Origin of the sequence: Gemmatimonas sp., from assembly GCF_044344655.1 — a bacterium.
Lineage (GTDB): Bacteria > Gemmatimonadota > Gemmatimonadetes > Gemmatimonadales > Gemmatimonadaceae > Gemmatimonas.
On the sequence record NZ_JBIJCN010000015.1, the window covers coordinates 1 to 56,108 of the forward strand.

General features: G+C 65.6%; 50 protein-coding genes and 1 pseudogene. 13 read left to right on the forward strand and 38 right to left on the reverse strand.

The genetic code is table 11. The features are described 5' to 3' along the window. Positions 1-291, forward strand: a pseudogene (locus ACIQ51_RS06045) (carbon starvation protein A); the annotation flags it as partial. A 225-nt stretch (positions 292-516) separates the two neighbouring features. After that, entirely contained in the window at positions 517-762 is a 246-nt protein-coding gene (locus ACIQ51_RS06050) for a YbdD/YjiX family protein (protein ID WP_396204122.1), read from the forward strand. Between the two features lie 145 nt (positions 763-907). Here the strand turns inward: ACIQ51_RS06050 and ACIQ51_RS06055 are convergent, their stop codons facing one another. The 11 genes from ACIQ51_RS06055 to ACIQ51_RS06105 all read right to left on the reverse strand — a co-directional run bounded on the left by ACIQ51_RS06055 (position 908) and on the right by ACIQ51_RS06105 (position 9,608). After that, positions 908-2,278, reverse strand: a complete 1,371-nt coding sequence (locus ACIQ51_RS06055) for a galactokinase family protein (protein ID WP_396204123.1) — start codon at positions 2,276-2,278, stop codon at positions 908-910. A gap of 1 nt (position 2,279) precedes the next feature. Further along, positions 2,280-3,089 (reverse strand): nucleotidyltransferase family protein, encoded by an 810-nt coding sequence (locus ACIQ51_RS06060; RefSeq protein WP_396204124.1) that lies wholly within the window; start codon positions 3,087-3,089, stop codon positions 2,280-2,282. A 32-nt stretch (positions 3,090-3,121) separates the two neighbouring features. Then, positions 3,122-4,513, reverse strand: a complete 1,392-nt coding sequence (locus ACIQ51_RS06065; RefSeq protein WP_396204125.1) for a Gfo/Idh/MocA family protein — start codon at positions 4,511-4,513, stop codon at positions 3,122-3,124. Then, positions 4,510-5,499: a sugar phosphate nucleotidyltransferase gene (locus tag ACIQ51_RS06070; RefSeq protein WP_396204126.1), complete on the reverse strand. Its 990-nt coding sequence runs from the start codon at positions 5,497-5,499 to the stop codon at positions 4,510-4,512. The genes ACIQ51_RS06065 and ACIQ51_RS06070 overlap by 4 nt, the downstream gene beginning before the upstream one ends. Positions 5,500-5,634: 135 nt before the next feature. Then, the gene (locus ACIQ51_RS06075) at positions 5,635-6,012 is read right to left on the reverse strand and encodes a cupin domain-containing protein (RefSeq protein WP_396204127.1); all 378 of its coding nucleotides are present in this window, start codon (positions 6,010-6,012) and stop codon (positions 5,635-5,637) included. Between the two features lie 274 nt (positions 6,013-6,286). Then, positions 6,287-6,844, reverse strand: coding sequence for an ATP synthase F1 subunit delta (gene atpH, locus ACIQ51_RS06080; RefSeq protein ID WP_396204128.1), 558 nt, complete (start codon positions 6,842-6,844; stop codon positions 6,287-6,289). Further along, on the reverse strand, positions 6,844-7,443 hold the full coding sequence (gene atpF / locus ACIQ51_RS06085) for a F0F1 ATP synthase subunit B (protein ID WP_396204129.1): 600 nt from the start codon (positions 7,441-7,443) through the stop codon (positions 6,844-6,846). The genes atpH and atpF overlap by 1 nt, the downstream gene beginning before the upstream one ends. Positions 7,444-7,508: 65 nt before the next feature. Continuing rightward, entirely contained in the window at positions 7,509-7,778 is a 270-nt protein-coding gene (gene atpE, locus ACIQ51_RS06090) for an ATP synthase F0 subunit C (protein ID WP_396204171.1), read from the reverse strand. 169 nt (positions 7,779-7,947) lie between these two features. Further along, complete coding sequence (atpB, locus tag ACIQ51_RS06095; RefSeq protein ID WP_396204130.1) at positions 7,948-8,916, reverse strand: F0F1 ATP synthase subunit A; 969 nt, start codon at positions 8,914-8,916, stop codon at positions 7,948-7,950. Positions 8,917-8,934: 18 nt separating this feature from the next. Next, the gene (locus ACIQ51_RS06100) at positions 8,935-9,318 is read right to left on the reverse strand and encodes a hypothetical protein (RefSeq protein ID WP_396204131.1); all 384 of its coding nucleotides are present in this window, start codon (positions 9,316-9,318) and stop codon (positions 8,935-8,937) included. A gap of 11 nt (positions 9,319-9,329) precedes the next feature. Then, positions 9,330-9,608 (reverse strand): AtpZ/AtpI family protein, encoded by a 279-nt coding sequence (locus tag ACIQ51_RS06105; RefSeq protein WP_396204132.1) that lies wholly within the window; start codon positions 9,606-9,608, stop codon positions 9,330-9,332. A gap of 350 nt (positions 9,609-9,958) precedes the next feature. On the opposite strand from ACIQ51_RS06105, the gene ACIQ51_RS06110 reads away from it, so the two are divergent. The 3 genes from ACIQ51_RS06110 to ACIQ51_RS06120 all read left to right on the forward strand — a co-directional run bounded on the left by ACIQ51_RS06110 (position 9,959) and on the right by ACIQ51_RS06120 (position 15,119). Further along, on the forward strand, positions 9,959-10,330 hold the full coding sequence (locus ACIQ51_RS06110; protein WP_396204133.1) for a BsuPI-related putative proteinase inhibitor: 372 nt from the start codon (positions 9,959-9,961) through the stop codon (positions 10,328-10,330). Positions 10,331-10,492: 162 nt separating this feature from the next. Then, complete coding sequence (locus ACIQ51_RS06115) at positions 10,493-11,491, forward strand: AAA family ATPase (RefSeq protein ID WP_396204134.1); 999 nt, start codon at positions 10,493-10,495, stop codon at positions 11,489-11,491. 316 nt (positions 11,492-11,807) lie between these two features. Then, positions 11,808-15,119 carry an AAA family ATPase gene (locus ACIQ51_RS06120; protein ID WP_396204135.1) on the forward strand — a complete coding sequence of 1,104 codons (3,312 nt, stop codon included), beginning with the start codon at positions 11,808-11,810 and terminating at the stop codon, positions 15,117-15,119. Between the two features lie 11 nt (positions 15,120-15,130). Here ACIQ51_RS06120 and ACIQ51_RS06125 read toward each other — a convergent pair whose 3' ends face one another. Next, on the reverse strand, positions 15,131-16,810 hold the full coding sequence (locus ACIQ51_RS06125; RefSeq protein ID WP_396204136.1) for a sigma-54 interaction domain-containing protein: 1,680 nt from the start codon (positions 16,808-16,810) through the stop codon (positions 15,131-15,133). 2 nt (positions 16,811-16,812) lie between these two features. After that, complete coding sequence (gene gcvT, locus ACIQ51_RS06130) at positions 16,813-17,925, reverse strand: glycine cleavage system aminomethyltransferase GcvT (RefSeq protein ID WP_396204137.1); 1,113 nt, start codon at positions 17,923-17,925, stop codon at positions 16,813-16,815. A gap of 204 nt (positions 17,926-18,129) precedes the next feature. Here gcvT and ACIQ51_RS06135 point away from each other — a divergent pair, with 204 nt between their 5' ends. Then, entirely contained in the window at positions 18,130-19,533 is a 1,404-nt protein-coding gene (locus ACIQ51_RS06135; protein ID WP_396204138.1) for a rhodanese-like domain-containing protein, read from the forward strand. 23 nt (positions 19,534-19,556) lie between these two features. Here the strand turns inward: ACIQ51_RS06135 and ACIQ51_RS06140 are convergent, their stop codons facing one another. From ACIQ51_RS06140 to hslV, 4 genes are all read right to left on the reverse strand, one after another. Beyond that, positions 19,557-20,015, reverse strand: a complete 459-nt coding sequence (locus tag ACIQ51_RS06140) for a peroxiredoxin (RefSeq protein ID WP_396204139.1) — start codon at positions 20,013-20,015, stop codon at positions 19,557-19,559. 25 nt (positions 20,016-20,040) lie between these two features. Then, positions 20,041-20,967: an ornithine carbamoyltransferase gene (gene argF, locus ACIQ51_RS06145; protein ID WP_396204140.1), complete on the reverse strand. Its 927-nt coding sequence runs from the start codon at positions 20,965-20,967 to the stop codon at positions 20,041-20,043. Positions 20,968-21,128: 161 nt separating this feature from the next. Then, positions 21,129-22,526 carry an ATP-dependent protease ATPase subunit HslU gene (hslU, locus tag ACIQ51_RS06150; RefSeq protein ID WP_396204141.1) on the reverse strand — a complete coding sequence of 466 codons (1,398 nt, stop codon included), beginning with the start codon at positions 22,524-22,526 and terminating at the stop codon, positions 21,129-21,131. Between the two features lies 1 nt (position 22,527). Beyond that, on the reverse strand, positions 22,528-23,073 hold the full coding sequence (gene hslV, locus ACIQ51_RS06155) for an ATP-dependent protease subunit HslV (RefSeq protein ID WP_396204142.1): 546 nt from the start codon (positions 23,071-23,073) through the stop codon (positions 22,528-22,530). A 226-nt stretch (positions 23,074-23,299) separates the two neighbouring features. On the opposite strand from hslV, the gene ACIQ51_RS06160 reads away from it, so the two are divergent. Continuing rightward, entirely contained in the window at positions 23,300-24,316 is a 1,017-nt protein-coding gene (locus ACIQ51_RS06160; protein ID WP_396204143.1) for a threonine/serine dehydratase, read from the forward strand. On the opposite strand, the gene ACIQ51_RS06165 is transcribed toward ACIQ51_RS06160, so the two are convergent. The 20 genes from ACIQ51_RS06165 to ACIQ51_RS06260 form a co-directional block, all read right to left on the reverse strand. After that, entirely contained in the window at positions 24,279-25,223 is a 945-nt protein-coding gene (locus tag ACIQ51_RS06165; RefSeq protein ID WP_396204144.1) for a tyrosine recombinase XerC, read from the reverse strand. The genes ACIQ51_RS06160 and ACIQ51_RS06165 overlap by 38 nt on opposite strands. An 8-nt stretch (positions 25,224-25,231) precedes the next feature. Beyond that, complete coding sequence (gene trmFO, locus ACIQ51_RS06170) at positions 25,232-26,590, reverse strand: methylenetetrahydrofolate--tRNA-(uracil(54)-C(5))-methyltransferase (FADH(2)-oxidizing) TrmFO (protein ID WP_396204145.1); 1,359 nt, start codon at positions 26,588-26,590, stop codon at positions 25,232-25,234. A gap of 46 nt (positions 26,591-26,636) precedes the next feature. Then, entirely contained in the window at positions 26,637-29,165 is a 2,529-nt protein-coding gene (gene topA, locus ACIQ51_RS06175) for a type I DNA topoisomerase (RefSeq protein WP_396204146.1), read from the reverse strand. 4 nt (positions 29,166-29,169) lie between these two features. Continuing rightward, the gene (locus tag ACIQ51_RS06180; protein WP_396204147.1) at positions 29,170-29,574 is read right to left on the reverse strand and encodes a DUF494 family protein; all 405 of its coding nucleotides are present in this window, start codon (positions 29,572-29,574) and stop codon (positions 29,170-29,172) included. A gap of 27 nt (positions 29,575-29,601) precedes the next feature. Next, the gene (locus ACIQ51_RS06185; RefSeq protein ID WP_396204148.1) at positions 29,602-30,117 is read right to left on the reverse strand and encodes a shikimate kinase; all 516 of its coding nucleotides are present in this window, start codon (positions 30,115-30,117) and stop codon (positions 29,602-29,604) included. Positions 30,118-30,146: 29 nt separating this feature from the next. Further along, entirely contained in the window at positions 30,147-31,343 is a 1,197-nt protein-coding gene (gene aroC, locus ACIQ51_RS06190) for a chorismate synthase (RefSeq protein ID WP_396204149.1), read from the reverse strand. Positions 31,344-31,417: 74 nt separating this feature from the next. Then, on the reverse strand, positions 31,418-33,832 hold the full coding sequence (locus tag ACIQ51_RS06195) for a YncE family protein (protein ID WP_396204150.1): 2,415 nt from the start codon (positions 33,830-33,832) through the stop codon (positions 31,418-31,420). A gap of 21 nt (positions 33,833-33,853) precedes the next feature. Continuing rightward, on the reverse strand, positions 33,854-36,007 hold the full coding sequence (locus ACIQ51_RS06200) for an AMIN domain-containing protein (protein ID WP_396204151.1): 2,154 nt from the start codon (positions 36,005-36,007) through the stop codon (positions 33,854-33,856). After that, positions 36,007-36,510, reverse strand: coding sequence for a hypothetical protein (locus ACIQ51_RS06205; protein ID WP_396204152.1), 504 nt, complete (start codon positions 36,508-36,510; stop codon positions 36,007-36,009). Before ACIQ51_RS06205 ends, ACIQ51_RS06200 begins: the two co-directional genes overlap by 1 nt. Then, complete coding sequence (locus ACIQ51_RS06210; RefSeq protein ID WP_396204153.1) at positions 36,507-37,127, reverse strand: type 4a pilus biogenesis protein PilO; 621 nt, start codon at positions 37,125-37,127, stop codon at positions 36,507-36,509. Before ACIQ51_RS06210 ends, ACIQ51_RS06205 begins: the two co-directional genes overlap by 4 nt. Positions 37,128-37,134: 7 nt before the next feature. Further along, positions 37,135-37,902 (reverse strand): PilN domain-containing protein, encoded by a 768-nt coding sequence (locus ACIQ51_RS06215; protein WP_396204154.1) that lies wholly within the window; start codon positions 37,900-37,902, stop codon positions 37,135-37,137. A gap of 19 nt (positions 37,903-37,921) precedes the next feature. Then, positions 37,922-38,965 carry a type IV pilus assembly protein PilM gene (pilM, locus tag ACIQ51_RS06220; RefSeq protein WP_396204155.1) on the reverse strand — a complete coding sequence of 348 codons (1,044 nt, stop codon included), beginning with the start codon at positions 38,963-38,965 and terminating at the stop codon, positions 37,922-37,924. A 218-nt stretch (positions 38,966-39,183) separates the two neighbouring features. Next, positions 39,184-40,254 carry a hypothetical protein gene (locus tag ACIQ51_RS06225; protein ID WP_396204156.1) on the reverse strand — a complete coding sequence of 357 codons (1,071 nt, stop codon included), beginning with the start codon at positions 40,252-40,254 and terminating at the stop codon, positions 39,184-39,186. Next, on the reverse strand, positions 40,251-41,126 hold the full coding sequence (locus tag ACIQ51_RS06230; protein WP_396204157.1) for a hypothetical protein: 876 nt from the start codon (positions 41,124-41,126) through the stop codon (positions 40,251-40,253). Before ACIQ51_RS06230 ends, ACIQ51_RS06225 begins: the two co-directional genes overlap by 4 nt. Next, positions 41,123-41,470, reverse strand: a complete 348-nt coding sequence (locus ACIQ51_RS06235; RefSeq protein ID WP_396204158.1) for a hypothetical protein — start codon at positions 41,468-41,470, stop codon at positions 41,123-41,125. Before ACIQ51_RS06235 ends, ACIQ51_RS06230 begins: the two co-directional genes overlap by 4 nt. Before the next feature lie 129 nt (positions 41,471-41,599). Then, positions 41,600-42,802 (reverse strand): sensor histidine kinase, encoded by a 1,203-nt coding sequence (locus tag ACIQ51_RS06240; RefSeq protein ID WP_396204159.1) that lies wholly within the window; start codon positions 42,800-42,802, stop codon positions 41,600-41,602. A 121-nt stretch (positions 42,803-42,923) separates the two neighbouring features. Next, positions 42,924-43,307: a type IV pilin protein gene (locus ACIQ51_RS06245; protein WP_396204160.1), complete on the reverse strand. Its 384-nt coding sequence runs from the start codon at positions 43,305-43,307 to the stop codon at positions 42,924-42,926. A 276-nt stretch (positions 43,308-43,583) separates the two neighbouring features. After that, the gene (locus tag ACIQ51_RS06250; RefSeq protein WP_396204161.1) at positions 43,584-43,967 is read right to left on the reverse strand and encodes a type IV pilin protein; all 384 of its coding nucleotides are present in this window, start codon (positions 43,965-43,967) and stop codon (positions 43,584-43,586) included. Positions 43,968-44,201: 234 nt separating this feature from the next. Beyond that, on the reverse strand, positions 44,202-45,584 hold the full coding sequence (locus ACIQ51_RS06255; RefSeq protein WP_396204162.1) for a sigma-54-dependent transcriptional regulator: 1,383 nt from the start codon (positions 45,582-45,584) through the stop codon (positions 44,202-44,204). Continuing rightward, entirely contained in the window at positions 45,581-47,308 is a 1,728-nt protein-coding gene (locus ACIQ51_RS06260; protein WP_396204163.1) for a nitrogen regulation protein NR(II), read from the reverse strand. The genes ACIQ51_RS06255 and ACIQ51_RS06260 overlap by 4 nt, the downstream gene beginning before the upstream one ends. Positions 47,309-47,417: 109 nt before the next feature. Here ACIQ51_RS06260 and ACIQ51_RS06265 point away from each other — a divergent pair, with 109 nt between their 5' ends. The 3 genes from ACIQ51_RS06265 to arfB are packed head-to-tail and all read left to right on the forward strand — an operon-like array spanning position 47,418 to position 50,028. Continuing rightward, positions 47,418-48,773: a hemolysin family protein gene (locus tag ACIQ51_RS06265; protein ID WP_396204164.1), complete on the forward strand. Its 1,356-nt coding sequence runs from the start codon at positions 47,418-47,420 to the stop codon at positions 48,771-48,773. After that, the gene (locus ACIQ51_RS06270; RefSeq protein ID WP_396204165.1) at positions 48,770-49,588 is read left to right on the forward strand and encodes a class I SAM-dependent methyltransferase; all 819 of its coding nucleotides are present in this window, start codon (positions 48,770-48,772) and stop codon (positions 49,586-49,588) included. The genes ACIQ51_RS06265 and ACIQ51_RS06270 overlap by 4 nt, the downstream gene beginning before the upstream one ends. Beyond that, positions 49,585-50,028, forward strand: a complete 444-nt coding sequence (gene arfB, locus ACIQ51_RS06275; RefSeq protein WP_396204166.1) for an alternative ribosome rescue aminoacyl-tRNA hydrolase ArfB — start codon at positions 49,585-49,587, stop codon at positions 50,026-50,028. Before ACIQ51_RS06270 ends, arfB begins: the two co-directional genes overlap by 4 nt. A 2-nt stretch (positions 50,029-50,030) precedes the next feature. On the opposite strand, the gene ACIQ51_RS06280 is transcribed toward arfB, so the two are convergent. Then, positions 50,031-50,762 carry a hypothetical protein gene (locus tag ACIQ51_RS06280; RefSeq protein ID WP_396204167.1) on the reverse strand — a complete coding sequence of 244 codons (732 nt, stop codon included), beginning with the start codon at positions 50,760-50,762 and terminating at the stop codon, positions 50,031-50,033. Between the two features lie 264 nt (positions 50,763-51,026). Between ACIQ51_RS06280 and ACIQ51_RS06285 the strand changes: the two genes are divergently transcribed. From ACIQ51_RS06285 to ACIQ51_RS06295, 3 genes are read left to right on the forward strand one after another with little or no spacing between them, the layout of a single operon-like run. Next, positions 51,027-53,261 (forward strand): peptidase domain-containing ABC transporter, encoded by a 2,235-nt coding sequence (locus tag ACIQ51_RS06285; protein WP_396204168.1) that lies wholly within the window; start codon positions 51,027-51,029, stop codon positions 53,259-53,261. 3 nt (positions 53,262-53,264) lie between these two features. Then, a complete protein-coding gene (locus tag ACIQ51_RS06290) occupies positions 53,265-54,614 on the forward strand; it encodes an HlyD family secretion protein (RefSeq protein WP_396204169.1) in 1,350 nt (449 codons plus the stop codon). Next, complete coding sequence (locus ACIQ51_RS06295) at positions 54,611-56,059, forward strand: TolC family protein (protein WP_396204170.1); 1,449 nt, start codon at positions 54,611-54,613, stop codon at positions 56,057-56,059. Before ACIQ51_RS06290 ends, ACIQ51_RS06295 begins: the two co-directional genes overlap by 4 nt. Positions 56,060-56,108 lie beyond the last annotated feature (49 nt).

Sequence of the window (56,108 nt, forward strand, 5' to 3'; positions counted from 1 at the left end):
CTCACCAAGATCTTCTCCGCCGATCCCAAACTGGGCTTCCTCTCGCACGCGGCGTTGCTCAAGACGCAGATCGCCGCCGGCACGCTGCCCGCCAACATCAAGAGCCTGGATGCGGCACAGCGGATGATCTTCAACGATCAGCTCGACGCTGGCGTGGCCGCCTTCTTTCTCGTCTCGGTGGTGGTGATTCTCGGCGCGTCGATCAAGGAGTGGGTGAGCATCACCAGCGGAAAGAAGGCCGCGGTGAGCAGCGAATCGCCCTTCGTCCGCACGCAGCTCTCGGGGATCTGACCACCCCGGGTACCGCCATGGCGAACGGGTGTCGACCGGCTTGGTTGGCACCCGTTCTGCGGTGTGGGGGGGCGATGCGCGCTCGCGCACAACGATGCCACAGGCGATCTTTCGTGCATGCGGGGAGCCTGCAATGGTTGGCGCGGTATGGCCCCACTCATTCCCCCAAGCCCGCGCTCCGCGGTATCACGGCTTCGTATCCCCACCGCCCCATTCCGTCACGCCATGACGCAATCCGCGCACACAGAAGAGCGTCGAGACCCGCCGGCTGCGCCCCGGAGCGCGCGCTGGCTGGCCGCCGTCCGACGCGTTGCCGCGGTGGTGCGCCGGATGATCGGCGTGCCTGACTACGAGACCTATCTCGCCCACATGCGGCGCGAGTACCCCGGGTGCACCCCGATGGACCTGCGCACCTTCGAGCGCGAGCGACTCACGGCCCGCTACAAGGCCACCGGCTCGCGATGCTGCTGAGCCACGCACTGCTCGCCGCCTGACGATCGAGGCAGCGCTTGGAGCGGCAACAGCAGGCGCCCACGCGGCCTTCGCCCGCGAGCAGGGCGGTTCCATGATGCCGCGGACGCCGTGATCGCACTCGCGGACATTGACCGCCCCCGCCCTACCCCTCGAGCAGCTCGAAGGCCGGTGGGCTCGGGTCGGTGGTGAAGAACAGCGATCGGTGTGCGGCGCTGTGGTGCGCGCGGACGTACCGGTCACGCCAGCGCCCCGCGAAGCGCTCGGCCTCGGCTTTGGGGATCATCGCCCACACGGCACCACCGAAGCCCGCACCAAAGGCACTGGCCGCCGTGGCACCGAGGTCACGCGCGTAGCGCTGCAGGTGCACCGTTTCGGCAATCTGGTTCTCGAGCGCACGCTCGGCACCCGCCTGCGAGAGATCGACGAGCCGCCCGAACGCCGTGAGGTCGCCCCGCTCAAGGGCAACCGCGGCCTGCGGCACGATCACGAACGTTTCGTCGAAAAACTGCCCGAGACGTCCCACGAGATGATTGGCCGTGAACTCGGCGTTCGCAGCGTGTTCGGCCACGGTGACCAGCGCCGGCGGGATCTCGTCGATCACCGACGCACCGGCAGCGGCGAAGAACGCATCACGCAGCGTGCGCACCTGTGGCCCCCCGCTCGCGTTCCACGCATCAACCAGCCGGTGCGCGGTGCGCGCGGCGCGATTGTAGCGCTCCTTCGCGGCACCCGTCTTGGCAGCGACCACGCCGCTAACCGCAACCACGAACGTGTGGGTGGCGGGCCAGGCGACCGACTGCTCGAAGGTGACCGGCGCCCACGAGAACACGTCGAGGCGCTGGCGCTCGCTGCAGAGGATGGCTGTTTGGTCCTGCGCGCCGCCCATGGTGCCCACGCCCTTCTCGCCGGACAACACGCCGTAGTCCTTGCCGTTCTCGATCGCTCCCACGTAGCCTGCGAGCGCAGGGCGATCTGTGAGCGCCTCCTGCCAGAGCGGATGGGACGGCAGGTCATACAGCGCGGCGAAGGCGAGCGTGAGTCCCACCGTGAGCGCACTCGAACTCGATACGCCTGCCGCCGGTGGCAGGTTGCTGGCCAGCGAAAAATCGGCGCCGCCGACCGCGGATCCGAAATTGCGCACGAGCCGATTGATGACCGTGCGCGGATAGATGGCCCAGGGCATCGACCCCTTCGCCGCAGTGTCGAGCGCCAGAGACAGCGCTTCGCGCCGACGCGCGTCACGCAGCACCACGTGCCGATCGTCGCGCGGACGTGCCACGATCACGATGCCGCGCTCCACGGTACACAGCAGCGAGCGACCACCGGCGTAGTCCACGTGCTTTCCCAGCACTTCGATGCGCCCTGGCACGATCCAGGCGCGCCGCCCCAGCGCGGGGACCTCCGCCTCATCAAGCGCCTCATGCGCATCCCGCAGCAAGCTGCGATACGCGTCGGCTACCATCGGTGGGAACTGGGCGTTGTCGAACGGCCGTCGTACGAGCAGATCGTTCACGTCAGGGCCGCGGCTCCATATCTCCCAGGTGCTCGGCCACCGTCGAAATGTCGGAGCGACGCGACAGGTCGAGCACCGGCGCCGCCAGTCGGATGGCGCGAACGGGGATACCCTCCAGGAGCGCCAGCGCGACCGCTTCAGGGAGTTCGTACTCCCCACGCGGCGACTTGGCCACACGCCGGCACGCACGTACCACCGCTGGCGTGATCGCCCACAGATTCATGCCGACCCAACGCGCGGCATCGCTGGCCAGATCCAGTGTATCGCCCGGCTTCTCAATGACACCACGCAACATGTCATCGCTCCCCACGTCGAGCACGGCAAACGCGCGCACCCGCTCGGGGTCCACGTTGCCACCCGTAACCAGTGCGTCCCGGTCGAAGGCCACCGTTCCGGCGCAGCCCTCGGCTGCCAGCAGGCGGTACGCCTCCACCGGGTAGTAGTTGTCGGCGTTGAGCACGAGGAAGGGGACCTCACCCACCACATCGGCGGCGGCGGTGACGGCGTTGGCAGTACCGAGCGGTTCCTCTTGCACGGCAAAGCGAAGGCGCACCCGCTGCGGCGGTGCCTCGTGCATGAAGTGCTGCCGCATCGCCTCGTGCTCGGGACCGATCACCAGCACGACCTCCTCGATGCCGGCGTCGGCGAGCGCCGAGACCACGTACTCGAGGAAGGGGCGCCTGATCGGGATCATGCCCTTCACTCCCGTCTCGGCAGCGGCCGCCTGCGTGGCATCGAGCGTGGCACCGGCCTCGGCACGCCGCATGCGCGTGCCCAAACCGCGGGCCATGATGACGGCCGTGCGAATCATGAGATCAGGCGTGAAGGGACACGAGTGGTCACTCAGCCAGCGGTCACCGCGGGCCCCTGCGGCGCCGTACTGCTGCGCCACGCGCCGCGCGTGAAGTCAGGGAATTTGACCGGCGCGCTACCCTTGCGGATCGACTGCTCGCACAACGCATAGGGGACACTCCACGCCGCCGCGTCATACACGTCGAAATCCGGCGCCAATCCCTCGCGCATGCACTGCACCAGGCGGTAGGCCATTACGAAGTCCATGCCACCGTGGCCGCCGTTCTTGCGCGCGAGATCACCGACCGCCTTCCAGAGCGGATGCTGGTACTTGTCCTTGAAGTCGGCGAACGGCGTCCACCGATGACCGCCGGCTTGGCCGTCGATATACAGGCGCGGCGGATAGTCGTTGAACGCCGCCTTGGAGCCCTGGAGGTTGTTGAGTCGCGAATACGGGCGAGGGCTCGTCACGTTGTGCTGCAGCAGGATCGTACGACCCTTGGCCGTCTTGATGAGCGACGTATTGACGTCACCCGCCTTGTAGCGCTCACTCCACTTGGCGCTGTCCTTGGGCTCGTGCTGCGCGCGCCACTCGGTGAGCCCGGCCTCCGGAGACGACATGCTGACGACGTACTCGAACCGGTCGCCGCGATGGATCCCGAGATACTGCGCCACCGGTCCCAGTCCGTGCGTGGGATAGAGGTTCGTGTCGTTCGTCGTGTGCGGAAACCGCCGCCAGAGCCCCTCGTCACGGTTTTCGAAGAGGATCTCGCGAAGGTCGTGATTGTAGGCGGCCTCGGCGTGCAGCAGCGTGCCGAACACTCCGTCGCGCACCATGCGCAGTACGGTGAGTTCGCTCTCGCCATAGCAGCAGTTCTCCATCATGAGACAGTGGCGCTTCGTCTTCTCCGACGTGTCCACCAGCGCCCACGCCTGCTCCACTGTCAGCGCGATAGGGACTTCGCTGCCGCAGTGTTTACCCGCCTGCATGGCCGCCATCATCACCGGGGTGTGCCACGGCCACGGAGTGGCCGTGTACACGAAATCGATGTCCTCACGCTGCACGAGGCGCTCGAAATCGCGCTCCCCCTGTGTAAACACGGCCGGGGCCTTGCGGCCTGCCTTGGTGCACATATCGACGGCCTTTTGCGCCTTCTCCGGTGCGATATCAGCGACGGCGGTGATCTCCACGCCCTCGATGGCGAGCAGTTCGCCCAGCACACTCCGTCCGCGCAGCCCGGTGCCAACGATGGCGACCCGGACCGTCTGATGCTTCTCGAACGGCACACCGAGCATGGTCCCGTTGCTGGCCGCCGTTGGCGCCATGAGATCCACGCGCCAGTCCGATGTGCTCGCCAACAGCTTGGCCGGAGTGGCCGTCAGAGCCGCGGCCGCGGCCGCAGCGGCACCTCCGAGAAGCTCGCGGCGTGATAGGTCGCTCATCCTTCCCCTCGAATTTCGGAGTGATCGCCAATGCTCATACTGCCGGAAACACCCTGGACCCTCACGTGATCGCCGAGAAAGGCATCATGCAGCGAGGCGTTTCTGATGGTCACCTGCAGCCCAGCGATCGTATCGCGCACGGTGGCGTTGCGCACCGTGCTGCCGGCGCCAAGTGACACATTGGGCCCCACGGTTGCATGCTCGATCACGCATCCGTCCTCGATGTAGACCGGGTCGATGACGGTGGCCCCGTCGCCAAGGGACGCCGGCACGCGTGCGCGCCCCTTCTCGAGCATCACCCGATTCGTGTCGAGCAGCGTGGAGAGCTGCCCCGCATCGTACCAGCCTTCCACATCGACCACTTTGAGCTTCGCACCCTTGTCGATCATGTACTGGAACGCATCGGTGAGATACCACTCGCCCTTGTGGGGCTGGGTGGTCAGCACGTGCGCGATGCCCTCGAGGAGCAGCTGCCAGTTCCGAATGTAATAGAGCCCGATGTTGGCACGCGTCGAGATGGGCTCCGTCGGCTTTTCCACGATGCGCGTCATGTGCCCGTTCCCGTCGGTCACGACGACACCGAACCGCTGGTAGTCCTCGACGTCCTTCGTCCAGATGATGCCATCATCCTGACTGTCCTTGATGATGCCCAGATCAGCATCAAAGATCGTATCGACGAAGATGATGAGAACGGGCGCGTCGATGTAGTCTTTCGCGCGCGCAACGGCTCCCGCGGTGCCGTCCTGCACATCCTGTTCGATGAACACGCTCGGCAGGTCGTACGCCGTGCGCGCAAAGGCCTCGACTTTCTCCTTGAGATGGCCGGTGATGTACACGACCTGATCGACATTGCCGAGCTTGCGCACATCGTCCATCACGTAACTCATGACCGGGCGGCCGGCAACCTTCAGCATCGGCTTGGGCACCACGTGCGTATGCGGACGCAGTCGGGTGCCTTTGCCGGCCAGCGGGATAATGACCTTCATAACGAGTACCGGGTGAGTGAGTACTGGGTCATGCGTGTGGTCGGACCTCCGCAAAATGCAGAACGGCGGCACCGCGTGGGAAGGGTACCGCCGTTGGAAACGCGAGATCTGATCGGCACAGGGCCCGCTCGCGCTTCAGGGCGCGTTGGTGCCTTCCCGACCGTAGCGATCCTTGATCCGCACGACATCATCGAGTTCGGGCGTACTCGCCTCGAGTACATCGCAGTCCGTGACCGCTTCCATATAGTGGATCGTTCCCGGCGTAATGCGGAAGGACTGCCCCGCCGAGAGGGCCTGATCGCGCAGCTCCGTATCGCCCGGCAGCTGCACCCAGTACTTCATGTCGCCGCTGAGCAGGTAGACCGTTTCGTCCTTGCGCTCGTGATACTGCACCGACAGCGCCTGCCCCGCCTTGATGTGGAGAATCTTGCCCACGTACCGGTCGGTGTGCGCCCAGATCGTTTCGTGCCCCCAGGGCTTGGGGACATGCCGGACTTCGATGCGGCCGCTCATCTGCATCTCCTCATTGCGGGCCCGTGCCCATCGGCACAGCGGGATCAGGGGGAGGTGGGGATCGCCAAACGTGACTGCAGCGTGGTGGAACTCTCCGCGTGTCCGAATGGACCGAACCGGGCGGCATCGCATGACGATACACCCCCGGGGGCCGTAACTGCACCGTCAACAGCCATCCCGCAGGATGGGCGACGCACCGCGGGGAGTGCGCCACCGTCCTGGTGAAGCACTCCCCGCGGTTGGTGTCACGTGGAACAACGCCGGCGGCCGTGGCTCAGGCGCGGCCGGTCCCCATACGGCGCCGGAGTTTCGCGAGCCTGCGACGCACCGAGCCGTCCATCACGGTATCCCCGATACGCACCACGATGCCACCCAGGATCGCCGCGTCGACCGACAGATGGGGCACGACCTTCTTGCCCACCACCTTCGACAGGCGCTCGGCAATCATCGCCGTTTCGTCATCACCCGCCACGCGCGCCACGGTGACCTTGGCGTGCACAATCCCTTCGGAGGCATCGAGCAGCGTGTCGTACTCGTCGGCGATCGTCGGGACAAGATCCTGCCGGCGGTTCTTGACGAGCTGCTGGAGGAAGCGCAGGAAGAGGCGCGGCACACGATCGCCGAGTGCCTTGGAGAGCACCTCCGACTTGGCCTCAGCCGCAATGCGCGGGGACTCGAGGAAGCGCTGCAGCGTCACATCCGTGCGAATGGCATTGGCCAGCTGACGCAGCATGTCACCCCAGCCCGCGGCGTCGTCGGCCTTGCGGGCGAGGGTGAGCAGCGCCTCGGCGTAGTTACGGGCGACCGATTCGCCCTGCACGCCGGCGGACATCAGCGAGCCGCCTTGCCGTCGAGCGATGAAAGGAAGCTCTCGACGATCTGCCGGTTGCCGGCCGAGTCGAGATTCTGCTCGATGACGCGCGAGGCGCCGGCGATCGCAAGATCGACCGCTTCGCGGCGCAGGTCGGCGATGGCCGCGGCCTTTTCGCCTTCGATGGAGCGACGCGCCTGCTCGATCATCTCTTCCTGCTGCTGCTTGGTCTGCGTCAACAGATCGCTGCGCATCTTCTCGGCGGTCGCGCGGCTCTCGGCGATGATCTGCTGCGCCTCGGCGCGCGAGGCCTCGAGCTGCGCGCGCTGCTGCGCGAGCGCGGCCTCGGTCTCGGCGCGATCACGCTTGGCCCCCTCGATCGCGTCGGTCAGTGCCTGCTCACGCGCCTCGACGGCGGCGAAAAGCGGCTTGAAGGCGAACTTCGAGAGCACGAACAGCAGCAGCACAAAGATGATCAGCGTCCACGCCATCACACCCGTGGAGGGCGCGAGGAGGTCCACCGGCGCGCCTTCAGCGGCGTCGGACGCCAGCGCGGGCGTGGCGGAGAGCATCAGGGCGGCAGCGAGCACGCCGGCGCGGCGGGCGAAAAGAGCGAACATGGAAGAGTCCACAAAGAGAGAAAGTGCGGCGGGGCGCCCACGTGGACGCCCCGCACGCGGACACATCAGAACGTGATCTTGCCCTGGATCTGGAAGCCGATCACGACGCCGAACAGCGCGGCGCCTTCGATGAGGGCGGCCAGGATCAGGGCGGCCGTCTGGATACGACCAGCGGCTTCCGGCTGACGCGCCATGCCTTCCACGGCCGAGCCACCGATGCGGCCGATGCCCATGCCGGCACCGATCACCGCACCGCCGGCCGCGAGGCCGGCACCGATCATCGCGAGGCCCTTCGGATCCTGAACGACCGGCGCAGCGGCCTGGAGGAGACCCATGATTTCCATCGTACAACTCCGTCTGAAAAAGTCGTGTGTGTACTGCGCTCCCGACGGACGCTCAGGTCCGCATGCCCGTCACCGAGCGCGATGGCTCAACGGGTATCGCCGGTCGCTCGACCGACTACACGATCCGCGGCCCGGGAGTGGGGCCGGGACCGTTCGACGCCTAGTGGTGCGCTTCCCGGATCTGCCCGATGAACACCGACGCCAGCAGTGTGAAGATGAATGCCTGCAGGAACGCCACGAACAGTTCGAGCATGCTGATCGCCGTGGCCATCAGCACCGGCACCGGGGTGATCAGCCAGTTCTTGAATGCGAAGATGAGGCCGATCAGCGCGAGCAGCACGATGTGTCCGGCCGTCATGTTGGCGAACAGACGGATCGTGAGGGCGAAGGGCTTCGAGATCTTGCCCACGATTTCGACCGGCGTCATGACGAAGAACATCACGATACGCATGACGAAGGGGAGATCCTTGTTCCAGTAGAAGATCGTGTTGAGGTAGCCGAGCCCATTGGCACGGATCCCCGAGATCTCCACCACCACGGCGGTGATGATGGCGAGCATCGCCGTCACCGACACGTTGCCGGTGGCCGTGGCGCCCCACGGCAACATGCCGAGGAGGTTGCAGACGAGGATGAAGAAGAAGAGCGTGAGCGCGAACGGGACGAAGCCTTCGCCGTGGTGCCCAACATTCGGCAGCACCACCTCATTGCGGAGGTACAACGCCGTGGCCTCGATCGCGCCCGCAAAGCCCGACGAGCGCCCCGTGGCGGCGTGCTGCTTCTTCGACGCATTGCCCGCGGTGATGAGCACCACCGCGACGATCAGCGCCGCGAGCATCATGAACACCACGTGCTTGGTCGGCGAGAGGTCGACCGCGATGCCACCGATGTTGACCGGGGCAAAATGCGGCAGCTCGATCTCGGCGGCGAGGTGCGAGTTGAGCGCCGGGATTTCGAGGTGACGGCTATCGGTGATGTGGGGCGTGATGAAGTCCACCGGCTTCTCCGACGCGGGAGCGGCGGCATGCTCGGTGGCCCCATGCTCCTGCGCGCTCACCGTGAGCGGCGCCACGGCAACGGTGGCCGTGGCGAGGAGGGCGGCACAAACGACACGTGACAACGAACGGAGCATCTGCTGCATCCGGGAGTATCAGTTCAGGAAGAGCGGCTCGACGAGCGTCGAGACGAAGTAGAACAGCACCAGCGAGATCAGCGCGGGGCCGGACACAAGCCCGAGCGCCTTGATACCGAGCAATGCCCAGAACGCAACGGACGCGAAGCGCAGGATCACGCCAAGCCCCCACCCCGCAATCACCTGCTGCCGCGCAACGAGTCGCGCGATCACGAAGGTGAAACTCTGCACGATGAACGCGAGCCAGGCACTCGCACGCACCGCGTCGGCGCCGGCCGCATCGGTCCAGACGAACCGTTGCATGACCAACATCGCAACCACGATGATCGTGCCCTGCGCGGCCGTGAAGCCGAGCACTGCACGACCCATCCCCATCGGCTGAGCGACCGAACCCGTCGGCATGGCGTTCCCCGTCATGATTTCGGTGTCGAGTCGTCGTTCCGCGAGTGCGAACCACGCGGCGCCGTGAGTTGCCGGTAGCTCAGATAGAAGCTGCCTCCCCCACCCAGCAGCACACCGCTCAACAGGAAGAACGGCGCGCAGTCGAGTCGGCGATCGAGCCAGTTGCCGACCCAGACGAAAAGCAGGATGGAGGCGAAAAACTGCGTTCCCAGACCGGCGAGGGCCCACGGCGACACGTCGTCGGCCGGTGGCTTGGAATCACGCGTCGGCTTTTCCGGGGATTCTGCCATTCGAGGGGGGAACCTAGACGCTTGTGAAATTTTTCGCAAGCGATCATCCTGACCGAAACCGAACAAATACCGGCATCTACGCCAACCCAGCGAAACCGTGGTACGATGGGCACTTAGCTGACGTGGCCGCTGTAAACTTGCGCTTGACAGTCCGGAGCGCCGTAGATAATGTAGCGGAGTACCGAAATGTGATGCCTGGTCGTCCAACTGCATGCAGGGTCAGGGTATCGGCCCCGCGGCATCGCTCCCCGACATTTCGCCCCCGTTCACGGATGCTTTCGCGCATCGCGGTTCCACTGTTGGCAGCAGCCGGGCTTGTGTTTGCGTGCGGTCCACGCACGCCGAGCCCGTTGGCCAACGCACGACCGAAAGCCGGGGCCGACAAGGGCATCACGTCGCACGTCATGGTCGACACGGCCAACGGGTCGGTGCGATTTGCCATCGAGGTAACCAACGACTCCCCCAAGCGGGTCGAGCTCCGGTTCCCCGACGGGCGCACCCACGACTTCTCGGTACTCACCAGCGACGGCCGCGAGGTGTGGCGTTGGAGCGAGGGCCGTCTCTTCACGCAGGGGATCCAGAACCGCCTGCTCGGCGCGCACGACTCCACCATCTACGACGAACGCTGGACGCCGCCCGCCCCAGGGCGCTACGTACTCGTGGCACAACTCCACAGCGAGACCCATCCCGTTCGGCAACGCGTGGAATTCGCCCTCCGCTGAGGGCGCGCTGTACCTTTCGACAGTGGTTCCGGCTGTGAGTACAACGGGCGCCCATCGGCGTCCGTTACTGTTTGCAGCAGCGACGCGCCGACCTTCCGTGGGCGTCGACTGTCGAGTGCGGACTCCGATCAACGGAGCCGTGAGACCTTTCAACCGCACCTTGTGACTCCGTCTCCCGACGTCACGTCGCCAGACGCGACCGATCTCGCGTTACTCGAGCGGCTCGCCGAGGCACGCACGCAGCTGTCTCAGCAGATCGCCCAGCGCATCGTGGGCCAGGCCCACGTGGTCGACGATCTCGTCACCGCGCTGCTCGCCGGCGGCCACGCCGTCCTCGTCGGTGTCCCCGGCCTCGCCAAGACCCTGCTCGTGCAAACCGTCGCGCAGGCCCTCGATCTGTCCTTCTCGCGGGTGCAGTTCACGCCCGACCTCATGCCGAGCGACATCACCGGCACGGAGCTGATGGAAGAGGAGCCGGGCACTGGCAAGCGCGCGTTTCGCTTTGCGCCGGGCCCGGTGTTCGGCAACATGGTCCTCGCCGACGAGATCAATCGCGCGCCGCCAAAGACTCAGGCGGCGCTGCTGCAAGCCATGCAGGAGCGCACGGTCACCGTGGCTGGCCGTACCTACGAGCTGCCGCGTCCCTTCTTCGTACTCGCCACGCAAAACCCGGTGGAGCAGGAAGGCACGTATCCGCTGCCGGAGGCGCAGCTCGACCGCTTCATGTTCGAGCTCAACATCGGGTATCCCACCCGTGAGGAGGAGGAGCAGATCGTGCGCTCCACCACCGGTGACACGCAGGGCAAGATCACTCCAGTGCTGGGCGGCGAGGAGCTGCTGCAATTGCAGCGGCTCGTGCGCCGACTGCCGGCACCGCCGAGTCTGGTTTCGTACGCCGTCTCTCTGGTGCGTAGCACGCGTCCGGATGCGCCTGAAGCCACGGCCAAGGTGAGGAAGTACGTGAGCTGGGGTGCTGGGCCGCGCGCGTCGCAGTATCTCGTACTCGGCGCGAAGGCGCGGGCGGCGATGGATGGTCGCGCCATGCCCGACATTGCCGACGTGAAGAGCGTAGCGAAGTCGGTGCTGCGGCACCGGCTCGTGGTGAACTTCCAGGCGGAAGCCGACGGTATCCCCACGGAATCGCTGATCGAGCTTCCCTGACGCGCGCCGCGGACGGCACCACATCGCGGCCGTCCGCATCCCGCCGTATCACACAACGGCGCTCGATTGGGCGCCGTTGTGCTTTCGGCCCTCACGCGGAGGGCACGAGGTCCGTTTTGCATCCGGATCGCCGTCGCGCGATCAGTGGCGACGGATTGCTCACCATGTTTTTGGAATGACGGCAAAATGACACAAGCACGAGACGTTGCTCCACGTTCGCGTAGCGCGTGGCCCCTGCTTGTCCCGAGGTTCTCCGATGTCCCGCCAGTGGCACCTGGTGTCATCGATCGTCTCGCCTCGTCGCCGGAGTACCGACGTGACGGCTCGCGTCGGTAGCCTGCCCGCCGCCGCGCCCGCCGGTGGCATACCGTCGGTCGCCGGGACGGAAGGGGCCCGACCGACCATTCGCGTACAGACGCTTGGCGCGGCACGCATTCTCGTCGGCGGGCAGCTGATTGGGCGGCACACCTCGCTGCTCTTCGTGCTCATGGTGCGTCTCGTGTACAGCTCCGGGATGTCAGTACGGCGTGCTGAGCTGTTGGACGAACTCTGGCCTGATCTCTCGCCGGTACGCCAGCGCGGCAATCTGCGGCAGGCACTCTACAAGTTGCGCGGCATGGGGATCGACGCGTCGATTCGCGGCGACATGGTGCATCTCGATCCCCTGCAGGTAGAGCCTCGGTTTGCCGTGAAACCGTCGTTGGAGTGTTTTGCGCAGGACATCATGCATGGCGCCGAACCATACGGCGTGTTTCTCCCCGGGTTCCTGCCCCCAACGGCGCAGCTCGGGGACTGGCTCGAGCAGACGCGCGAGGAGGTGCATGCCGATGTGCGCCGGGTACTGGTCGACGTGCTACGGCAGCGCCGTGACCGGGCTGACTGGAACGGGGCACAGATGATTGCGAAGTGGATCCTGCAGATCGATGCGCTGAACGAGGATGCTACGCTGGCGCTGGCCGAGTGCATTGCGGTGACCGGTTCGAAAGTGGAAGCGATTGCGGTGCTCGACCGATATCTCACGGAACTCGGGGCCAACGCCGGGGACATCAGGCTCCCGGCCACTCTATTGCGCAAGCGTTTCTCGGAGGCCGTGCCACGCCGGCGCTCGGTCGCGCTGGTGACGGACAGGTACTTCGTCGGGCGTGATCAGGAAATGAGCGACCTGACGCAGGCCATGCGACGTGCCCGGTGGCGCGATGGCAGCGCGGTGCTCCTTTACGGTCCTGCTGGCATCGGCAAGACGCATGTGGTGACGGAGCTTTCACGCATTGCGCAGCTGGACGGCAATCGGCACGTGCTACTTGAGTGCCGGGAGAGCATTGCAAAGCAACCGCTGGTCGCGCTGCTCGAGGCCCTGCCGGAGCTGCTGACGGCGCCGGGAGCGGCCGGATGTTCCCCGGAGAGTCTCACGGTCATCCGACAGCTTCTGGGGATGGCCGCTCACGGCGAGCAAGCCGCGGCGGTCTCGCCGGTGGTCTCGCCGGCCGTCGACGCCCAGACGGAGGAGCTCACGGCGAGTGAGCGCCTCGCACTGGCGAGGCGCACGATCCGCCCACAGTCCATCCGCCACGCCGTGGTGGACCTGATGGCATCGCTGAGCGACGAGCGCCCGATCTTTCTGCTCGTGGAGGACGCGCACTGGATCGACGACGCGTCGTGGGAGGTGCTCTCCGACATCATCCAGCGGGTGCAGGAAATGCGGGTGTGCCTGGTGCTCACCTCGCACTTCGCGACCGTTCGCGAGGAGCGGCCAGGGCGCATGCCGACGACGCTCGGCATTCGACGGCTGCCGCCGCTGCCGCTGCCGCACCTCCAGTACCTGGTGCAGGCGATCGCAGAGGAGCATTCGGCCGAAGTGCCCGCCGCCGTGGAGTCGTGGATCACCAGTGGGTGCGAGGGCTCACCGCTGATGCTGCGCGCGCTGCTGGAGCATTGGCTGGCGACTGGAGCAGCAAGTGGAGTGCCGCCCACGCTGCACTCCCTACTGGCGCAGCGCATCGATCGGCTCGATGCCACGGCCCAGCACACCCTCCAGGCGATTGGCCTCCTCTGGAAGTTCGCATCGCTCGATCGGATCAAGGTGGTCCTGGAACTCCCGATGCACGAACTGCTGCAGGCCCTCGAGCTGCTCGAGCTATCCGGCTGCTTGGACACGAGCCATGCGGCGCTGGTGATCACGCACGATCTGTTGCGCCAGGTCGCCATGCGGAAGATGTCGCCGCTCGTTGAGACGGCATTACGGACGACCATCGGCGGTGTGCTGGAGGCTGAGTATCGGTGCACGGAGGACAAGGCGATCCTGCTCGAGGCGCTGATGCACACGGAACGCAGCGACCGTCCGGACGTATTGTACCGCTTCATCGGAGAGCACGCGGCGGGGCTGTTGGAGAGTGGACGTCCGGCAGCGGTCTTGCGTTCGATTGGAACGTTGCAGGCGGCGGTGCCCTCGACACAGCGCGATGGGACCCTCCATCGCATGCAGGTCCATCTTGAATCGCAGAATGGGGCGTCAGGCAGAGCGCTGGCGATGCTTCCTGCCGGCATGGATTTGCCGGCAGATCCGACGACGCTCAGCACGAGCGCTCTTGACGAGCGGCTGGCGTTTATTGCCTGCGCATATCGGTCGGCGCCGTTCGCGGACCCCCGTGCGCTCTCACGATTTGCCGCATCCGTCGTCGGCCTCAAAAGTGCCCGCATCGAGCAGCGAATCCACGCGGCGCACACGGGCCTGACGATCGCATCCAACACCTGTGATCCCGAGATCGCCGATGCCTGTTACCGAGGGCTGGCCCTCTCCGAGCAGGAACTCCTGGAGAGCGAGCGCACCCAAGGGCTCGCATTGATCTATCACAGTGTCTTTGGATCCGTCGATGCCGCGGAGCGCCTCGCCCGCCACATCGTCGCACGCGCCAGGGAGGCCCGTCCGACGACGACGTTGGTGGTACAATGTGGCAGTGCCGGCTATGTCTTCCGCATGATTGGCAAGCATACACTCGCTTCCGAAGCACTCGTGCGTGCCAGAGAGCTCGCCTTTGAGGTTGAAGCGCCGCGCCTTGCGGAATACCCCGTTTGGCAACTGGCACACCTCGCCATTGAGACCGGTCGACCGTCCGATGCGGTCAGGTGGAGCAATGAGTTACGCACGTTGGCATCCGACAACGACGACGAGGCGGTAAACCGCTACGTGCACGGGCACTTTTGCCTGCTAGCGGTCACCTTGGGGGATCGCGTGGAGGCCGCCAGGCACCTCGATCAGTGCAAGAGACATCTGCCCAAGATCGCCCCGGTTCGCGCCATCGCGTACACCATGGCGCTCGACCTGGCCGTACGCCTGCTCGACCATCAGTGGCGGCCAAGCGAAACGCTGATTGATACCGCCATGACACACTTTGAGCAGACATCTCGGTATTGCGCCAGCGACCTGCTTGCATCCCGGCTCGGCGAATCGCTCATCAGATTAGACGGTCACGACCGCGCCTTTGACCTCCTGCATGAATACCTCCATGAGAGACGGCGGGAACGCTCTGCACCCTCCGCTTCCCTGCAGCGCGTGCTCGACAAGCTCAAGCTGCGAGCGCCCTCGCACCACGCGAATGTTGACGCCACGTCATGGCTCCCTTGCAGGTAAGCGCCAGCCCCTCAGGTGTGGTCGAGGCTGACCTCCCCCTCCAGCCCCTCCAGCCCCTCCAGCCCTCCCTCCCCCTCATAATCCCGAAGCTTCCGATAGAGCGTGCGTTCCCCAATGCCAAGCAGTTCCGACGCCTTGCGACGATTCCCCCTGGTGTCGCGCAGGGCCCCCAGGATGGCCGCGCGCTCGATTTCCGCCATGGTCATCCCCGGACCCAGGGTAATGACTGTGGCCGGCGGGCTCTGTTCCCGCGGCTCGATCCCGCGCACCATGCCGTACGCCTTGCTCGACAACACCTCCGCACCTGGCGCCGACGCGACCGCCCCAGCGCTCGGGCGCCCGTCGCCCACCCATGCAGCTGGTGACGGGGGGACCTCGACGTCCATGCGGCGACGGAGCTCCTCAACCTGCAACTTGAGCTCGACAAGCGACCGCACGATGAACTCGAGTTCGCGCCCCTGCGCTCGCTCGCTCCCCTGCACCATCGGCCCCACGTGCACCGGAAGCAACCGCCGCCCGCCCCCATCGCGAATCGCGCGGGGAATATCGTCGGCCACGATCTCACGCCCGTGCGCAAGCACGACCATGCTTTCCACGAAATTGCGCAGTTCACGCACATTGCCCGGCCACGGATACTCCACAAGCAGATCGAGCGCCTCGCCGCTGATCCCGTTGAACTCGCGATCGTGCATGGCAGAGAATTCGGTGACAAACCGCCGCACGAGCAGCGGAATGTCTTCACGACGCTCGCGCAACGGCGGCAGATACACGCTGAGCACGTTGAGTCGGTAGAAGAGGTCGGCGCGGAATCCTCCCTCCTCGACATGCTCCCGCAAGGGACGATTCGTGGCCGCTACGACCCGGACATCTACGGGGATCGCCTGGCCACCACCGACACGGGTCACCTCTCGTTCTTCGAGCACACGCAGCAGTTTGACCTGCGTGCTCGGCGGGATCTCCCCGATCTCGTCGAGAAACAGCGATCCGGTGTCGGCGAGTTCGAACCGCCCAAGACGTCGCTCAGCAGCGCCGGTGAACGCGCCCTTTTCATGCCCGAACAGTTCGCTTTCGAGCAGGGTCTCCGGCAGCGCTCCGACGTTAACGGCAATGAACGGCTTGCCGCGGCGCGGACTGAGGCGATGTACGGCGCGAGCAACCAGCTCCTTCCCGGTGCCGCTCTCACCTTCGATCAAGACCGTGCTCGTCACGGGAGCGATCTGCTCCACCTTGACGAGGACCTCACGGACGGCGGCACTCTCGCCCACAAGGCCGGTCGCTTCGGCCAGCCGATGTCGATCGAGGCGGCGGCGGATGCTGTCGACCACGTCGTCGATCACCACGGGCTTCGGCCACGTTTCAGCGTAGCCCACGTCCCGCAGCCGCTCGAGCATGAGTGGATCGGTCACATCGGTGAAACCGATCACCGCGACATTGTCCCAGAGGAGATGCCGCACCAGTGCGGTATTGGCTGGATCGAGCAGCGCACCGGTGAGGACCAGCACGGTAGGGCGCGCCCGGCGAAGATCGCCGCGCACATCATCCATTGGCGAGACCGTGACCGTCTCCACTCCCTGCGCCTCGAGCGCTGCGTTGAGGCGCACCGCCGGCTCGACGTCGGTCATCAGGATGGCGACCACGCCGGCGGCGCTGTCGTCCACGCCACCGCGTCGTCCCGACGGACGCGCACGCATACTCACGCCTTCCCCGGTCGCTTGTAGAAGGGCAGCTTCACCACACGCGCCGGGACGTCCTTGCCGCGGATTTCCACGACAAAGGTGGCCCCCTCAACCGCCGCCGCCGACGGCAGGTAGCAGGTGCCGACGGGGATGCCGAGCGTGGGGCTCATGGTACCACTGCAGACCTCGCCCACCTTGACCCCGCCGTAAATCACGGGATAGCCGTGGCGGGGGATGGCACGCTCATCAAACGTGAAACCCACCAGCTTGCGGTCGGTCCCCTCCTGGTGCTGACGGATGAGGACCTCCTTGCCGAGGAACGGCTCAGCTTTGCCCAGCCTCACCAGCCACGTGAGCCCCGCCTCGATTGGCGTGGTACGATCGTCGAGTTCGTTGCCGTAGAGACACATGCCGGCCTCAAGCCGGAGTGAATCACGGCAGCCTAGTCCCGCCGGCGTCACCTTCCCGGTGGCCATCACCGCGGCCCAGACCTTCGTGGCCTCGGCCTGATCGAAATACAGCTCGAATCCAAGTTCGCCGGTGTAGCCGGTGCGCGAGATGATGCACGGGACGCCGGCCACCGTGCCCTCGGTGAACCAGTAGTACTTGATGCCGTCGAGCGGCACGTTGGCGAGTGCGGCGACGATCGCCGGCGCCTCCGGGCCTTGGATGGCAAGAAGCGCCGTCTCGTCGGAGATATCGGTCATCGTGCAGTCAAAGCCGGCACGATGTGCCTCGAGGTGCGCGAGATCCTTCTCGCGGTTGCTCGCATTGATCACGAGCATGAGATGGTCGGGGAACCGATAGACGAGAAGGTCATCGACGATCGTGCCGTCGGCCCGGAGCAGCGTGCTGTATTGCACCTGCCCGATGCCAAGTGCGGCCACGTCGTTGCTGGTCACCGATGACACGAACCGGATGGCGTCGGGACCGCGCACGATCACTTCACCCATATGGGACACGTCGAACATCCCGCACGCCTCGCGGACGGCCTTGTGCTCGACGGTGATGCCGGTGGGGTACTGAACCGGCATCTCGTAGCCGGCGAAGGGGACAATCTTGGCGCCGAGGGCGACGTGCACCTCATGGAGCGGCGTTCGCTTGAGGGCGCCGGAAGCTGGAGCGGTCATGGATGGGATCGGAGAATCGTGCACGGCGACGGTGCGTCTACCGGAAGATGCTCAAATTGGCAGACCAATGCCAGAACTGCAGCACCGAATCGCCGTGGCCACGTGCGGCCAGACGTTGCCCCTGTCAGATATTTGCTATTAGTTATATATGAATATCACAGGCCGCAGGCGGCCGCCCCAATGGCCCGACCCAGGAGACGTGCAATGCTCGTCCGCCAGAGCTTCGACCCCGCCCTTGCCCAGTATGCGTACCTCATCGGATGCCCGCGCTCCGGCGAGGCGATCATTATGGATCCCGAGCGCGATATCGACCGCTACTATGCGCTTGCCGCGAAGCACAAGCTGCGGATCGTGGCGGCCGCCGATACGCACATCCATGCCGACTATCTCTCGGGGCTCCGGGAGTTCGCCGAACGTGGGGTGCGCGTGTATGCCAGCGATGAAGGTGGCGCGGAGTGGCGATACCAATGGCTACTCGACTCCAGCTACGAGTACCGCCTGCTCAAGCACGACGATCGCTTCCAGGTCGGCAACATCGAGTTCGTCGCGGTCCACACCCCGGGACACACCCCCGAGCACCTCTCGTATGAGGTGATCGATCACGGCAGCGGCGCAACGGATCCGATCGGGATCGTCACCGGGGACTTCGTGTTCGTCGGCGATCTCGGACGTCCCGACCTGCTGGAGGAGGCGGCGGGAGTGAGCGGCACCATGATCCCCAGCGCGCAGCAGCTGTATCAATCGGTCAAGCGGTTCCGATCGCTGCCGGAGTACACACAGGTATGGCCGGCACACGGTGCGGGCAGCGCGTGCGGCAAGGCCCTGGGTGATGTGCCGTCATCGACGGTCGGCTACGAGTTGCGCTTCAACCCGGCCATCCGCGCGGCGAGCGACGAGACGGCCTTCATCGACTACATCCTCAGCGGTCAACCGGAGCCGCCGCTCTATTTCGCGCGGATGAAGCGCGACAACAAGGTCGGCCCCAAGGTCATCGGGGCAGTGCCAAGTATTCCACACCTTGGGCAGAAGGAACTGCGCGCCCGTGCGGGTGACCGCACCGCGGTGGTCCTTGATACCCGGTCACGAGCGGAGTTCCTCACCGCGCACCTCCCTGCGTCCCTGCTGGCCGACTGGAGCTACCAGTTCGTGAACATCGCCGGCTCGTACGTGGAAGAGGGGACCGCCATCTACCTCCTCATCAACGACCGGCACGTCGAGGAGGCTGTGCGCCTGCTACTACGCATCGGCCTCGACGACATTCGCGGGTACTTCACGCCAGCCGACTTCGCCGAGTATACGGCGCAGGGGGGAGCGGTCACGTCGATGGACGCGATCTCGATGGCCGAGATGGAGCAGCGCCGCACCGACGGCGGCGTGCGGATCCTCGACGTGCGCGGCAAGGCAGACTTCGACACCGCGCACGTACCCGGGGCGCAGCACATCCCCCACACCCGCTTGTTGCCTCGCCTCAAGGAGCTGGCCAACGATCAGCCGGTCCTGGTGCACTGTGCGAGCGGCACCCGCTCTGCGCACGCCGCGGCATTCCTGGCGCGGCGCGGCTACCACGCGGTGACGGTGGCCGACGCGTTCACGAACTGGCACCCATAACCGAACGTCATCGGGCACGCCGTTCAGCCGATCATCGCTTCCACTTCGGCGGCGTGACCGGCCGGCTTCACCTTCTCGAACACCTTCACGATGGTGCCGGTCGGATCGATGACGAACGTCGTGCGTTCCACGCCCATGTACTTCTTGCCGTACATGGACTTCTCCTTCCACACCCCGTATGCCTGGAGGGCAACCTTCTCCTCATCGGCAACGAGGGTGAACGGCAGGTCGTACTTGGTCTTGAACTTTTGGTGCGACTTTACGCCGTCGGGGCTGATCCCGAGGATGACGGCGTTCTTGCCACCGAAGCGTGGAAAGGCGTCGCGGAACTCGCACGACTCCGTAGTGCATCCCGACGTATCGTCCTTGGGGTACGCATAGAGCACCACCCACTGACCGCGCAGCGACGACAGGGTGAGCATATCGCCCGTCTCGGTGGGAAGCGTGAAATCGGGAGCGGGCTGACCGGCGGCGATGGGCATATGTGGGTCTCGGTATTGTGACGCGTTACAGGGGCTCGTTCCCCATGAGGGCGGCCATGATGGCCTTCTGGATGTGGAGCCGGTTCTCGGCTTCGTCCCACACCACGCTCTGGGGTCCGTCGATAACCTCGGCGGTCACCTCTTCGCCACGATGGGCGGGGAGGCAGTGCAGGAAGATGGCGTGCTTCGCGGCGCGAGCCATGAGGTCCCCATCCACCTGATAGAGCGCGAACGCCATGGCGCGGCGCGCCTGTTCCTCCTCCTGCCCCATCGACGCCCAGACATCGGTCGTGATCACGTCACACCCGTCGACGGCTTCCCGCGGATCACGCAGCAGCTGCACATCGGCATGCGACGCGGTGGCGGCGGCGAGGAACGACTCGTCGGGGTCGTACCCCTCCGGACAGGCTACGCGAAGGGAAAAGCCCAGATGGGCGGCCGCCTCAATCCACGAATTGGCCATGTTGTTTCCGTCGCCGATCCACGCGACCTTCCTGCCACGCACGTCGCCGAGGTGCTGCTGAATGGTCAGCACATCGGCCAGGACCTGACAGGGATGTGAGAGGTCCGTCAGGCCGTTGATGATCGGGATACTCGCGTATTGCGCGAGCTCCACCACATCCTGATGCGCAAAGGTGCGGATCATGATCCCCTGCACATAGCGCGAAAGCACGCGCGCCGTGTCGGCGATAGGCTCGCCCCGGCCGATCTGCACATCGCGAGGGGACAGGAAGTGCGCGGTGCCACCAAGCTGAATGGCCCCCACCTCGAACGACATGCGCGTGCGGGTGGACGACTTCATGAACAGCATGGCGAGTGCCTTTCCGGCAAGTGGCCGGGCGTCGTACTTCCCCGTTCGCATCCGCTCGGCGAGGTCGAGCAGGGCGAAGGTTTCGGCCGGTGAAAAGTCGGCGATGTTGAGGAAGTCGCGGTGCGGCTGCACAGTGTGCATGGGCGCCTGTATTGCTATGCCATCCGGGGAACGGAAAGCAGACGGCACGGCCGGGGGGCCGTGCCGTCTGCGGGGACCTCTGGGAACATAGCGGACCACGCTCCCTGAGGGGAGGGTGGAACCGCCTCAGCGGACGGGGCATCCGTGGCCGGATGCGCGCCTTACAGGATGTACTTCCGCAGATCCTCATCCTCGCTGATCGGGCGGAGCTGTTCGCGCACCATGTCGGCATCCACGGTGACTGGCGCCGTGCCGCGGTCCGGCAACTCGTAGAGCACGTCCTCGAGCAGGGTCGTCATGACCGTATGCAACCGTCGCGCGCCGATATTCTCCATCCGTTCGTTGACGCGCGTGGCCACGCGAGCAAGTTCGGCGATCCCGTCGGCGGTGAAGTCGAGCGCGGCGCCCTCGGCGGCCACGAGCGCCGCGTACTGCTTGGTGAGTGCGTTTTCCGGCTCCGTCATGATGCGCACGAAGTCGGTCTCGGTGAGCGCCTTGAGCTCCACGCGAATCGGGAAGCGCCCCTGTAGCTCTGGGATCAGATCGCTGGGTTTGCTCACATGAAAGGCGCCAGCCGCAACGAACAGGATGTGGTCGGTTTTCACCATGCCGTACTTCGTTTGCACGTTCGATCCCTCCACGATCGGCAGCAGATCGCGCTGCACCCCCTCACGCGACACGTCCGGGCCACCACCGTGCCCCCGCTCCCCAGCGATCTTGTCGATCTCGTCGAGGAACACGATACCCATGGCCTCGGTGCGCTCGAGGGCGTCGGTGGTGACATCGTCAAGGTCGATGAGCTTCTCGAGCTCCTCGTCGAGGAGAATGCGACGCGCCTCGCTCACCTTGACGGTGCGGCGTTTCTTCTTTTTCGGCAGCATGTCGCGGAACCACTCCGCCATGCTCTCCATGCCGTCGGGGGCACCCGGCATGGCGCTGCTGGGCAGACCGGGGCCGGACTGCGTGACGTCGATCTCCAATTCGCGCCCATCGAGCTGGCCATCGAGCAATAGGGCCTTGAGCTTTTCGCGCGTGCGCTTGTACCGCTCGACGGCTTGCTCGTGCTCGGCATGGGCGTCGGCTGAGGCTTCAGCCACGAGCGCTGGGGGCTTGGGGAGCAGGAGATCGAGGATGCGCTCGTCTACCTTCTCCACGGCGAGGTCCTCAACCTCTGCCTCGCGCTCGGTACGTACCATGTCGATCGCGTTCTCCACGAGATCGCGCACCATACTCTCCACGTCACGCCCCACGTAGCCCACTTCCGTGAACTTGGAGGCCTCGACTTTCACGAAGGGCGCCCCCGATAGCTTGGCAAGGCGGCGGGCAATCTCCGTCTTCCCCACACCGGTGGGGCCGATAAGGATGATGTTGTTTGGCGCGATCTCCTCGCGAATCGACTCGGGGGCTCGCTGGCGACGCCACCGGTTTCGCAGGGCGATCGCCACGGACTTCTTGGCTGCGGACTGTCCCACGATGTAGCGATCCAGCTCCGCGACGATCTGTCGCGGCGTGAGATCAGCGAGTCGGGCGATGGCCTGCTGTGTACGTGGTGACGGCATGTCAGGCAGTGGGTTCCAGCACCGTGATGTGGGTGTTGGTGTAGATGCAGAGCTCACCGGCAATGGTCAGTGCCTTGGTCACGATGTCACGAGGGGACAGCGTGGTCTCCCGCAGGAGCGCGCGCGCCGCCGCCTCGGCGTAGGGGCCACCCGAACCGATCGCGAGGATGCCATCATCGGGCTCGATGAGTTCCCCGTTGCCGCTCAGCATGAATCCGTGGTCGTGGTCAGCCACAATGAGCATGGCCTCGAGCCGACGCAGTACGCGATCGCTGCGCCATTCCTTGGCAAGCTCCACCGCGGCGCGCGGCAGGTTACCCGGATGTCGCTCCAGCTTCTCCTCGAATTTCTCGAAGAGCGTGAGTGCATCGGCGACCGATCCGGCGAAGCCGGCCACCACACGACCGCCCTTGAGGACGCGCACCTTTACGGCGCTGTTCTTCGCTACGGTGTGGCCGATGGACACCTGCCCATCGCCACCGATGGCAACACGACCGTCTCGGCGGACGGCAAGGATGGTGGTGGCGCGTATCTCGGGGAGCGGCATGGCAACGCATTCCAGGCAAGGGGCGAACAGAGGGCCGCATCGGCGACGTCGCGTGGAAACATACGACGCGCACCGGTGGAGTGACACACGTACGGCGGACCCCGATACCCGGCGTGATGGCCCCTTGCCAAGCGCCCCCGATGTCCCGCAGCATAGAGCCATGCTCGTGCCACGCGCTGGCGGCCCAGCGCGCAGATGCCATCCCCGCCCTCCTGCCCCGCCCGCCGTGCCGCACCCGGTCACCTACGACGATATCCGTGCAGCGCGGGAACGCCTGCGCCCGTTGCTTGAACCCTCGCCGATCCGCCATTACCCGCTGCTCGACGAACTGGTGGGGCATGGCATTCGCGTACTCGTGAAGCACGAAAACCACCTGCCCACGGGAAGTTTCAAGGTGCGCAACGGGTCCGCGTCGATCACAGCGCTGACCGCGGAGCAGGCGGCCCGCGGCGTGATCGCCGCCACCACGGGCAATCATGGTCTGGGGCTGGCGTGGGCCGGCGCTGCGCGGGGGGTGCCGGTCACGGTGTGCGTGCCCAAGGGGAACAACCCGGAGAAGAACGCGGGGATCCGATCCTACGGTGCCACGTTGATCGAAGTGGGTGAGCGCTACGACGAGACGGTGGTGGCCTGTCAGGCGATCGCGGACGAGGAGCAACGCACGCTCGTGCATTCCACGAATCATCGCCCCGTCATTGCGGGCGCAGGCACGATGACCGCTGAGTTTCTGGAGCAGGCCCCGGAGCTCGAGGCGATCGTAATCGCGCTGGGCGGTGGCTCGCAGGCGGTGGGTGCCCTCGTGGTCGCCGCCGCCGTGAAACCGTCGCTCGCGGTGTATGCGGTGCAGAGTCAGGGGGCGACGGCACAACACGACGCATGGCGTGACGGGAATACCCGACGCAACGCGCCGGTGCAGACGTTCGCCGAAGGCATCGCCACGGGCTCGACCTACGAGCTCACGTTCGAGACCCTGCGCAGCGGCCTGTCTGACTTCGTGCTGGCCAGCGACGCGGAGATTGCGCAGGCCGTGCGAGACCTCTGGTCCACGACCCACAACCTTCCCGAGGGCTCGGGCGCCACGGGGCTGGCGGGGCTGCGACGGATGGCACCGCACCTTGCCGGCAAGACGGTGGGGATCGTGATCTGCGGGGGGAATCTCGATGCAGCGAGAGCGGCGGTAATTCTCGGCGGTGGTACGCCGCTCGCTATGCCCGCGGGTGTGCCTGCCGGTACACCTTCTTGAGGCGCTCGACGCTCGTGTGGGTATAGATCTGGGTGGTGCTGATGCTGGCGTGCCCGAGCAGCTCCTGCACCGCGCGCAGGTCGGCGCCGGCATCCACCAAGTGGGTGGCGAAGGTGTGACGCAGCGAGTGCGTGGTGAGATCGGCGCCTTCGCCGACGGCGTCGAGGAGTGATACCATGGCGTGCTGCACCGCACGCACGCTGATGCGCGTCCCGCGCTCGCTGAGAAACACGGCGCCGCGCGCCAGCCGGCCAGCCTTCACACCGCCGAGCTTCTGCAGCAGCGCATCGCGCTTCACGAGATAGTTGCGGAGCGCGCGCTGAGCGTGGTCCCCAAGGGGCACAATGCGTTCCTTGCGGCCCTTCCCGCGTACCTTGATTTGCTGCGACACGAGGTCGAGGTCCTGGAGGTCCGCGCCGCGGAGCTCCGAGAGACGCAGACCGCTCGAATAGAACAGTTCAAGCATCGCGAGGTTGCGCACGTCGGTAAACTCGAGACTTTGCGCACGCGTCGTGGCATGCTGCAGCAACGTGTCCGCCTGCTGCCGATCGAGATAGGCCGGCAACGTGCGTGGCAGCCGTGGCGTCCCCACGGCGCGTGCCGGGTTCACGTCCACCCGTTCATCGCGGTGCATCCAGCGATAGAAGCTCCGCACGGCACTCAGCTGGCGGGCCAAACTGCGTTTGGCGAGTCCCCGACGCGTGAGATGCGCCATGTAGCCGCGCACGCTGGTGCGCGTGATCTCGTTCCAGTCCCACCCATTGATGCCGTATGTCTGCGCGAGCCAGCTGCTGAACTCACGCAGGTCACGCGTGTACGCCACGAGGGTATTGGGGGAGAGATCCCGCTCTTTCTCGAGATGCACGAGGAACTCGGCGATCTCGGTGGGCAGGGGCATCTCCGCCATCCCGGTGCTCACGCCGCGCTCACCGCCGATACCGCGTGCAGATCACGCCACGCCGTCATCGAGGACAGCCCTCGTTCGGCGAACAACTCGCGCTTCCGGGTCTTGTCCTTGAGCACCTTGGCCGGTACGCCCTCGAGATCGTCGAGCAGACCGAAGTTCGCGTTCATGGGCTGGAAATGCTTCGGGTCGGCCTCCCGCAAATAGCGATAGAGCGCACCCATCATGGTGGTGGGTGGGGGGACCACGGGCTCCTCGCCGCGCAGCATGCGTGACAGGTTGATGCCGGCCAACTGCCCGGTAGCGCTGCTTTCGGTGTAGCCCTCGACGCCGGTGATCTGTCCCGCAAAGAGCGTGGTGGGCGCAGCGCGCAGCGCCAGATGCGGTGTCAGGGCAGCGGGCGCGTTTACGTACGAGTTGCGGTGAATGCTCCCGTACCGGAGGAACTCCGCATCGGCGAGACCGGGAATCATGCGGAACACGCGCGCCTGCTCTGGAATGCGCAACCGCGTCTGGAAGCCCACCAGATTCCACATGCGCCCTGCACGGTCCTCCATGCGCAGCTGCGCCACGGCCCACGGCTTGGTATCGGTACGCGGATCGCGCAGCCCGATCGGCTTCATGGGACCGAAACGCAGCGACTCACGACCACGCCGCGCCATCTCCTCGACCGGCATGCACCCTTCGAAGTACGGGACGCTGTCGAACTCGTGCGCCGTGAACTGGTCGGCGGTGGTGAGCGCATCGATGAACGCTTCGTACTCATCGCGCGTGAACGGGCAGTTGAGGTAGGCGCCCTCCTCCCCCGCGCCTTCCATCGTCTCCTTGCCCCAGCGCGAGGCCCGGAAGGCGGTGCCCTGATCGACTGATTCGAAGCTCACCACGGGCGCGATGGCATCGTAGAAGGCCAGTGACTCCACGCCAAGGCGTGCGCGAATGCGCTCCGCCAGCACATCGCTGGTGAGCGGCCCGGTGGCGACGATCCCAATCTCCGGGATCTCACCCATCTCCTCACGGGTGACCGTGATGCGCGGATGCGCATGGATGCGGTCGTGCACGCCCTGCGAGAAGATCTCACGGTCCACGGTGAGCGCGCTTCCGCCAGGCACACGCGCCTCATCGGCACAGGCCAGGATCAACGATCCGAGCGTCCGCATCTCGGCCTTGAGAAGGCCGTGTGCATTGCTGGTCTCGGTGCTCTTGAACGTATTGGAGCACACCAGCTCACCGAGCTTGTCGGTGCGGTGCGCGGCGGTCCCGCGGACCGGACGCATTTCGTGGAGGACCACCGCGTGGCCACGCTCCGCCAACTGCCAGGCGGCCTCGCTTCCGGCGAGACCGCCACCCACTACATGCACTGGCTTGCTCATACCTCAAGATAGCGTCGTTCCGTACCGACGGAACGGCGCCAGCGGATTACGCGACCTCCGCAACCTCGGCGTCGTCCGGCGAGGCCACGTCCCATTCGTTCGTGCACTTGAGGCACTTCCGGAAGGTCCCGCGCGTCTTGTTGCTCTTCGCCTCGGCGCCCACGTTCCCACACTCGGGACACGGCTCGGCCACCGGCTTGTCCCACACCACGAAATCGCAGTTGGGGTAATTCTCGCACCCGTAGAACGCCTTCCCGCGCTTCTTTGAGCGACGCTCGGCGATCTCCCCACCATCCTTGGGACACTTCACACCGGTGGGCATGCTGCGCGTGCCGCGGCATTTGGGGAACTTGCTGCACCCCAGGAAGTCGCCCGAACGGCCGTGACGCACCACCATGGGTGCACTGCACTCCTGACACAGATAGCTGGTCAGTTCCGCCGGCTTCTTCTCACCCTTGATGGGACGCGTGTACTTGCACGCCTTCGGGTGGTTTTCGCAGGCTACGAATGGGCCGAAGAAGCCGCCCTTGGCCACGAGCCGGCCACCGCAGTCGGGACACTTCTCCTGCGCGAGCGCGGAGAGATCGTATGCCTCGCCGATCAGGGCATCGAGATCGTTGTCGTTGAGCGTGCGCTGGAACGGCGTCCAAAAATCACCAAGCGCGCGCACCCATTCGATCTCGCCATCGGCGATCTTGTCGAGCTCCTCTTCCATCTGGGCCGTGAAGCCCACGTTGAACACCTGCGGGAACTTCTTCACCATCACCTTCTCCACCGTTTCGCCAAGCGGTGAGGGGAAGAAGCGACGCTGCTCGAGCGCCACATAGCGGCGTTCGGCAAGCACCGAGATGATGCTGGCGTACGTGGACGGACGACCAATGCCGAGGCGCTCGAGCTCCTTTACGAGCGACGCTTCGGAGAAACGTGGCGGCGGCTCGGTGAAGTGCTGCGTGGGGGTAATGGCCCGGACCGGTACGCGTTCGTCGAGCTCGAGCAGCGGCAACGCCTGCTCGTCCTCAAGCGCTTTGCTGTCCCCCTCTTCGCGCGCCTCGCGGTACAGAGCGAGAAAGCCCCGGAACTTCACCACCGACCCGGTGGCCCGGAACAGGTAGGTGCGCTGCTCGAGCGGGATATTGAAGTCCACCGTGGTGGTATCGAACACCGCCGGCGCCATCTGGGATGCCATGAAGCGCTGCCAGACCAGCTGGTAGAGCTTGAACTGGTCGGCGGTGAGGTACTTCTGCACCGCCTCGGGTCGACGGGTGGGGTCGGTTGGGCGCACGCCCTCGTGGGCGTCCTGGGCGTTGGCCTTCCCGCTCGGATAGAGCTGTGGCTGAGCCGCGAGGTACTCCTCGCCGAACTGCGCGCGAAGCGCTTCACGCGCGGTGTTGGCCGCATCTTCCGACACGCGCGTGGAGTCCGTACGCATGTACGTAATGAGACCCGTCGCACCGTCGATCCCGATGTCGATGCCTTCGTACAGGTCCTGCGCGAGCCGCATGGTGCGCTTGGACCCGAACCCCAACTTCTTGGCCGCTTCCTGCTGGAGGGTTGACGTCGTGAAGGGCGCCGACGGATTCTTGCGACGTTCGCGACGTTTCACCTCGGTGACGACGAACTCGCTGCACCCCTTGAGGTCCTTGAGAATGCGCTCGGCTTCCGCACCGTTGGGAATCTCCGGCTTCTTCCCGTCGACGTGGTGCAGCTTGGCCGTGAACGGCTGTTGCCCCTTGAGCAGATCGGCCGTGATGCTCCAGTACTCGACCGGCGTGAACGCACGAATCTCACGCTCGCGTTCGACGATCAGCCGCAGCGCCACCGTCTGCACGCGACCAGCGCTGAGCCCTTTCTTGACGGTCTTCCAGAGCACCGGGCTGGCCTTGTAACCGACCAGGCGATCGAGGACGCGACGCGCTTGTTGCGCCTCAACTTTCTTGTTGTCGATCTCCATGGGCTTGGCCATGGACTTGTGCACGGCGTCCTTCGTGATCTCGTGGAACATCACTCGGCGAATGGGCGCCGAGACGGCATGCCGCTTGGGCTGTGTGAAGTACTGCTCCACATGCCAGCCGATCGCCTCCCCCTCGCGATCAGGGTCGGTGGCGATGAAGATCTCCCGTGCGCCCTTGGCGATCTTCTTGAGGTCGGTGAGGATGTCCTCCTTCCCCTCGATGGTCACGTACTCCGGCGCGAACCCATGATCGATATCGATCCCCAGCTTCTTGGCGGGGAGATCGCGCACATGGCCCACGGTGGCGCGTACGGTATACCCGCGCCCGAGGTACTTGCCGATCGTCTTGGCCTTGGCCGGCGACTCGACGATGACGAGCGACGTCCCGCCAGCCGGCGGCGACTCGAGCTCCGCCTCGATCTCGTCAGCGGCGATCCGGCTGGTCGCCTTTCGCGACACGGCCTTTTTCGCGGCCACCTTCTTGGCCGCCGCCTTCTTGGCCGCCGCCTTCTTGGCGGGAGCCTTCTTGGCGACCGTTGTCACCGCCGTCTTGGTGGTGGTCTTGGCGGGGGAAGTGCGTACCGCCTTCTTCGCCGTTTTGGTTGCTGCCTTCTTTGTTGGCATCAGCTCAGTGAATCAGGGGGCGCTCGCCGCCCATGGCGCCATCATCCAGCCCGGCATCGTCCGCCAAGGCGCGGAGATCTGCCAGCGAGATGCGGCCGTCGACATGGATCAGCGCCCGCTCCACCAATTGCTCGAAATCGTTGAGGGTCACGACACCGGAGGCGTACAGCGACAACAGGTAGCCCCAGGCCTCGATCGTGAACCGGCCGCGCTCGTGGGGGCCCTGCACGCGCAGGGACGACTCACGAACGCCGTCGGCGCCGGCCCAACCCGGACTCGGCGCAATATCGGTATACAGAAGGGAAAGAATCTCACCGATTTGTCGCCGGTCGTATCCTTTGGACGACAGGTATGCCTCCACCTCCACCACATCGGTGTCGGCAGCAAACCTTTCGCGCAATTCGTCCAAGACCGGCGCCCATCGATCGTCCATTTCCTAACCTATCTCCGGCGTCCCCTCATGGGCAAGCGCCACAATGGAATCCGTAAGCTGTTGCGAAGAAATGACTTCCACGTCAAGCTCCGCGTCGGCCCTACTATATAGGGCCGCACGTACCTCCCACAGCGCTTGCATCGTCACGGCTGGGTCGGCGTGCTGCATCAGCGGTCGCACGGTGCGCGAACGGGAGATCCGACGGAGCGCCTCGGTCGGGGAGACCTTGAGGTGGATGATGCGCCCCGGGGGTCGCAGGAGCGCCATCACCCCCTCGTTGGTCACCCACCCACCGCCTGGCGCCAGCACCATGGGCGGCGCCCCGGCGAGTTCCCGCGTCAGCTCGACCTCAAGCGCCCGAAAGGCGGCCTCACCGCGCTCGGCGAAAATCCGGGACACAGACAGACCGGTACGGCGCTCGATCTCCTGATCAAAGTCCAGAAACGGACGTCCCAGCCGCTTCGCCACCTGACGCCCCAGCGTGGACTTGCCGGCACCGGGAAGTCCTACGAGCACCACGTGCCCGTCGATCTGGCGCGACGGGACGGTCAGCGGTCGACCCGCTCGTCAAGACGAGCGAGGTACGCGTCGAGATTGCGGCGCGTCTCCGCCAGAGAGTCGCCGCCGAATTTGGCGAGGAGGGCGTCGGCCATCACGAACGCGGCCATCGCCTCGGCGATCACACCCATGGCCGGGACCGCCGTGACATCGCTCCGCTCAGCCACCGCCTGGGCCGCCTCACCCGTGACGGTATCGACGGTGCCAAGTGGCCGCATCAGGGTACTGATCGGCTTCATCGCCACCCGGATGACCAGTTCCTCCCCGGTGGTCATGCCGCCTTCCGTCCCCCCGGCCCGGTTGGTCCGGCGTCGCACGTGACCGGCGCGGGTCCGCCCGGGGGCCGCTTCGATTTCGTCGTGCACGTCGGCCCCGGTGCGACGCGCCGCCTCAAAACCCATACCGATCTCCACACCCTTCACGGCAGGGATGGAGAGCATGGCCTGCCCAAGCTTACCGTCGATTCGCGTGTCCCACGACACATGCGAACCGAGGCCCACGGGAAGTCCGGCAACCACGACCTCGCAGATGCCACCGAGGGTGTTGCCGTCCGCTTTGGCCGCATCGATACGTGCGATCATCTGCGTTTCCGCGTCGGCGTCGAGTGTACGTAGCTGCGACGCATCAGCGGCGGCATTGAGATCCGCGGGGAACACCTCGGGGCGGCGCGCATCGATGCCGCCGAGGTGCACGAGATGCGAGCCGATCTCCACACCTACCTCGCGCAGCAGCACACGGCAGATGGCGCCCGCTGCCACCCGCGCCGTGGTCTCACGGGCCGACGCCCGCTCGAGGATGTCGCGCGCATCGGTGCGATCGTACTTGAGAATGCCGGTCAGGTCTGCATGGCCGGGGCGCACCCGCGTAACGTGGCGCTTGCGCAGCCCATGCGCGTCGCCGTCGCGCGGCGCCGGATCCATGATCTCGCGCCAGTTTGCCCAGTCGCTGTTGCGAATGAGCATCGAGATGGGTGACCCGAGCGTCTCACCGGCGCGCACGCCGGACAGGAATTCGATGCAGTCGGTCTCGATCTGCATCCGTCGGCCGCGGCCGTATCCCTGCTGCCGACGCGCGAGTTGCTGATCCACGTCGGTGGCCAGCACGGGTACTCCCGCGGGCATCCCTTCGAGCACGGAAACGAGCGCCGGGCCGTGCGACTCGCCGGCAGTGGTGAACCTGAGAGGCATCCGGTGAACGTACCGCGACCCGCAAACGGAGACAATTGGCGAGGGGCGCGCATCCGACAGCGCGCCCCGGTCACTCACTGGCAGGTTGTCGTGGCATTGTCCGGCAGTGCCACGAGCGTCACTCCACGGACGGTTGCTCCTACGAGCACCAGTTGGCCGTTGGGACGGACCGTGGCGCGAACTGGTCCGATGATCGGGTCGCGAATCGGGATCGTGGCGACCTTTCGGTAACAGAAGGTGTCAAACACGTCGATCACCGGTTCGCTCGAGGCGACGAAGGAGAGGCGCGTCCGGAGGGGGATGGCGTTCACCCCGGTGTTGAGCGGGTGAAAGTCGAGGCCGCCGGCACTCGGCCGACTCTGCAGGATACCCTGCAGCCGCAACGCGTTGTCAAAGAGGTAGGTCGAGTCCCCCTTCACCGCGTTGAGCTCACCGTCGAAGTTGATACCCACCCCCTGAACGCGGGCGAAGGTATTCGCAATGAAGTCCGTCACGTCGACGGGGCGCGACACCCCGCGGTCGATTACGGGAATCGGCGGCGTGGTCTCGAAACCGCGCGTCACATCGTACGTGAGGGCACGGCTGCCACGCACCGGTCCACCCTCCCCCATCACCACCCGCCGGAAGTTGCCGGAGTTCCGAACGAAGGTGGTATCGCGGAATGCGAGCTGGTCGAGACGGGCCACGATGGAATAGCTGTAACTGCTACCATCGCCGAGTGTGACGCGCTGCCGAGCGGGCAGGAGAACCGAGTCCGCTCCCACCCCACCGGCCGCGTACCGCTCAATCTCCAGCGTATCGGCGCGGTTCGCCGTCTGGCCCATGGCCTGTTCGAAGAAGAAATGCGAGGACTGCCTATTCAGGTTTTCCCAGCGCAAGGTCCCCTGATTGGGAAACGGCGTGCTCTGTCCGGGGGTGGGCGTGGTGGAGTAGACCAGAATCACGTCGCCGCAGGCGGCGCCAGCGGCCACCGGTCCCGCACAGGTCGTCGCGACGAACTGTGGCCGATCACTGAAATCGTACGCGGTGCGCTGCGTGATGATTTGATCGGTCTGCGCGGCACGGACGCTCGTGATCGAATACACCATGATGTTCGGCAGCGGATAGCGATACACTTCCCGGCCGGTAGCACCGGCATTGAGGTTCACGTAACTGATGTTCGTACCACCGGAGTTCGCGATGAGCAGCGTATCCCCCATGACGCCGTCGCGATTGCGCGGCCAGGCAGCAAGGCCCCACGGGCGTGAACCAACGGCGATCGGCGTGCGGAAGGTACTGTCCGCGAGATTGAAGACTTCGAGCCAGTTGCGCTCGATGTTGGTGAGATAGAGGCGGTCGGTACGCGGCACGTAGAGCGCGTCGGCGATCTGGCCTCCCGCAGGGAGTGGGTTGGTGTAGCCGGCCACCACCTGCACCGTGTCGGCCCGAAGCGCGCCGGACCCGTAGCGCGCCACATCCCGGCGGCCGTTCGCATTGCGCGCGAAGCCGGCCACGGTAACGGGCGTCGGAAACACGGTGGCGGGAATTCGCGCTCGAAAGGTGCGAACGAGCGTGGAGAAGGCGCCCGTGGCGCTCACCGAATCTGCTACCAGGATTTGGCCCGCCAGCGTGCGCACTTCGTAACCGATCGTGGCAATGCCTACCGGGTCGGTGGCCTCCACGAAGATCGTGTCGCTCAATTCGACGCGTGGCGAAACACCGGTCCGTACCACTGGAATGGTGTTCGCGCTAACCGGACTTTGCACCGCATAGGGGACCGCGATCCCCAGCACCCGCTGGTTGAGCGAATCGGTCACGAACGGCGTCACGCTAATGGTCGCCCCGCGCACTGAGTCGGGGATGGTGAGTGTATCGAGAATGGCAATCGAGTCACGGAGCGGCGAGGCATACACCAGCGAGTCGGCTACGGTGTACGCCCCGCTGATCTGGTACCCAACCGTGCGGACCCTGTAGCGTGCCTTCGCGGAGAGCGATAGCACCAGCGCTTTCCCACTCACCACGGGCGAGTTGGCGACTGGGCTGGTGATAACGGCCTGCGGCGGCTCGAGGTTGCCCACTGTGAGCGCAACGACGGCCGTATCAGACACGTTGCCGGCACCATCAGTAGCCACGGTGCGCGCATTCACCGTCGCACCGATCGGCGCGTTACTCGGCACCTTCACGGTGACGTTGAAGGCCAGTGATGTCACCGCACTCACCATCACGGTGTCGTATGCCGCGGTGATCCCACCGGCAAACAGGAGGCGCACCCGCTTGAGCCCCACGTTGTCCGTGGCATTGACGGTGACACTGAGCAACGTGTCGGCCACGACATTGCCTTTTGCAATGGAAACGCGGGGCTTGATCTGATCGCGGAACGGGGGATCGATCACTTCGTCGCCACTGCAGGCGCCGAGCAGAGCCAGTGCCGCAAGAGCGGCCGCCCGCGGCAGGGTGCGCCGGTACGGCGTGGGGCGCGCCGCCGCGCACCCAATGGAAACGGAGAGCATGTCGAAATTCTCCTCGTCGCGTCAGCGGCCCGGGGGTGGCGTGACGTCGTCGTCCAGAATGTGCGGCGTAACCAGAATCAGCAGGTCGCGCTTGGTTTCGTTCTTGGAGTTCTGCGAGAACAGGCGCCCCACGAAGGGGAGGTTCATCAGGACGGGAATGCCGCTGCGGAACCGGGTCGTTTCCGTCACCGTGAGCCCGCCGATCACCGCCGCCTCACCATCGGCAACCAGCACCTGAGACTCAGCGCGTTGCCGATTGAAGATCACCCCCACATCGGTCTGCGAGATCTCCGCACTGGAGTTCTCGGCCTTGATGCTCATGAGGACCATCTTGTTGTTGGTGATCTGGGGGGTGACCGACAGCTTGATCCCCGCCTCCTCCTTCGATACCGCAGCGCGAGGGAAAAAGGCCGCTGCATTCGGCGCCTGCGCGCCCGCACCGGCACCCGCGCCGCCCCCTCCCCCCCCCTGCGCCCCCTGCCCGCCCGCATCGATCACGCGGATCGGGATTTCCTGGCCCACGAAGATCTCAGCGCTGCGGTTATTCAGAATCGTGATACTCGGCTCCGATTGGACATCGGCCAGCGATGACGTTTGCAGCGCGTTGAGGAATGCCGTCAACTGATAACGGCCGAGGGCGGTGCTGTAGATCAGATTGAGCGCGTTCGGCTTGATCGCGTTGTTGGCGTTCGCGATCCCGGCGATCGCATTGCCCCCGAGGGCGATGCGGGCTGGGCTCTGGAACGGTGTGCCGCCACCCGTCGCGTCTGGCACGCCGTCGCCATCGGTGTCGATCGGCTGCAATGTGCTCGGATCGGTCCGCGGCACGAGTTGCTGAAAGAACTGCTTGTTGCCGGTACCGAGATCGTAGGCGAGGCCGATGTCCTGAATGCCTGTCCGGTTCACGAAGATGATCTTTGCCTTGATCGCGACCTGCCGGGTGCGGATGTCGAGCTGCTGAATGCGCGACACGATCTCGGGAAGGCGCGACGGCACCTCGGTGATGATCAACTTGTTGGTGGCACTGTCAGCAGCCACCGAGCCGCGCACCACACAGCCTTGGCCACCCATCTGTTGCTGCGCGCTCGCGCTGGTACCGCTACCGCCACCCTGATTCATCGGCAGACCGAGATCACGGCCGGTCTGCATCGTGCTCAGGCCGGTACAGTCACGTGCGAGGAGCGCCTGTACCGTACCCCGCAGGACACTGGCCTTGGCGTAGTTGATATCGATGACCTGAGTGATCAATGGCTCGAGCGATTGGTTGGACGCGAGGTTGCGATAGCTGTCGACTGAGATGATCCCGCTGGCATCTTCGGTGGCGGCGAGCCCCTGCGACTGCAAGATCGCCTGCAGCGCCACGTCCCACGGCTTGTCGGCGATATCGGCAGTGACTGTGCCATCCACGTCCTTGCCGACAACGATGGTGCGCCCAGAGAAGGTCGCAAAGGCGGCGATCACATCACGGATATTGGTGCCATCATAACTGACGGTGATGCGCGGCTTCTGCTGCTGACGGCGCGCGGCGCTGATCGACGCCACCGATGCCGGCGTGCGCGGCGTGAGCATATCGAGGGTGGCGTCCGAATGCTTGACCGGTTCCGCGCTCTGTAGACCGCCCATGCGGGCGGAATCATTCGGTGCGGCGGGGGGCGCACCCCCTGCTGCCAGCGGCGCATCGAGACGACCAGTTGTGACCGCCGCGTCCCCGGCGCCCGGACGCCCTTCAGTCCAACGGGCGAACTGCGAGGAGGGCCCCTCAATACTGATGCGGACGCTGTTGCCATCCCGCTCGACGGTGTACGCGTGGGCACCATCGAGATCGAGGACGAGGCGGACCGTGTCGGCGCGGAACTGCGAGAGGCGCACATTGCGGACGGCGCCGCGCACGCGGCCGTCGTACCGTGACGGGATACCGAGGATGGCACCGCCGAGATCAATGACGATGCGCGCGGGGTTGTCGAGCGCGAAATGCTGCAGCTCCGCGGTCGCATCCACGTCGATTGTGATCGCCGTCCCGGCGGGCGCGGGCGCAACCTCAACCGCCCGGACGCGGCCACGGATGGTCTCATCGATGGTGATAGCGGTGTTAGCCGAAAGGACGGTACCTTTCGCGGACGCGGGCGCGCCGGAAAGAAGGATCGCGGCAATCACCGTCACGGTGGTCGGTCCCATCAGGGGTTCCTCACTTTCGTCGTGTCACTGCTCAGCGGCAGCGTTTCCTGGCGATTGAAGCCGAATTCTTCGATGGTGAACTGCACCGCCTTCTGGCGGATAGCACTGACCCGGAGACGGCCAAGCTGCTGACCCACCCGTACCCGGTACTGAGTGCGGGAGAATGTGTCGCGGAGGATGGCGACCGAGTTGTTCCCTTCAGGATCGAAAGCCACGGCTGTGAGGCGAAGATCGCTCAAGAGCGGCCGCACCTCGCTGCTCGACATGAGTGACTTGTACGGATCACGCCGACCACCACCGCTGTAGCTGAAGATCTCACGGTTCAGCGTGATCTCCGTGGGCAGGACCTTCGCCACCGGCGTGGCGGTGGGGGTGACGACTGCCCCCATGGTGCCGGCTGATTCTCCACGCACCGACCGGATCGGCGGCGACTGCGCACTGAGCAGGGCCGCTGAACCGCTCGACGCGGCTAATAGGGTCAGACACAAGGCAGGCCATCTCATGACGTGCGCTCCCTTAACGTGGACGCGGTGGGTGCCGTCTTCTCCACATACGCCTGCAGCGTCACCGTGGCCGCGAGTGCGCCCTTCTCAGACGTGCGCGCCTGCGCGCGCTGCGCGTTCGCCGAGCCCTGAACGATGGAGAAGTTCACGGGCGCCACGATACGGGGAAGCGATCCCACGTTGGCGAGGAACTCACCAAGCTGGTGGTAGCCACCGATGATTGTGACGGTGTAGCGATACGCATCGAACCGATCCCCGAGAATCACGGGCTCGGGGACCACCCCACCCACATCAAGGCCGGCACGCCGCGCCGCTGTGCTGACCTCCTCGAGAAGGGCGGGCACTTCGTTGCCGGTTGGGACGAGACGACGCATGACGGTGAGCGCTGAGCGGTTCACGGCGGCTTGTACGCGCAAGTCGTCGATACTACCGCTGGCGAACTCACGGGCGGCCTTCCGGTTGGCATCCTCTAGCTCAGCCACATGCGCCTCGCCGAGTACGATCTGTTCGCTCTGCGACGCGTAGGGGTACATCCAATAGAGCACCGCAAGTGCGATCGCCGAGCAGCCGATCAGCAACTTGATCTGGTCTCGCTGGGTGGTGGGGAGGGTTGCCATGGAGGACTCAGCGGACAGGGACAACGAGCGGGGCCGTGACCACGACGCCCGGGGGAGGCACTTCGTATTCGGCGCTCAGCTCGAATTGCGTGACGTCCTTGCCGTCGACAATCACGATTTCAGACCTGGCGAGCATGACCCGCTGGAGAAAGGGTGAGCTTTCGAGCTGACGCATGAACATCGTGAGCGCCTGGATATCCACCGTCTGACCCACGAGGCGGAACCCGAGCGGCGGGTGAATGGCAATCGTATCGGCCGTCATGATGCGCGCGCCGGCTTTCGTGGCCGCGGCACCGGCGACAGGCACCGGCGCTTCACCATGCGCTGCCAATGTGTCGGCACCTGGCGGCGCAGGCGCCTTCGTGGTTTGCTCGATGATTGTGAGCCACGTGTATGCGGGGAGCGCACGGCTCACTTCATCGAGGATGTGCGCCCAGTTGTACCGGCTCTCGTCGATGGTGCGTATGATCGAGAGCTGTCGCAGTACCGAGTCGCGCTCGGCGGTCAGTTTGCGGCGTGCGGCGAGGACCTTGGCATAGCGCGTGGAATCCCGTGAGGCCTTGTCCATGCGGACCGCGAGTTGGCCAGTGCGCGCGCGCTGAACAGTGTACAGCGTACCAACCGCCGCCATCGACATGACCACGCAGGCGGCGGCCGCAATGAGAAATGGGTCGCGGATGCCTGACCCGAACGAAGGGAGCACACCCGCCAGAGTGAAACCGCCGCGGCTCTTTCCCTTCGTGGCTCCGGGCAGAAGGTTGATTTCGAGCATCATGGGTCGTTGCCCCCGGCGGTCATGCGGCGGTGCGAAGCGCGAGTCCTACTGACAGCATCAGCAGTGGCGCAACTTCGTCAGTTGACAGAAACTCAAGAGCACCGTCTCGGACCGTGAGCTTGGCGAGCGCATTGGCCGGCTGTACCGGAATGCGCAAACGCTCAGCGAGCCACGGCAGCAGGCCGGGTACACGGGCACCACCTCCGCAGGCGTAGACGGCGCGCACCTGACCGAAATGGCGCGATGACGTGGCGAGGAAGGTTGTCGCGCGCTCCAGACCGATCGCGATTTCCTCACCACGCATGGACACGGCACCATCCAACAGGGGATGACGATCGAATCCGCGCAGCAGCTCCTCGGCTTCTTCGACGCTGATGCCGTGCTCGCGCTGCAGATCCTCTCGGAAGCGGCGCGTGCCGATGCCGAGATCGCGCGTGAGGATGGGCACACCCTCGTCGAGAATGTTGAGGTTAGTGGCTTCGTTGCCGATGTTGAGCAGCGCAACGATGCCGTTCATCGCTTCCGGGTGATTCGCCTCGAAGGCATTGTGCAGGGCAAAGGCGTCCACGTCGATCACCAGGGGCGCTGCGCCGGCTTCCAGGAGCAAGGCCTGCTTCGCCTCGACCAGCTCGCGCTTGGCGGCGACGAGGAGCACGTTCATGTCGAGGCCATCGCCGTCGGGGTCCAGCACCTGAAAGTCCAGCTCCACGGAGTCCATGTCGAAGGGCACGTGCTGTTCTGCCTCCCAGCGCATCAACTCACGTGCCTGCTGTTCCTTGACCCGTTCTACCTGAATCTTCTTGACGATGACGTCGCGGCCGCCCACCGAAACCACGAGGTGCGTCGCCTTCAGACCGGTTGCGACGAGCGTCTGCCGGATGGCGTCGACCACAATCCCGTGATCCATGACCTCACCCTCGACGATGGCCGTATCGTTGAGCGGGGTGATGACGACCTTGACCAGTTCAGGGGCGGGGCTGCTGTGGTCAATGACCACGGCCTTGACGAGCCCGGAGCCGACGTCGAGCCCGACGCTGATGTTCTTCCGGCCGAAGATCGCCATGGGGATGGTGGTTGCGCAGTGAGTTTCATTCGTGCGCCTCGTTCGTTCGCAGGAACAAGACGGATTGTTCTGCTGGAACCGGCGTGTCATCCTTGAAACGACCGGAGTCTCACGAGGTAACGCCTTCCCGAGGGCGCCTGGCTGGCACGGGGGCCTACGCCGTGATAGTGTCGGCCTGCGCCTGGCGACGCTGAAGCCCCGCATGTGGTGCGGAGCGCTTACTCCACGAGCCGGTGCCAGAGGAAGAACGGGCGCGCCACGGGGCGCGCCACCGTGGCCAAGGCCATTTGTACGGCGCACCGATCGTACAGCAGACGGCTCGACGTGCCGAGGTGGGTCCCATGCTGTAGCGGATCGGCCACGACCATTGCGCCGCGGACGCGCACTTTGGCTTCGCGCAGATCCACCGGCCCTTCCACCACGACCAGCCCGGTTACGGCGAGCTCCCCCCGCACGGCCATTGGGCCACGGAGTAGTAATAGGCCATGCCATTCGGCCTCGGCCAACAAGTGCAGCAGAGAGGCTGCGAGGGCCAGCGCCCGCCAGCGCGGAGGCTCGCCGGGACTGGTCTGGAGGGTGCGCAGGGGCGCCGGAGTTGAATCGCGTACCTCGACGGGCAACCGTCCGGCGAGATCACGTACGGTGCTGTCGACTCGGGTGGCGGTGGCGACCGACACCACCGCGGCGACCGGCGCTCCGTCCCACCGTAGCCCGGCTTCGGGCCGAACGAGTGCGGCACTGGCGGGGGATACGCTCAGAGTATCACGCAGGGTTCCACAGGGACTGTCGGGGAGGGGTAGGTCACGCCCGGACAGCAGCGAGCCGTCGGCGCCGTACACCGGGCCCGTGCTGGTGATGGCGGCCATAACCGGCACCGGCGGCGGAGCGAGGTGCAGCAGCCGCACAAACTCTCGGCGTCCGGTGTCGAACGCGCGGCTCGTTGAGCGCTCGGCGCGTGCCCGCAGCCACGCGACCATCGGGGCCGTGCGTACCCACTCCACATGCACTCGTACGCCAGCTTGAGTAACGAGGGTGCGGGATACGACAGAACCCAGCGCACGTGTCCAGAGCGAATCGGCGGACCACTGCCCAAGCGTGAGGGCCATGCCTTCGGCACCGGCCGCGTGCGCTTCCTCGGCCCGCGTGGCCAGATCCCCCGCGCGGGTAGCGCGCAAGGCCGTGGTGACGAAGGCGAACGCCAGCACTCCGGCAGCAGCAACCACCACTATCACGAACGGCAACACATAGCCGAGCCGATCGCGTCCCCACGCACTCCGCCGGGGCGTCACTGTGCTAGTCGGCGGGAGATCCTCGCGCGCAGCACCAATTCCATCAGCATGGAGTCGGCCGGAACAGTCGCGGTGCCTGTCCCGAGCAGTGGGATACGCCGCGGCGTGCGCAATAGGAGGCGAACGGCAGCCGCGGAATCCGTCGGAGCCGGAGCGCCCTGCGCATCGATGACAACCGCCTGCATGCCGCGTTGTGTCGGCGGCAGCAGGGGACCGGCGGCCGGCTGGAGGCCTTCCCAGACGAGACCGTCGCGCGTGCGGCGGCCCAGCCACCAGTGGTTGCCGCTTCGATAGTGCTGATAGCGCACCCCCCGCTGTACAAGTATGGGGGTTCCGGCAGCCATCGGCGGATGCGAATCGGCAAAGGCGAGGCGGAATCGGCGGCCCACGAGGGTGTTGAACACGCCGCAGCCACCGCGGCCGACTGACTGCGGGGGGCTGGCTACGATCCGGGTGCGTTCGCGCGGAGCGGCCGCCGGTTCACTTGACGTTTCGTAGCCGCGCACCACGTCTCCCGGCCGCACGCCAATTACCCAGGCATCATCGGAGCGCGCCGGAGCCGCTACGACCACCGTGGATGCCGTTGGTTGCTCGCACAGCTGCAGCACCCCGAGATGTGCGTGCACTTCGATGAGCGAGTCCGTCACCGCGACGAGGTCACGCGGTTCGAGTGGCTCCAAATCATCGCGCAGCACTGCGTGTGCGTGGCGCAGTTCGCGCACGGACGCCAGCAGTGCGCTCTGGGTCCGCGTAACGCGCGCAATTTGTACGATGAGCATGGCCGCCGCCGTGGCGGCGATGATCGCGAAGGGCAGCGACACTAATAGTTCGATCAGGGAATGGCCGCGGCGTGCGCGGCGTGACGCTTTCATTGCTCGCACCACACCTTCGTGCTGGTGCTGTCGCGATGCGTGCGACCGGATGGTCCGCCGGCGAGCGGCGCGCGGCGCCAAACGGACGACACGAACACGCCGGTCGCAAGACCATCGCCGCTGGGTGCGGCACGTACGCGCAACCGGGAGACGGCGACGGAGGACCCGGTGACACCCCGGCAACCATGACGGGCAGCCTCCGCGAGGGCAGCAGTCGTGTACTGCGCCACCACAGCCTGCATCCGTACGGTGTCGACGAGATGCGCCGAGGTAGAGGCGGCGAGCAGAAGCAATGTGCTGGCGGTGGTCAGCACCATGAGGGCGACGCACGATTCCAATAGCACGCGACCTCGACGAGTGGGCGCTCTGAACGAACGCCGCGAGCGCGGCTGCGAATGGTAGACGGAGAAGGTCATGGGGACATGCTACGTCACCCAGCCTACACCGCCGTCACCAGAACATCGCGTGCCTGCTCAATTGAACGCGCCGGCGCTCTCCTGCGGAAAGGCAGCCATGCCGCCTTCGTGCAGCGGTAGCAAGATCACAAACGCAGCGCCCCCTTCGCGCGCCCGCTGCACCCAAATGGTACCGCCGAGGTTCTCGATGGTTGTCGCTACGATCGCCAGACCGAGACCCGTCCCCTTCCCCGGCTGTTTGGTCGAAAAGAAGGGTTCGAAAATGCGCTCCGTATCTTCCGGTGCCACACCGGTGCCGGAGTCGGCCACGAGCACCTCGAGAAGGCGCGACGGTGACGCCGGTCGGGCGAGCCAGGCGAGCGCCCGCTTGCCGGGACGGTGGGGCCACTGGGGGGTGCCGGCATCGGTTCGCCGCTGCTCGCTGCTCTTGAAAAACGCCACGGCATCGATGATGCGCGACCGGATCACGATTTCCCCATCACGGTCCATGGCATCGACGGCATTCAGGAGCAGGTTGACGAACACCTGCTCGAGGTCGTGCCGCTCGGTGTACACCACGCCGTCCGGTGCCCCGAGCTCCAGCGATACCTGCATGCGTCGCGTGATCCCCTGGTCACCAAGGAAGCGCAGAACGTCGTGGATCACCTCATCGACGACGACCGGTGTTGGGGTGAGGTGCCGCGGGCGGGCGTAATCGAGGAGACCGCGCATGATGCGATCGATGCGTGCGATCTCCCGCTCGAGGGCATCGAGTGGCTCGGCCGTGCCGTCGACGTCCTTCGTCCGCATACGCAGGACATGGGTGTAGTTGGCGATCGCTGAAACAGGATTCCCGATTTCATGGGAGATGCCCGTCGCAATTCGCCCCATCGTCGCCAGCCGTTCGACGCGCATACGGGACCGGGTGGCCGCATGCAGCTGGTCCGTCATGCGGTTGATGCTGCTGGCCAGCTGATCAAATTCGAGCGTACTGGCCGGTGGCACCTTCTGCGTAGTATCGCCGCTGGCAATTGCATCAGCGGCCTTCACGCAGTAACCGAGCGGCGCCTCGATCAGCTCAGCAACCTGGCGCTGCAGTGCGCGGGCTGACGTGACGGCCACAAGACACACCAATAGCCCCGCGATCGGCCACCGGACCGCGGCCACCAGCTGCTCGGTGGACCACATCGTGATGATGATCGCAATAATGAGTCCGGCGCTGGCGATTATGAGGACTCGCTGCAGCCGATCGTGAATGCGTGGGCGCTTGAGATCAGTCACGGCTTTCTGGCCGGTCGAATCACCCGAAGGACAAACACGTGGTGGTGGACCTTGGCGACTGCGCGGCGAGGGGGCGGATCATTGCCTGCCCCCTCGCCGGCCTCAGAGGAGCTGGTGGCGCCTAACGGCAGGCCGGGCCGCCCGGCTCGCCTTCGGCGAGAGGGGCCACGACGCCCGTCCCGACCCCGATGGTGCAGCTCGCGCCGGCGGCGTTCGCGTGCGTCGCCGTGGCCGACCAGCCGGTCGCGGTGCCACTCCCGGAGATGATCACGCCCGACGACCCCGTCGTCGGGAACGTGAAGGTCGCATAGCCCGTCGCGGGGTTGTCCGAGAAGTGCGCTTCGGCGGCCGAGACGAGGTTCTTCAGATCCGACTTCATGGCCGTGATGTACGCCTTGCGCTTGGTATCGGCGAACTTCGGAATTGCGATCGCGGCGAGGATGCCGATGATGACGACGACAATCAGCAGTTCGATCAGCGTGAAGCCCTTTCGAGTGCGACGCATGGTATGGTCCTCAAGAGGTGGGGGTATTTCGCCTGGGCCGTTACCGACCCTCGACGCCCCGACAATGAGCAACGTGCATACCATGAAGCCGAGAGTTCGCAAGTCATTCATCAACCATGCTTTACCACGTTCACACCAGCACTCGACAGCGATCTGGGCCCAGTGTTTTGCACGATGCATCGCGAACTGCAAGAGCGCGCGTCCACACCATCCGGAGGCGAGGTCTTCGCATCGTATAGCGCAGCGGATCAAGGATGCTTTGACGATGAGTACGACTTACCGACAGGCCGATCCTCCCGGCTCGCCTTCGGAGAGCGGGGCCACGACGCCCGTCCCGACCCCGATGGTACAGCTCGCGCCGGCCGCGTTCGCGTGCGTCGCCGTGGCCGACCAGCCGGTCGCGGTGCCGCTCCCGGAGATCATCACGCCCGCCGACCCCGTCGTCGGGAACGTGAAGGTCGCATAGCCCGTCGCGGGGTTGTCCGAGAAGTGCGCTTCGGCTGCCGAGACGAGGTTCTTCAGATCCGACTTCATGGCCGTGATGTACGCCTTGCGCTTGGTATCGGCGAACTTCGGAATGGCGATCGCGGCGAGGATGCCGATGATGACGACGACAATCAGCAGTTCGATCAGCGTGAAGCCTTTGCGCGTGCGATGCATAGTCCGTCTCCAGTGTATGGTGGGGAGTCCGTTGAGGCGGCGGAACGAGGCGTGCGCTCAACACCCACGGTCGTGGCAATGGCTTTGCCAAGACGGTGTCCACAAGAAGCCGCCTTGCGCGACCGCGCGTCGCACCATTGCCACGCCGACCCGCCCGGTAGTACGCACCGATGCGCATCCTGCCTCCGCGGTCACAGCGAGGGGAGGCGGAGTGGAGTGGTCAGTCGTCGGAGATCAGGCGTCGCCGTATCTGGCGAGTTTCCGATACAGGGTGGACGGATCGATGCCCAGCAGGTCGGCCGCCCGGCTCTTATTGCCGCCCTCGGTGTGGAGCACCCACTGGATATACGCCCGCTCGATTGCTTCGAGCGTAGGGGTGTCCGGCGTGCGTTCGCTCACCAGCGGCTCGGCGCACCGCACCGTAACGCGCTCGGGCAGTGCGTCCACGTGAATCGTGTTCCCCGAGGACAAGATCACCGCCCGTTCCAGCGCATTCTCGAGTTCGCGCACATTGCCTGGCCAGCGGTAGGCGAGAAGAGCCTCGAGGGCATCCTCGGCCAGTACCTTCTGCGGTTCGCCGCGCTGCTCTGCCGAACGCGCGAGGAAGCTGGCGGCCAGCAGTGGGATGTCTTCGGCTCGCTGCCGTAGGGGGGGAAGGTGCATGGCGATCACATTGAGCCGATAGAACAGATCAGCCCGGAAGGCCCCGCGTTTGATCTCCTCTTCGAGGTCACGGTTGGTGGCGGCCAGGACGCGGGTGTTGACCGCGATGGGTTCGGTAGCCCCTACGGGGATGACCTCCCGCTGCTGCAGGACGCGGAGGAGCTTGACCTGTGTGGCCGGCGTGGTCTCGCCGATCTCGTCGAGGAAGAAGGTGCCGCGGTCCGCAGCAGGAAAGAGCCCGGTTTTGTCCTTCACGGCCCCGGTGAACGCGCCCTTCACGTGACCGAACAGCTCACTCTCCAGCAGCGATTCCGGCAGCGCCCCGCAGTTGATGGACAGGAAGCTGCGATCGACGCGCGCGCTCAGCTCGTGGATGTATCGCGCAATCACCTCCTTGCCCGTCCCCGACTCGCCCGTGATGAGCACGGTGCTGTCGGTGGGTGCGACCATTTCCGCGAGACGCAGCACCTCCATCCACGACTTGCTGCGCCCTACCGGGCGCCCGCTCGCGCACGTGTCGCGACGACGAATTTCTTCCTTGAGCGAATGGTTCTCCACGCGCAGGCGGCGGTGCTCCGCGGCGCGCCGAAGGATGGCCACGAGCTCGTCGTTACGGAACGGCTTCTGGATGTAGTAGAACGCACCTTCGTTGACCGCCTGCATCGCTGACTGCAGCGTGGCCTGGGCGGTCATGAGAATGACGGGCAGGTCGGCATCCACCTGCCGCGCGTGACTGAGGACCTGCACGCCGGTCACGTCGGGCATGCGTACGTCGGTCAGCACGATGTCTGGTTGGAGAGTATCGATGGTGTCGATACCCTGGCGCCCGCCGTGGGCCGTGAAGGGCGCGAACCCCTCGGACTTGAGCAGGATGCGCAGGGAATCAAGCATCCCCGATTCATCGTCCACGATGAGCACGCGCGGCGTGCCGGCGGCCGGAGCAATGACGGTCACGGGGCGGCTCCGTTGTTCCGGTTGCTGATGAGAGGAATGGCTGCCGGCTCAGGGGTCGATCCCGTGAGGACCACGCTGAAGCGCGTCCCTTTGGGTAAGCGATCCACCAGGACCACCCCGCGATGCGCTTCGACCGCGCGGTGCACGACCGGCAAGCCAAGCCCGGTCCCGCCGCGCTTGTCGCTGACGAACGGCTCGAAGAGGCGCTCCTCGAGGGCCGCGGGGATGCCCGGCCCGTCGTCGGTCACGGTGATGGCGATGAGGTCTCCGGTCACCGACGCGGAGGACCCATCGACGCCATCCGGCGCCCGCCGGTCCACATCGACGAACACATGTCCATCGGCATCCACCGCCTGAATGGCGTTGAGAACAAGATTGAAGACGGCGCGGTGCAACAGATCCTCGTCACCGTGCAGCCGCGGGAGATCGGGCCCCACGTTGACCTGGACCTGCACGCCGGGACCCCGGTCTGGGTGTGATGCCGCGAGCATCGTCGCCGTCTGCACGAGCGCTCCCACATCGAGGAGGTCGAGCCGTGCGACGCGCGTGCGCGCGAAATCGAGAAAATCAGCCAGCAGTCGACTCAGGCGATCCGTTTCACGCACGATCAGCCCGTGCAGAATGCGCTCGTCCTCGTCGTCGCTGGCAGTGGAAGGACGACGGCGCGCCAACTGTTCGGTGGCGCTGCGAATCGAGGCGAGTGGGTTACGAATCTCGTGCGCCAACGAGGCACTGAGTTCCGCCACGGCCTGCAGCCGTTCTGCGCGGATGTGCAACGCCTGCAGCCGCTTGCTATCGGAGATATCCTGAAAGATCGCCGTGGCGGTGACCGTACCATCCGGTCGCGTTCCATCAGCGATGGTGGTGGTGACGCCGATCTCGACGTCGTCGTTGCCGCGGTGGATGGTGCCCTCAGCGCGCGCGATGCGCTCCCCGTATCTGGCGCTGCGCTCGAGGAGGTTGGCCAGTTGGGGCGCCACCCCGAGCAGCGTAGGGAGGAGCGGCTTGCCAATGAGGGCGCAGAGCTCCACCCCCAACAACTCGGTTGCGGCGGGATTGGCGTACAACAGGCGCCCCTGCCTGTCGACGGTGACGATGCCTGAGCGAATGGTGCGCAGAATCTCGGCTGCTTCGAGCTGCACCTTCACGAGCTGCTGCGCGAGTGCCTCCCGGCCGGAGCCTGCCTGCCGAAGGCGCAGCGCCACATAACCAGAACCGACGGCGACCACCGCGAAGACCGCCGCCTGCACCCCGATGCCGACATACGGGGTGCCCGGTCGTAGCCAGAGCACATCGGCGGTGTACAAGGCGCAGGCGCCGACCGCCACGGCCATCCCTCCCCTCAGGGGAAGCATTAGCGCGGCGCTGGCAATCACGAGGATGTACAGCGCGGCAAACTGGGAGCTCCATCCGCCGGTGATATGCACCACGGCCGTGACGAGCAGAAGGTCGATGGTGCTTTGGCCCGCGACGAACGCCAGGGGGAGGGGGCGTTCCTCCATATGGGCGTACGCGACGGACCCGACGGTGGCAAGCATAGCCACGGCGAAGGCCAGCGTGGCGACCAGCGTGTCCGCCGGGGCCGCGTTGTTCCACACCAAGACGGCCGCCACCAAGATGGCACAGGACAGCACCCCCCGCCCCAGCCACACCCAGCGCAGCACGCGCCTGGGCTCGAGCAGCTCCTGTTCAGGATCCTGGGCAAAGGCCGGTGGGTAGCGCACTCAGCGGTGGAGTCGGGGGTCGTGCACTTTGCCGTACCCGCGCATTTTCGCGGATATTGCAGATCGCACTACCCTGACGAATCAGGCGCCGGCTCGTTTCCTTTCTTGCATGCTTGTCGACCCTCCGTTGGCCCCTGAGCCCGACCTGACGTTTGGCACCGTATCGGTCCGGCTGCTGTTCGTGCTGCTGCTCGTGCTGCTGAACGCCTTCTTCGTAGCTGCCGAGTTTGCCTTGGTGGCGGCGCGGCGCAGCAAGATCGACCAATTGGCCGCCGAGGGGGACCGAAGCGCCGCGGTCGTGCAACGGGCCCTGTCCCAGCTGGACCGCTACATATCGGGAACGCAACTGGGGATCACCCTGGCCTCGCTCGCCTTGGGATGGATCGGTGAACCAGCGCTGGCCGTGCTGGCCGACAAAGCGTTGCATCTCGTGGGGGTCGACCCGGCCCCCGGCGCCGTGCACACCGGTGCGGGGATCGCCGTGGCATTCCTCGTGATCACCTTCCTGCACATCGTGCTGGGCGAGCTGGCACCCAAGTCGATCGCTCTGGCGAAGCCGGAGGCGGTCAGCATGCTCGTGGCCCGGCCGCTCATGCTCTTCTCGCAAGCCATGTCGCCATTCATTGGCCTGCTGAATGGCGCAGCGAATCGCATGCTGGGATGGATGGGCATCGCCCCCGCTTCGGAAGGCGGGCATGTGCATAGCCCAGAGGAACTCCGGCTGCTCGTCATGCAGGCCCGCGCCCATGGAACGCTCGACGAGTCCGACTCGGCGATGCTGGCCGGCGTGTTCGATTTCCACAACAAACGGGCACTCGACGTGATGCGTCCCCGGACCGACATGGTCGCGATCGCGGAGGACGTGGAACGCGCCGAGCTCGTCGACATCCTCCGGCGGGAACGCTATTCCCGGTACCCGGTCTATCGCGAGACGGCCGACGATATCGTGGGAGTGTTTCTCGCCAAAGACTTCTGGCTCTCGGAGTATCCAGAGTCGTTCGAGCTGCGGGACCACCTGCGGGAGCCGCTCTTCGTACCCGCGACCCGCGCCGCCGAGCGGGTGTTGGATGACCTGCGTCGCACGCGCGCCCACCTCGCGGTGGTGCTCGACGAGTACGGAGGCACCGCCGGCATCGTGACGATGGAGGATCTGGTGGAAGAGGTGATCGGCGATATCGCTGACGAGTACGATCCACTGTCGCGCGACGCCCTGCTCTTCGAGGGCGTATTGGAGCTCGCGGGGTCGATGTCGTTGGTCGACGTGCGCTCCGATCATAAACTGCCGATCCCCGAGGGGGATTGGAGCACGCTGGGTGGATACGCGTTCGCAGCCCTTGGCCGGCTGCCGAAGGTGGGTGATCGCGTGAACTATCCCGAGGGGGAACTCGAGGTGGTCGCCATGGATGGACGCCGTGTCGCGGCCCTTCGCGTGCACCGGCGCACCGAACCGGTGGAGGCACCATGACGGGCAGTACTGCAACACGACGCATGCTCAGCTCAGCGGGTGTGGCCACGTTGCTCGCCATCGTGTTCGCCTGTGGGGCGAACGCCGAGGGGGCTACGCGTGGCCGCGGGACCGGCGTGGTGACGGTCCATCAGGACACCATAGGGCCGGCGGCCCCGCCGGGTGCCCCCGCGTCGCAGTTTCCGGCGCCACGTCGCGAAGTGGCCGATATCGTGGCCCCGCGCTGGACAGCCGAAGATACGCGTGACGACGCTGGTGAATTCGCAACCGTAGCGAAAATTGCCGGGATCCGTGAAGGACAGCGGGTGGCCGACATCGGCGCCGGTGATGGCTATTATGTCGCCCGCCTTGCCCCGCTCGTGGGTGCAACGGGGACGGTGTATGGTCAGGACATCGTGCCGGAGTACCTCGGCCTGTTGCAGCGTCGTGTCCGTGACGATGGGTTGACGAACGTGCGTGTGGTGTTAGGGGAGCCACACGATCCGCGACTTCCGGCGCGCGGAGTGGACGTGGCCCTCATGATCCACATGTACCACGAGATTGCGCAGCCCTTTGCACTGCTCTGGAATTTGGCGTCGGCCATGCGACCGGGCGGAACGCTCGTGATCCTCGACCTCGAGCGGCCCACCTATGCGCACGGGACACCCCCCTCGCTCCTGCGCTGTGAACTGGCGGCCGTGGGCTATCGGGAGCGGTCGTTCACGCGCACCGGCCCGGACGAGTATGTGGCGGTGTTTGTCGCACCAGACAGCGCCCAACGCCCCGCACCGAGCGACATCAGCGCCGCGCTGCAGGCGCGCCGATGCCGCGCATGATGCCCGGCCCGAGTGATGAAGCACTCGACGTTGCCCCGGGCGTACGCATTCCGCTGCACGAGATCATGGTGCAGGCAATTTCTGGGGGAGGTCCCGGTGGGCAGCACGTAAACAAGAGTGCCACGCGGATCGCCCTACAATGGAACGTGCGCACCACGCGCGCGCTCCGTGAGGATCAACGCGAACGCGCGCTGGCCAAACTCGGCTCACGACTGGACAGCGACGGCGCGGTGCGGATCGTGGCGGGCGAGTATCGAAGCCAGCAGCAGAACCGCCGCGCCGCGCTCGAGCGGCTCCGGGAGCTGGTGGCGCGGGCACTCCTCGTGCCGCGCGTGCGCCGCGCCACGAAGCCTACGCGCGGATCAATCGAGCAGCGTCTCACCTCGAAGAAGCGCCAGGGAGCGCGGAAGCAGGAGCGTCGGCGCGATTTTGACGACTGAGGTCAGAAGATGATCATGTTGACGCCGGCATAGTAGGAGACGAAGTCGGCACGTCCACGAGCCGGAACCGGCGCCCTGTTGCTATTGAACGCCTGCTGTACACGCTCGGCGGTGAGGTAGCGGACGTCGTCATGGCGCAGAAACCGTGCGCCAAGATCAATGCGCACCGGCGTGCGCCCCTCCGTCACGCGGATGTACGCGCCGACAGCGCCACCGTACGCCCACACCGCATCACTCGAATTGGTGGTGCTGGCAAAGGGTGAGTTGACGTTCTGCGAACCCTCCACCGTGCTTTCGGTCCAGAACACCGAAAAACCACCAAGGGCCGTCGCGTACGGGGTGAACACGCCCGAGGGGCCCAACAGCTGGGGGCCTGCCACCACCGAGGCGATGTTGCTCGATGTGCGAAGGTCCAGCTGGATCAGCCCACCGGTGCCCGCCATCGGAATCCGCCGCCGATTGTTGGCATACGAGACGAGGGAGAAGTCACCCCGCACGTTCAGGATCTTGTTGGCATCGACGGCGCGCAGAAGATACGCCCCGAACCCGAAGCCGTTGCCGGTGTTCTCGCCAAACGACCCGCTCGGCTCGGTCACCTGCAGATGGGCGCCGAAGGAGCCCTGGCCGGAGGGCGCTTGGGAGTCAATCGCGGTACGGCTCTGGGCCTGCAGCCCGGAGGGCATCGCAAAGAGCGGGGCCACCGCGGCAGCCGCCAGGAAAAGAAGAGTACGCATGCGCTACTATACGCCGGAGGGTACGAAAAGTGTCACGATGGAACACATTCAGAAAATCTAAGCAACTCTTTGAGATACATCTCCTTGAATCCCGAGCGACGGCGTCGCAATTATCGCTTGATTCCATAGTCTCAGCCCGCGGCCGGAGTTCATCGACTCCGGCTGGGGAAGCATTCCGCCCTGCTGTCCATTAGGGGCAGGCAGGGGTGAGCGCGGCGGCAGCACCGGGCTCCACCACCCTCTCCTTGTTCCTGCACAGCGAGCATGTCTGCACAGGCTACCCGCGTCAATCAATTGATCTCCGAGGCCCTCGGCCTCGATGTCGATCAGGCCCGCTGGCGTGCACTGACGCGTCAGGTCTCGCCGCAGGATCCGCTGGCCGGCCGTCTGCGCTCGGTGGGCGGTGCCGTTGATGTGGGCTACCTCGACCGGCAGCTGTCACTGGCCGAGCTCCGGCTGGCCATTGCCGAGCGCCAGTTACCGCTGGTGCTGCCCGCTGCGAATGAGCAGGATGTGGCCGTGCTGTACGCCACCGGTGACGGGCACGTGCGCGCCGTCATGATTCCGCGGGATGGAACGTCGTGGGACATCGATGCGCCTGACGGCAACCTGGCTGAAGCAGTCTGTAAGCAGCTGGCGCGCAGCGGCACCGTCCCGGCCCTCGCCCCCATGGCGCTTCGGTCTTCGACCGCAGGGCACGGCGATGCGATGCCCCACAGCCCGGTCGGCCCGGAGAAGCCGGGCGACGGAGAAGTGCCTCGTACACCGATCGAGCGTACCCTTGCGCTGCTGGCGCGTGAAAAACGCGAGATTCTCACGGTGTTCTTCTATGCCACGCTTGCCGGTGGCCTGAGCCTCATTCTGCCGCTTGCGGTGGGCGGGATTGTACAGCTGGTGCAGGGACGGCTCTTCCTGCAGCCGGTCGTGGTGCTCATCTCGTTCGTGATCCTCGGCACGATCGTGGCGGGCGTGCTCCAGATCGGCATCCTCAAGGTGGTCGAACGCATTCAACAACGGGTGTTGGCCCGCATGGCGCTCGAATTCGCCTTCCGTGTGCCGCGCATGAAGTACTCAGCGTCGCTGCAGCAGAACCTGCCTGAACAGATGAATCGCCTGTTCGAAGCGGTCGCCATCCAGAAGGGTGTGCAGAAGTTGCTGGTCGACGTGCCGACGGCACTGCTCACCATTCTGTTCGGCCTGATTCTCCTCACCGTATACAGTCCGTGGTTCTCGCTGTTCGCGGTGGTGGTGATCTTCATTCTGTATCTGATCATCCGGTGGACAGGCCCCGAGGGGCTCGAGACCTCGATCGTCGAATCGAAGTACAAGTACAAGGCGGTCCACTGGCTGGAGGAGATCGCACGCGCCGTCCATGCCTTCAAGTACGCCGGTGATTCCACGCTGCCCGTGGAGCGCATGGATGATGTGATCACCGGCTACCTGAAGTACCGCAAAAAGCATTTTGCGGTGCTCGTGAAGCAGACCATCGCGCTGATTGGCTTCAAGACGTTCATCACCGCGGCCGTGCTGATCATCGGCGCGACGCTGGTACAGACCAACCGCTTGCTGCTCGGACAGTTCGTGGCGGCCGAAGTAGTGATCGTGACGGTTCTTGTCGGCGTGGAGAAACTGATCAGCAGCCTTGGCACGGTCTACGATGTGCTCACGTCAGTCGACAAGGCTGGTCACGTGGCGGACCTGCCCCTCGAGAGCCGAGGGGGGCTCGCGCCGATCCACACCCCTGGCCTTGGCGTGGCAATCGAAACGCGTGATCTCCGCTACCGATACCCCGGAGCCCCCAGAGCATCGGTAACGAACGTGTCCCTGCGTGTGGCACCGGGTGAACGCGTGGCCTTCATGGGTATCGATGGTTCCGGCCGAAGCACGATCATCAAGCTGCTCGCCGGGCTCATCGACGACTACGATGGCACAATCCGTTTCGACGGCGTCACCCTGCGCGATCTTGATCGCCCAGCGCTGCGTGCCCGTATCGGACAGATGCTGTCATGGACCGACCTCTTCGACGGCACCATCGAGGAGAACGTGAGCGTCGGCCGCGCACACATCACGCCGCTCGACGTGCGTGAGGCGCTCGACGACCTCCAACTGACGGACGAAATTCAGCACCTCCCACAAGGCATTCAGACGGAGGTCACCAACAGCGCGCGCAACCTGCCGGCGCACCTCGCCAACAAGCTCCTCGTGGCACAGGGCATCGTGGGTCGTCCGCGCATGGTGGTGTTCGACGATTTCTTCCAGAACCTCGATTCGGCCTCCCGGTCACTCATCGTCCGCCTGCTCACCGACCGTGCTCGCCCATGGACGGTCCTCGCCGTCTCACACGATCCGCAGCTGCTCGCGGCCTTCGACCGCGTGATCGTGGTGCACGACGGCACCATCGTGCGCGAAGGACCGTTCGCGGAGCTGCGCAAGGATCCGATCTGCCGAAGCCTGCTGCACGAATACGTGCATGACCCTCTTGGCACCACCGGAGCCTGACCCATGGCCGCCTCCGATATCAATATCGAACGCGAACTCAAGGACCTGCCGCTCGAAACGACCGTACTACTCGGCAGGGCCGACAGTGGACGTATCGTCTCCCGGTGGCTCCTTGGCATCCTCGCGGTCCTCTTCGCAATTCTGTTTCTCCCCTGGCAGCAGAACGTGCAGGGGAACGGCATGGTGACCGCTCTCAGCCCAGCCGACCGCCCGCAGCAACTGCAGACGAGAATCGACGGACGCATCGAAGCGTGGTTCGTCGCCGAAGGGCAGTTTGTGAAGAAGGGCGACTCGATTGTCCGCATCTCCGAAATCAAGGAAGACTATCTCAATCCCAACGTCCTGCCGCTCACGCAGCAGCAGCAGAGCGCCAAGGAAAACGCCATCGCCGAGAAGCTCAACAAGGCGGCCGCGCTCGACGTGCAGATCACGCAGCTCGAGCAGCAGCGGGACTTCAAGGTTCAGCAGACGCGCAACAAGGTGCTGCAGTATCAGGCCGAGGTGCGTCAGGCCACCCTCGAAGACTCGGTGGCCCGCGACCAGCTGCGCCGTCGGGAGCGGCTCTTCCGCGACACGCTCGGGTTGGTATCGGTAAACGACCTGCAAACCTTCCAGATCCGCGTGCAGAGCGCCGCCGCGAAGCTGGTCGAGAAGCAGCAGATGCTGCTGATCACACAGACCGATCTCCAGAGCATTCCGGCTGAATACGGCGAGAAGATTGCCAAGTCGCGCTCGGATCGCGCGGCCACGCTGTCGGAAGTGAGCGAAGGGCGCTCGGAGGTAGCCAAGCTCCGTGACAAGGTCGGATCGCTCACCATCCGCAACTCGTTCTACGTGATTGAGGCGCCACAGGATGGCTACGTGGTGCGTGCCACACGGGCGGGTCAGGGCGAAATCGTGAAGGCCGGTGAGCCGATCGTGACGGTGCAGCCGGCGCGACCGCGCAAGGCGGTCGAGCTGTACGTGAAACCGATGGACGTGGCGTTACTCAAGCCGGGGCGGCACGTGCGCGTGTTCTTCGACGGGTGGCCCGCCCTGCAGATCTCCGGTTGGCCGCAGGTGGCGGTGGGCACGTTCGGCGCACAGGTGGTGGTGATCGATCAGTTCCCCAGCAGCGACGGACGGTTCCGCGTGCTGCTGGTGCCGGACACCACGCACGACGAGCCGTGGCCGGCCCAGTTGCGCCTCGGCACCGGCGTGGAAGGGTGGGCGATGCTCGACAACGTGACGGTGGGCTGGGAAATCTGGCGGACGCTCAACGGCTTCCCGCTCTCGATCAAGCCCGGCGATGCGCTCCCCGGCGATGCCGTGGCGGGAGAGAAGGGTGGCAAGGGTGGTGGAGGCACGAAGTGAGTCGTCACCTCCTGGTGATCCTCGCGGCGGGTATTGCGCTGGCGCCGCTGCAGGCGGCCCCGGCGCAGGACCTGTCGGCCGACACCACCGGCGTGCCGTTCACCTTCCCCGCGTTCGTCGATGCCGTGTTGGCCAACCACCCGGTGTCGCAACAAGCGCGGCTCGTGGCGGAACAGGCACGGGCGGAGTTGCGGCAGGCGTGGGGTGCCTTCGACCCGAAACTCGTCGCCTCCTGGGATCAGAAGCGCTTCGGCGGCACGGAGTACTTCAAGTACTTCGATGCCGAAATGAAGATTCCGCTCCCGATCGGCGCCGATGTGACCCTCGCGTTCGATCGGACCATGGGGCGCTACAGCAATCCCGATCGGCGCACGACGGGTGACGGCACGTTCACCGCAGGGATCTCCCTCCCGCTCGGACAGCGGATCATCACCGACGAGCGGCGCACGGCGCTGCGTCAGGCCCGGGCGGCGCGGGATGCGGGAGATGCCGAACGGATCGGCATCCTCAACAAGCTGCTGTTCAGTGCGGCGAAAGACTACGGCGCGTGGTATGAGACGTGGCGCCGCCGCGTGATCGCGGTGGAGGGGGAAGGGCTGGCGGACTTCCGCCTGCGCGCCATCCGCCAGCGCGTGGCCAACGGCGAGAGTGCCCCGATCGATACGATCGAGGCGCTGCTCGAGTTGCAGCGCCGCCAGGTGACCCGCTACGAGACGGAGGCCGCGTTCTACATCGCCACGCTCAACCTCACGGCCTACGTCTGGGATGCCGAGGGTCGACCGGCGGCCTTACCCGCTGATGCGGCGCCCGTGCTCACCGGCCTTGGGCGCGGCGGCCTGGACTCCACGCAGCTCAACCGCCTGCTCGAGACGGCCACGGAGCGGAACCCCGATCTGCTCAAGGTGCGCGCGAAGGTTCAACAGGCTGAGGCGGAGCGCCTTCTTGCCACGCAGGGGCTGCTGCCCTTCGCCGAGGCCAAACTGGCTGGCTTGGGCGAGCGCGGGGCGGACCAGCCGTTCTTCAATCGCAGCCGCCTCGATGACAACTACAAGGCGGGCCTCACGGTGGCCGTCCCGATGCTGTTCCTCAAGGAGCGAGGAAAGTTCGGCGCCACGGGTGCCAAGCTCGAGTTCCAGGAGTACGAGCAGGATCGGTTGCGGCGAGACGTGGAGTACGATGTGCGCGCGTCGATCTTCGATCTCGCCAATCTCGAGCGGCTCCTCGAGCGGCAGGTGGGCAGCGTGCGGAATGCGCGCCTGCTGCGTGACGCGGAGCAGGTACGCTTCGAGAACGGTGAAAGCACCCTGCTCATTCTGAACATCCGGGAACGGCTGGTGCTCGATGAGGCCGCCAAACTGGCGGCAATGGAGGCCAAGGTCGCCTCGGCTCGCGGAGCGCTCGCCCTGGCAACCGGCGATCGCTCCCTGCTGACCCTCCCCCGCTGATTCCCGGATAGATTGTCATCATGACCGACCGTTTCTGGGACGAGGATGA

Excerpts from the sequence above, each read along its gene's own strand:
- aroC (WP_396204149.1), bottom strand. The coding sequence starts at position 31,343 with ATGCCTCTCAGGTTCACCACTGCCGGCGAGTCGCACGGCCCGGCGCTC.
- ACIQ51_RS06050 (WP_396204122.1), top strand. The coding sequence starts at position 517 with ATGACGCAATCCGCGCACACAGAAGAGCGTCGAGACCCGCCGGCTGCG.
- ACIQ51_RS06070 (WP_396204126.1), bottom strand. The coding sequence starts at position 5,499 with ATGAAGGTCATTATCCCGCTGGCCGGCAAAGGCACCCGACTGCGTCCG.
- ACIQ51_RS06100 (WP_396204131.1), bottom strand. The coding sequence starts at position 9,318 with ATGCCGACGGGTTCGGTCGCTCAGCCGATGGGGATGGGTCGTGCAGTG.
- ACIQ51_RS06105 (WP_396204132.1), bottom strand. The coding sequence starts at position 9,608 with ATGGCAGAATCCCCGGAAAAGCCGACGCGTGATTCCAAGCCACCGGCC.
- ACIQ51_RS06250 (WP_396204161.1), bottom strand. The coding sequence starts at position 43,967 with ATGCATCGCACGCGCAAAGGCTTCACGCTGATCGAACTGCTGATTGTC.
- ACIQ51_RS06195 (WP_396204150.1), bottom strand. The coding sequence starts at position 33,832 with ATGCTCTCCGTTTCCATTGGGTGCGCGGCGGCGCGCCCCACGCCGTAC.
- ACIQ51_RS06125 (WP_396204136.1), bottom strand. The coding sequence starts at position 16,810 with ATGCGTGCGCGTCCGTCGGGACGACGCGGTGGCGTGGACGACAGCGCC.
- ACIQ51_RS06245 (WP_396204160.1), bottom strand. The coding sequence starts at position 43,307 with ATGCGTCGCACTCGAAAGGGCTTCACGCTGATCGAACTGCTGATTGTC.
- ACIQ51_RS06230 (WP_396204157.1), bottom strand. The coding sequence starts at position 41,126 with ATGAAAGCGTCACGCCGCGCACGCCGCGGCCATTCCCTGATCGAACTA.
- ACIQ51_RS06290 (WP_396204169.1), top strand. The coding sequence starts at position 53,265 with ATGGCCGCCTCCGATATCAATATCGAACGCGAACTCAAGGACCTGCCG.
- ACIQ51_RS06165 (WP_396204144.1), bottom strand. The coding sequence starts at position 25,223 with ATGGCGGAGATGCCCCTGCCCACCGAGATCGCCGAGTTCCTCGTGCAT.
- ACIQ51_RS06135 (WP_396204138.1), top strand. The coding sequence starts at position 18,130 with ATGCTCGTCCGCCAGAGCTTCGACCCCGCCCTTGCCCAGTATGCGTAC.
- ACIQ51_RS06270 (WP_396204165.1), top strand. The coding sequence starts at position 48,770 with ATGACGGGCAGTACTGCAACACGACGCATGCTCAGCTCAGCGGGTGTG.
- atpE (WP_396204171.1), bottom strand. The coding sequence starts at position 7,778 with ATGGGTCTCCTCCAGGCCGCTGCGCCGGTCGTTCAGGATCCGAAGGGC.
- hslU (WP_396204141.1), bottom strand. The coding sequence starts at position 22,526 with ATGCCGTCACCACGTACACAGCAGGCCATCGCCCGACTCGCTGATCTC.
- hslV (WP_396204142.1), bottom strand. The coding sequence starts at position 23,073 with ATGCCGCTCCCCGAGATACGCGCCACCACCATCCTTGCCGTCCGCCGA.
- ACIQ51_RS06215 (WP_396204154.1), bottom strand. The coding sequence starts at position 37,902 with ATGATGCTCGAAATCAACCTTCTGCCCGGAGCCACGAAGGGAAAGAGC.
- ACIQ51_RS06265 (WP_396204164.1), top strand. The coding sequence starts at position 47,418 with ATGCTTGTCGACCCTCCGTTGGCCCCTGAGCCCGACCTGACGTTTGGC.
- ACIQ51_RS06205 (WP_396204152.1), bottom strand. The coding sequence starts at position 36,510 with ATGAGATGGCCTGCCTTGTGTCTGACCCTATTAGCCGCGTCGAGCGGT.
- trmFO (WP_396204145.1), bottom strand. The coding sequence starts at position 26,590 with ATGAGCAAGCCAGTGCATGTAGTGGGTGGCGGTCTCGCCGGAAGCGAG.
- arfB (WP_396204166.1), top strand. The coding sequence starts at position 49,585 with ATGATGCCCGGCCCGAGTGATGAAGCACTCGACGTTGCCCCGGGCGTA.
- atpH (WP_396204128.1), bottom strand. The coding sequence starts at position 6,844 with ATGTCCGCCGGCGTGCAGGGCGAATCGGTCGCCCGTAACTACGCCGAG.
- ACIQ51_RS06075 (WP_396204127.1), bottom strand. The coding sequence starts at position 6,012 with ATGAGCGGCCGCATCGAAGTCCGGCATGTCCCCAAGCCCTGGGGGCAC.
- argF (WP_396204140.1), bottom strand. The coding sequence starts at position 20,967 with ATGCACACTGTGCAGCCGCACCGCGACTTCCTCAACATCGCCGACTTT.
- gcvT (WP_396204137.1), bottom strand. The coding sequence starts at position 17,925 with ATGACCGCTCCAGCTTCCGGCGCCCTCAAGCGAACGCCGCTCCATGAG.
- topA (WP_396204146.1), bottom strand. The coding sequence starts at position 29,165 with ATGCCAACAAAGAAGGCAGCAACCAAAACGGCGAAGAAGGCGGTACGC.
- pilM (WP_396204155.1), bottom strand. The coding sequence starts at position 38,965 with ATGGCGATCTTCGGCCGGAAGAACATCAGCGTCGGGCTCGACGTCGGC.
- ACIQ51_RS06140 (WP_396204139.1), bottom strand. The coding sequence starts at position 20,015 with ATGCCCATCGCCGCCGGTCAGCCCGCTCCCGATTTCACGCTTCCCACC.
- ACIQ51_RS06200 (WP_396204151.1), bottom strand. The coding sequence starts at position 36,007 with ATGGGACCGACCACCGTGACGGTGATTGCCGCGATCCTTCTTTCCGGC.
- ACIQ51_RS06280 (WP_396204167.1), bottom strand. The coding sequence starts at position 50,762 with ATGCGTACTCTTCTTTTCCTGGCGGCTGCCGCGGTGGCCCCGCTCTTT.
- ACIQ51_RS06065 (WP_396204125.1), bottom strand. The coding sequence starts at position 4,513 with ATGAGCGACCTATCACGCCGCGAGCTTCTCGGAGGTGCCGCTGCGGCC.
- atpB (WP_396204130.1), bottom strand. The coding sequence starts at position 8,916 with ATGCTCCGTTCGTTGTCACGTGTCGTTTGTGCCGCCCTCCTCGCCACG.
- ACIQ51_RS06285 (WP_396204168.1), top strand. The coding sequence starts at position 51,027 with ATGTCTGCACAGGCTACCCGCGTCAATCAATTGATCTCCGAGGCCCTC.
- ACIQ51_RS06210 (WP_396204153.1), bottom strand. The coding sequence starts at position 37,127 with ATGGCAACCCTCCCCACCACCCAGCGAGACCAGATCAAGTTGCTGATC.
- atpF (WP_396204129.1), bottom strand. The coding sequence starts at position 7,443 with ATGTTCGCTCTTTTCGCCCGCCGCGCCGGCGTGCTCGCTGCCGCCCTG.
- ACIQ51_RS06060 (WP_396204124.1), bottom strand. The coding sequence starts at position 3,089 with ATGATTCGCACGGCCGTCATCATGGCCCGCGGTTTGGGCACGCGCATG.